We start from the raw sequence: 55962 nt of genomic DNA, 5'->3' as shown, positions 1-55962 counted from the left end.
TCGAGGGGCTGGCACGGGTCGACGTCGTCTGTCTCGACAAGACGGGCACCCTCACCGAGGGCGGCATGGACGTCAGCGAGCTGCGCCCGCTCGGGGGCGCGGACCCGGCGTACGTACGGAAGGTGCTCGGCGCGATCGGGGAGTCCGACCCGCGCCCCAACGCCAGCCTCCAGGCCATCATCGACGCCTATCAGGGCGAGCGCGGACAGTGGCCGGTGACGGCGGCGCTGCCCTTCTCGTCCGTACGGAAGTACAGCGGCGCCGCGTTCGAGGAGAACGGGGAGGGCGGTGAGAACGGCGAGGGCGGAGTGACCGGAGCGGGCGGGGTGAACGGAGCGGGCGGGGTGAACGGCGGAGGGCACGCCGGTGGGCGGCCCTCCCGCTGGCTGCTCGGCGCGCCCGACGTCCTGCTGCCCACGGGCGATCCCGCCCTCGCCGAGGTCGACCACCTCAACCGGCAGGGCCTGCGCGTCCTGCTGCTCGCCCGCGCCGGTACGGGCGACGGCCGCACCGGCGGCCATGCTCTCGACTCCCCCGAAGCCGCGTCCGGCGCCGAGGCGACCGCCCTCGTCGTCCTGGAGCAGCGGCTGCGGCCGGACGCCGCCGAGACCCTCGCGTACTTCGCCGACCAGGACGTCTCCGCCAAGGTCATCTCGGGCGACAACGCGGTCTCGGTCGGCGCGGTGGCCGGAAAGCTCGGTCTGGCGGGCGCCGAGCAGACCGTCGACGCCCGGCACCTCCCCGCCGAGCGGGAGCCGATGGCCGACGCCCTCGTCGCCGGGGCGGTCTTCGGCCGGGTCACCCCGCAGCAGAAGCGTGAGATGGTCGGCGCGCTCCAGTCGCGCGGGCACACGGTCGCGATGACCGGCGACGGCGTCAACGACGTCCTGGCCCTGAAGGACGCGGACATCGGCGTCTCGATGGGCTCGGGCTCGGAGGCGACCCGGGCCGTCGCCCAGATCGTGCTGCTGAACAACAGCTTCGCGACGCTGCCGTCGGTGGTGGCGGAGGGCCGCCGGGTCATCGGCAACATCACCCGGGTGGCGACGCTCTTCCTCACGAAGACCGTCTACTCGGTGCTGCTGGCGATCCTGGTGGCGTGCTTCCAGGTCGAGTACCCGTTCCTGCCACGCCATCTCACCCTGCTCTCGACCCTGACGATCGGCATCCCGGCCTTCTTCCTGGCGCTGGCCCCGAACAAGGAGCGCGCCCAGCCGAACTTCGTGCGCCGGGTGATGCGGTACGCCGTGCCCTCCGGCATCATCGCGGCCCTCGCCACGTTCGCCACGTATCTGCTGGCCCGGCACGTCTACGCCGGAGCCGACTCGCTCGGCGCGGAGACGAGCGCGGCGACGCTCACGCTCTTCCTGGTCTCCATGTGGGTGCTGGCGATCGTGGCGCGCCCGTACACGTGGTGGCGGATCTGCCTCGTGGTGTCGATGGGGGCGGCGTTCCTGGTGGTGCTGGCGGTACCGACGCTTCAGCACTTCTTCGCGCTGAAGCTGGTGGGTACGGCGGTGCCGTGGGCCGCGGTGGGGATCGCGGTGGTGGCGTCGGTGGCACTGGAGCTGTGCTGGCGGTGGGTGGGACGCAGGTTCCCGGCGCAGGCCCCGGTCTCCCGTGGCTAGGGCCTGTGGTTCGGATCAGGCCCTGGGGTCGCACTCGGCCGACGCCTGGCACGTACGCCCGACGCGTCGGCCGCCGAGCCCGGACGGCGGAGCTGCCTGGGCTCGGCGGTCGCCGTGAGACGGTCACCCGTCAGGTTGCCGCCTGTCCGGCTGTCGTCCGTCGGGCTGCCGCCCGTCAGGCTTACCGCTGGTCAGGCGGTGGCCTGCGAGGCGACCTGCTTGACGGCGTCGGCGGCGGCCTTGGGGTCCTCAAGGTGGAAACACAGGGGTCCGGCGGTTGCCGGACCCCTCATGCCGACGGGGACTACTTCACGGCGACGTAGTCACCGGTGGCGTTGACCGCGGGGGTCGAGGCCGTACCGGCGAAGCTCCAGCGCCAGTAGCCGGAGGCCGTGGTCTTGGTCGTGGTGGTCTTCAGCGTGCCGGTGCCGGAGGTCTTGACCGTCTTGACGTCGGTGTAGGTCTTGCTGTCCTTCTTGCGGAACTGGAGCTTCACCGTCTGCGTGGCGTAGCCCTTGTAGGTGCCGGTCTCCCAGTTGGCGCGCGACAGCTTGCCGGTGGCCGTGAGGGTCTTGCCCTTCTTCACGGGCTCCGGGGAGGCGTTGACGGTGAGCTTGGAGAGCCGCTGGAAACGGATCTTGGTGTACTTGTCGTTGTAGGCGTCCGAACCGTCCTTGGCCAGCACGGCGGCGCCGACGTTCCAGTACGTGGCGTCCGTGTTGATCAGCAGGAGCGGGTCGACCGTGACGGTCAGCGTGCAGGTCGAGGTGGTGGCACTGGCCGCCTTGCACTTGGCGTTGTCCTCGTTCTGACCGAAGCCGAAGGCGTCGTCGTCATCGAGGCTCTTGCCGATCCAGAGGAGCGTGCCGGCGTCGGCGATGCCCGAGGCGTGGGACGCGGTGATCGCGACGGTGACCTTCTTGGTGGCGGTGGTGCCGACGACGATCGGCTTGCCGCCGTTCACCACGGTCTTGGTGATGACCGGGGCCGCGGCGGCCTTCGCCGCGGCCGTGAGTCCCTTGGCCTTCGGCGCGGCGGCGGCGCCGCGCTGGGCCGCGAAGCCGTACTCCGGAGCGGACGGGCGGTCGCCGCCGGGCTGCGCGGCCTGGGAGGCCGGCACGGCGAGAGCGGACAGGGCCAGGGCGCCGGAGACAGCGGCGACGGTGGCACGAATACGCATGCGTTCCCCAAGTGGAGAAGGGGCCCCGCGGTGCGTCGTCCGTACGGCGGGGCCCATCTGGTCTGTGAGCCTGGTGACTCGACAGACCAGACCGGGCGCGGACGTGAATAGTTGTACGGAATCATGACTTTTTTGCGAAGATCGAAAAATCGGCCGATTCGCCGCCCCGGGGACCGATTGCCCGTCCCCGGCCCCATCCCGGTCGGAAGGCGACCGACAGATCGGCCGGTCGTCGGCCGGTCCGTCGGCCGGTCCGTCGGCCGGTCGCCTCCCGGCTCAGTCGAACCAGCGGTCCCTGGCCAGTTCCTCCGTCCGCGACAGGTCCTCCAGCAGCGCCGCCACCTCGAAGCGCCGCGGCCACTGCCCCGCCGCCCACGCGAGCCCCGCCGCCACGCCCTCCAGCGTCGCCGCGTGCAGCACCCCGTCCGGGGTGCGGCGCCAGTCCAGCTCGACGCCGCCCGCGACCAGTTCCTCGTGCTCGACGTACGTGGCGGGCGTGGCCGGGCCGAGCAGGGCGCGGACCGCGTCGGGGACGTCGTGCTCCTCGCCGTCGGCCGCCGCCTCCCCGGTCACCTCCGCGACGACGGTCTCGCTGAGCCGCCGCACCTGGAGCAGCTCCGCCAGCTCGGCGGAGCGGGCCGGCGCGACCGGCAGCAGCGGCAGCCCGCCCGCAAGGGGCAGCAGGTCGGGGGCGTCCGCGATCACCGCGTCCGCCGCGTCGACCACCCGCACCTCGCCGTCGACCACGGCGCGCAGTTCGTCCGGCAGGGTCACCTGGTCCGGGTCGAGGTCGGCCAACGCGGTGTAGAGCGCGTGCAGTTGTCCGGCGCCGACCTCGCGCTCCGGGTCCGCGAGCCGGCCCAGCAGCTCGGCCGCGCCGCCGGGCTCGTCCAGCAGCGCGGCGACGGAGGTCCGTACGCCGAGGGCGCGCAGCACCTGCGCGTCGTCGAAGCCGGTCGCGTCGACCGCGTCGTACAACCCGGCGAGCAGCGGGTCCCCGGCCGCGGAGCGCAGCCCGGCGGGGCGCCGCCCGTCGAGCACGGGGTGGTCGCGCAGCCACCACGCGGTGTACGAACGCACGCTCTCCGTGGTCCCGTCGGGCAGCAGGATCCGTACGGACTGGGTGAGCGCGTCGCGCAGCGGCGGCCGGGCGAGCAGCGCCAGCGCCTGCGGCCATGCCTCGTCGTCCACCAGGTCCAGGTCGCGTACGGCCACGATCTCCGTGGCGACCGGCGGTACCGGTGTGTCGGGCAGCCGGTCCAGGACGTCCTCGCACCAGACGTCGACGGCGTCGAGCAGCCCGGCGTCGTCGGGCTCGGCGAAGTCGCCCTCCCTGGGCTCCAGTTCGTCGGGGTCGAGGACGACGTCCGTGGCGCGTACGAGGGCGAAGTCGGCGAGGACGCCACAGGCGGCGAGAGGATGCTCGCCCCAGCGTTCCGCCAACTCGGCGTCGCAGTAGGCGAGTTCGTCGGCGCGGAGAACGGAGGCGAACGGGCTTCCCGGCAGCACGAGTTCACCGGCCGGGGCCAGCTCGCCGTCCTCGTCGGTCAGCGCGAGGGCACCCAGCCAGGGTTCGTCGCCCGCCTCAAGTCCCGCGTCCCGTACGAGAGTCAGCACCAGTTCGGCCAGCTCCTCGGCGTCCGGGGTGGTGGCGTCCTCGTCCCACACCTCCCCCGCGTCGAGCGACGCGGCGACCGCCGCCCGCACCTGAGGGGTCGTCAGAACGGCGCGGGGCGTGGCCGGGAGCGCGCCCAGCTTCTCCAGCAGGGGGTGGGCGGCCTCGGGGTGGGCGACCTTCAGCCCGAGCCGCGCGAGGTCGGCGGAACCGGCCCTCTCGGCTCCTCCCTCAGCTCCCTCCGCGGTTCCCTCCTCGCCGGGCAGCGGGAGCAGCACCTGGCGGGGCCCGATCGTCGTACGGCCGTTCGCGAGCGGGACGGGCAGCCCGGAGAGCCGGTCGGCGTCCACGCCCGCGAGGGATTCGTACAGCCGGTACCACCAGGCGGGCGGCCGTTCGACGCCCGCGATGCGCTCGATGGCGTCACCGAGGGGCAGCCGGCCGACCCCGAGCGTACGCAGCTCCGGGCGCCGTTCGAGCCCGGCGGGCAGCAGGGTGGGCAGCACCTCGGCGAGGACCCGTACGGTGTCCTCGCCCGCGCCCTCCACGACCTCCGCCTCGAAGGGCCGCAGCGCGGTCGGCCCCTCCTCCTGCTCGTCCCCCGGGGCCGCCGGCGCCGCCGGGGTGAGGAAGGCGATGCGCGGCAGCCGCTCCAGGATCGCGGCGCGCAGGCTCCCGTCCAGCTCGCCCTTGCCGAGCGGGCCGGGTACGAGGTCGAGCAGGCCGGTGGAGTTGGGCTGCCAGCCGGCGAGCAGTTCGGCGTACGCGTCGGCGGCCCGCGCGACGAGGAAGTCGGTGAGCGGGCCCGGCGCGGGGTGGCGCCGGGTGGTGTCCAGCGGCAGCGTGGCGATCAACAGGGCGGGTACGCCCAGGGGTTCGTCCGTGGGGGTCGGGGCGTGCACGACCGGCGTGGTACGCGGCCGGGCCGGCGCCCCCTCGGCGTCCACGGGCACGGCCCAGGTGACGGCCCAGTGCGGGCGCAGCCGCTCCTCCACGGGCCGCCCTTCGAGGAGCGCGGCCTCGGTGGCGCCGTGATGGCTGACGACCCGCCAGCGGCGCGCCTCACCACCGGAGTCGGCTTCGCCGGAGCCCGAGCCGCCGGAGCCGACGCCACCCGGACCCGCGCTGTCGTGCACGACGACGTACGACGCGTCCTGGGTCCGGCGCAACACCCGTTCCCCGTCGGGGAATTCGGGTGTTTCCACGGCGACCTCGGCGAGTCCCGGGAGGGTCAGCAGCAGCGCGTCGTCGATCCCGGCGAGCAGCCGCGCCACGAGATCGGCCGCGGCGGCGTCGCGCAGCGGCAGGATGACGACGGTGTCGTAACCGTCGGGTGCCGTGCCCTCGGCGGGCAGCGGCAGCCGCAGCAGCGGTACGTGGCCGTCGCGGCGCCGCAGTTCGTCCCCGAGGCCGGGGCTGGCCTGCGCGGTGACCCCGGCCAGCTCGCGGGCCTCGGCGAGGGACCAGCGGACACCGCCGTGCCGGCCGATGACGGCGGGCTCGTCGCTGACGGCGAGCACGGCGGCGAAGCCGACACCGAACCGCCCCACCGCGCTCTCGTGCCCCTCGCGCTTGGCGGAGGCGCGCAGGGTGGACAGGGACTCGACGCCGGTCGCGTCGAGCGGCGCGCCGGTGTTGGCGGCCACCAGCACGGCGGGCCCGTCGGCGGTCGCGGGCCGCAGGGTCAGCCGCAGCCGGCCCTCGACCCCGGCGCGCGCGGCGGCGTCGGCGGCGTTCTGGGCCAGCTCGACGACGAGCCGGTCCCGGTAGCCGCCGAGGGCGAGGTCCTCCTCGGCGTTGGCATCCTCACGGAACCGCGCGGGGCTGGCCCCCCACGCGTCCAGCACCCCACGCCGCAGCCGCGCCGTCCCGAACGGGTCGGCCCCCTCGGTCGTCCTGACGCTCACGCTGTGACTCCGCTCTGTTCTGGTCGAGTACGGCGCTCTGTCTGTCTCCGCGTACGGGCACAGAACGTACCGCGCGGCGCGCCTCCGCGGGGGTGCGGGGCGCGTCCTGACAGCGGGGCGCCCCCTCCTCCTCGCCCTCTCCCGGCTCCCTTCCTCAGGCGGGTGCGGCGGCGGCCCGTCCGAAGACACCGGGGGTCACACCGAACGACCGGACGAACCACCGGTGGAAGTGCGCCTGGTCGGCGAAGCCGGAGAGCGCGGCGGCGTCGGCCGCCGAGCTGCCCGCGGCGAGGAGGGAGCGGGCCTTGCGCAGCCGGAGGAGGCGCTGGTAGTCGCTGGGCGGCATCCCGTACACGGCGCGGAAGGCCCGGTAGAGGGCGAACCGGCTGCACCCGGCCGCGTCCGCGAGGTCCTGCGCGGTCAGCTCACGCTCGTACGCCTCGTCCAGCAGCGCCCGCACCCGGCGGGCCGCGACGGTCTGCCCGCCGCCGGACAGCTCGCGGGGCACGGCGGAGCCCGTACGCGAGGACGCGTTGCGGCGCACCATCGCCGTCACGGCGGCGGTCAGCCGCTCCTCCCGTACGAGCGGATCGGCGCCGCCGACGAGCGCGGGGTGGAGTCTGCGCAGCGCGCGGGCGAGCACGGGGTCGTCGACGACGGGCCGGTCGAAGAGCGGCATGCGGGCGCGGCCCCCGGTGATGTCGTCGAGCACGTCCCGGACGACCTCGGGCCCGATGTGCATGATCCGGTACGTGAAACCCAGCTCCTCGGCGGCCTCGCCGTCATGCGGGTCGTCCGGGTTGAACGCCATGATCATCCCCGCGCTGCTGGTGTGCCCGCCGCCCCGGCAGTGGAAGCGCTGGGCGCCGGACTCGGTGACGGCGAAGGAGTACGCGTCGTGGCTGTGCAGGTGGAAGACATGGCGGACGAAGTGGGCGTGCATGGCCTCCAGCGGCCGGTGCGGATCGCGCCAGTAACGGGCCCAGTCGTCACGGCCGGCGCCTTGGCCGACCTGCCCGTCGTGACTGTCCCGCCCGTCCCGCACATCCCAGCTATCCCGTATGCCGCGTCCGCCCTGTCTATCCCGTCCGTCCTGCCTGTTCATACGCCCAGTCTGCCGCGCCGCACGAGCGTTCAAGACGGCGTTCCACCCACTGGACGAGACTCGCAGGCATGACAACGAGCACGCCCGTTCCCTCCGGGACCCCCTTCCGGTTCGACACCAAGATCGCCGTCATCGTCCGCGAGGACCTCGCCGTATGGCAGAAGCTGAACGTGACGGCCTTCCTGGCCAGCGGCATCGCCCACGCCCAGGACGACATCATGGGCAAGCGGTACGAGGACGCCTCCGGCAACGACTACCTCCCGCTGCTCCGCGAACCGGTCCTCTGCTTCACCGCCGACGCCCCCACCCTGACCCGCAGCCACGCCCGCGCCCTTTCCCGCGCTGTGCCTACGGCCCTCTACACGGCGGAGATGTTCGCCACGGGCAACGACGAGGACAACCGGGCGGCGGTCCGCGCGGTCCCGGCGGACGCCCTGGACCTGGTGGGCCTGGCGGTCCACGGCCCGCGCAACGTCATCGACAAGATCGTCAAGGGGCTGAAGCTGCACGGCTAGGACCGATACCCACGGAAGGGTTCCCGCACAGGGCACGCCCCCGGTGACAGCCGGATCGATTGACTTTCGATAGAAAGCTATCGATAATCGATACATGAATCAGCTCTTCATCGGCGCGCTCCGCGTCGGAATCGCCGCGGCGGTCCTCGTCGGTCTCTTCGGCCAGATCGTGGTCATCCCGACGACCGCGGCCGACGAGGCCGACCGCTTCCCGCCTTACGAGCCGTTCGCCGTGCCGTACGCGATAGTGGCCGTCGTCGGGGTCGTCTGCGTCCAGGTCGCGCTCGTCGCCACGTGGATGCTGCTCGACATGGTCAGCCGGGACGCGATCTTCACGCCGAGGGCCTTCCGGTGGGTCGACGTCATCATCGGGGCGTCGCTCGTGGCGACGCTACTGGCGCTCGGGGTCACCGGACATCTGGCCGTGGCCGACATCCCCTCGCCCTACGGCGACAACATGCAGGCCATCGGCGCCCTGGGCGCGGCGGCCGGGTGCGTCGGTGTGGGGGCGGCGTTCGCGATGCTCGTCGTCGTCATGCGGGGTCTGCTGCGCAAGGCGACGGATCTGCAGACCGAGATCGCCGAGGTCATCTGATGGCGATCATCATCGACCTCGACGTCCAGCTCGCCGAACGCAACCTGTCGGTCGGTGAGTTCGCCGCCGCCGTCGGTATCACGCCCGCGAACATCGCCGTGTTGAAGAACGGCCGCGCCAAGGCCGTGCGGTTCACGACGCTCGACGCGATCTGCCGCACGCTCGGCTGCCAGCCCGGCGACGTGCTGCGCTGGGTGCCCGACGACGAGACGCCCTAGCCGTACGGGGGTGGGCACCGGGCGGGCCACGGTCCGGTCTCGGTTCGGCGTACGCGGGCGTGGAGGGGGAGGCTCCGTACGAACGTACGGGCATGACCTTCCCTCCTGGCTCCCGTGCACCGCTTCCGCCGGAGACGGGCGGGGGCAGGGGCGCGGGCGGCGGGGGCTGTGTGGCCGCGCTCGTGCTGATCCTGGAGATTCCCGTCGCCCTGGTGACAGGCGTCCAGCTCGGGCTGCGTGAGTGGGCGCGGTCGGGGGCGGTCGGGAAGAAGGCCGGGGCCGTACCCGAAGTGCCGCCGATGGACTGGGTGCCGACGCTGTGGTGCGGGGCGTTCACGCTGGGCGCGCTGACCGTCGCCGTGGTCTTTCTGCGGAGCGCGCACCCGTACGCGGGCGGCATCCAGTTGTGTATCGCCGCGTTCGCGCTGCTCGTCACGCTCGGCGTCTGGAACGACGCGTACGACCGCGCCCATCCGGCGCCCCTGCCACCCTGTCCGACCCGTGCCGGGGTGCCCTGCGCGGAGAACACGGAAGGCACGGAGGACCCCGGCCGCTCGGGGCACCAGTGCCGGAGCGGCGGGGACAGCCAGGAGTGCGCGGACAGCGGGGGGTGAGCCCCGCCCCAGGGAAACCGGCCGGCCCGGGCCGTTACGAGTGGCCCAGGTCCTCCGTGTCGCCGTCCGGCGCGGCGCCCGTCAGGACCGAGCCGCTGTCCCTCGCCGGGCGGAGCGGGAAGGCGTCCGTGCCCACCGAGTCCAGGACCGGCGGCGGCGGGCGCAGGGGCTTGGGCATGACGGCCGCTTCCGAGTGGCCGCCACAGCCGTACGCCAGGGAGACGACGCGGCCGTCCGCCGGGGAGAACTCGTTCGCGCAGACGCCGAACGCCTGGCGCAGCGAGCCCGCCAGGGGCAGCAGGAAGCCGCAGGAGACGCAGGGCGCGGGGGCCGCCTGGGCCATGGGGGTCTTCGCGCCGAAGGACTCGTCCCAGCGGTCCGCCGCCACGTGCAGCCCGTAGCGGGAGAGGACCCGCGCCCGGCGCATGCCCAGCTCCTCCGCGACCGCCGCGATCGTGGCGCGCACCGGTACGGTGCCGGGCCCGGCACCGGTGCCGGGAGCGGCGAGTCCGTCCGCGGCATCGACGGCGTCGGCGGCCACCTCGGCCGCGTCCTCCGCCTCGACCAGGTCCGCGAGGTTCTGCGGGGTCACCTCCGGTACGACGGCGGAGTTCGGCGGCGGCATGTCCTCGCCGGAGTAGCCGGGCTCCAGGCGCAGATCCTCCGCCTCCGTCGGCAGCAGATCGCCGGGGCCCATGTCGCCGGGGCGCAGCCGCTCGCTCCAGGGCACCCATTCGGGGGCGAGGAGGGAGTCCGGGCCGGGCAGCAGCACCGTTTCGTCCAGCGTGACGATCTTCGCGCGGGATGCGCGCGCGACCGTCACCGCCCAGCGCCAGCCCCGGTAGCCGGGCTCCTTGCACTCGAAGAAGTGGGTGACGACCCTGTCCCCGTCAGCCACCGCCGAGACATGTTCCCCGACCACCCCGGGCGCGGCGGCCTCCTCGGCAGCCGACCGGGCGAGGTCTACCGCCTCGGCGCACAGACGGTCAGGGATTCGGCTTCGCGTCGTCGCAGCACTCACAGGTCTCGCTTCTCTCCTACGCCGTCTCACGGGTGCGCCGGCCGAATCGCGATGTACGAGCCGAGGGCGGAGCGGACCAGAGGGCCGCATCGACGTCCACGCCCGATCTCTCCTCGGGCACGCCTACTGTCATCCATTCTGCGGGATGACAAAGAGGCGCGCGGCCGAGAACAACCGCCGGTGGCGCGCTACGCACGCTACCCTCTCCGTCGCCCGCCGCCCACCTGCGCGTCGTCTTTCCCGTACTTCGGGCCACTCCGCAACCAGCCCGTAACCCGGCGGACCCCCACGGTGACGTGCGAAGGGGCGCTCGGGGCCGGCCGGGCGAGTCGGCCCGCCACCGTACGGCACGGGCGCGGCGCGGCCGGGGACGTGCGGCGGAGCCCGGCGGGGAGCGCCCGGCGGCGGGGAGGCCGCGGGGGTGACCGGATCCCGCCCGCGTGTACGTGTGCGGTCTGCCGCGCCGCGCGAACCCGCGTACGAATGCGGCGTGCCACCCGGGGCAGACACCACCGGGTGAACGCCCCACGGCCCCCGGACGACCCCCGCCGACTCCTCCGTCATGACACCGTCACGGCCCCGTCATGCGCGAGATCGGTTCGCGCCAGGGGCCCTTGGGGCACTATGACGGGGTGGCAGCCGTAAGGTCGTCCGACGCCCACGCGTCCGGCGGTCCGCTCCGGAGGACCGGGCGGGCGGTCGGCCGAGCCCTGCGCCTGCCGTTCACCGCCGCGGCGCGCGGGATCAGGAAGGCGACCCACGCCCACGGGGCGGGCGAGTCCGGGCTCGGCAAGCTGATCGAGCTGCACGCCGTGAACGGCGCGGGCGATGTCATGATCACCGTCGCGCTCGCCTCGACGGTCTTCTTCTCCGTGCCGACCGACGAGGCGCGCGGCCGGGTCGCGCTCTACCTCGCCGTCACCATGGCGCCCTTCACCCTGCTCGCCCCGGTCATCGGCCCGCTCCTCGACCGCCTCCCGCACGGCCGCCGCGCCGCCATGGCCGCCGCCATGCTGACCCGCGCCGTCCTCGCGATCGTCATGTCCACCGCGGTGATCACCGGGAGCCTGGAGCTGTATCCGGCGGCGCTCGGGGTGCTGGTCGCGTCGAAGGCGTACGGGGTCGTCCGCAGCGCGGTCGTGCCCCGGCTGCTGCCGCCGCGCTTCTCGCTCGTACGCGCCAACTCCCGGGTCACGCTCGCCGGTCTGCTGGCCACCGGCGTCGCGGCGCCGATCGCCGCCGGGCTGCACATGATCGGGCCGCGCGGGCCGCTGTACGGGGCCTGCGTGATCTTCCTCGGCGGTGCGGTCCTGGCGTTCACGCTGCCGCCGACGGTGGACTCGGCGAAGGGGGAGCGCAAGGCGCGGCTCGTCCCCGTCCCCCACACCCATCCCCACGGCGGGGGCGACCGGACCGGGAAGGAGCGGCGGCCCAGCCTGCGGACGGTCGGCCCCTCCGTGCTCCACGGCCTCCAGGCCAACGCCTCGCACCGCGCGCTCTCCGGCTTCCTGACCTTCTTCCTCGCCTTCCTCCTGCGCGAACACCCGCTCGCCGGCCAGAGCGCCGCCGTCTCCCTCGGCATCGTCGGCGTCGCGGCGGGCGCCGGGAACGCGCTAGGTACGGCCGTCGGCGCGTGGCTCAAGGCGCGCGGCCCCGAGCTGATCATCGCCACGATGCTGGCCATCGCCCTCTCCGCGGCGATTCTGGCGGCGCTGTTCTTCGGCGGGCTGATGATGGCGGTGCTCTGCGCGCTCGCCGGGTTCTCGCAGGCGCTGTCGAAGCTGTCGCTGGACGCGGTGATCCAGCGCGACGTGCCGGAGGAGGTGCGGACGTCCGCGTTCGCCCGCTCGGAGACGCTGCTCCAGATGTCCTGGGTGGTCGGCGGCGCGATCGGCATCGCGCTGCCGCTCAACGGGGTGCTGGGGATGGGCGTGGCCGCGGGCATCGTGGGGCTGGGGGCGCTCATGGCCGTACGGGGACTGCTGAGCGGGGCGCGGCGCGGCTCGCCGCACCCGCGTGTGGCGTGAGCCGGGGCGACCGATAGCCTTCGGCCCATGACCGTTGCGTTCTTCTCTGGTAGGTACCGCCGGGCCGGCGTCGCGCTCGGCGCGGTGTCCGCCGGACTCCTCGTCCTCGCCGCCTGTGAAAAGCCGACGCCGCTCGCGACCGTGACGGTCAACAGCGACTCGGTCAACACCGAGGCGGCCTGCTACAACGACGGCAAGGCCATCAAGGAGGCGGACATGCAGCCTTGCCTCAACAAGAAGGCCGAGAAGACGATCACGGTCGCCGTGGACGACAAGATCCGCTTCGGCGTCGACCCGGAGATCGCGGAGCGCGGCTGGACGCTCTTCATCAACGGCCAGCCGGCCGAGCAGGAGCCGTACAAGAAGACGTACCGGTCCATCCCGGCCAGCGCGTTCTTCTCCAGCCAGACCGGTCAGACGACCAACGAGACGCAGGTCAGCGTGGTCGAGACGACGGGCAAGAGCCTGACGGGTGTCTGGCACTTCGAGTTCAAGAAGAGCTCCTGAGCCGTCTCCTGTCCTGACTCGTCTCTCGCCCTGACTCGTCTCTCGCCCTGAGCCGTCTCAAGCCCTGACCCGTCTCCCCGCAGCCGTCCGAGAGGTTCCGCCATGCGTGTACTCGTCGTGACAGCGGTGGCGGCGGAGGCCGAGGCCGTGGCCGCCGGGCTCGGCCGGTACGCGGCCAGTGGCGTACGGGAGCTGACCGGCGGGTACGAGATGGCGGGCCACGCCCAGTACACGCCACGGCCCGGCTCCGTGCAGATACCGGTGGTGGACGTGCTGGCGGGCGGGGTCGGCCCGACGGCCGCCGCGGTCGCCACGGCGACGGCGCTCGCGGCCTCCCCCTACGACCCTCCGTACCATCTCGTCGTCTCGGCCGGGATCGGCGGCGGCTTCCTGCCGCACGCCCCGGTCGGCTCGCTCGTCGTCGCGGACTCGATGGTCGCGGCCGATCTGGGCGCGGACTCCCCCGACGGGTTCGCCGCCGTCGAGGAGTTGGGCTTCGGCCGCTCCGTACGGCGCCCTCCGGCGGAGCTGGCTGCCAGGATGGCGGCGGTGCTGAGCGCCGACCCGGCCGTCCCGGTGCTCCTCGCGCCCGTCCTGACCGTCTCGACCGCGACGGGCACCGCCGCGCGCACGGCGGAGCTGACCGCGCGCCATCCGCGGGCCGCGGCGGAGGCGATGGAGGGGTACGGGGTCGCGGAGGCCGCCGCGGTCCACGGCGTACCGTGTACGGAGGTCCGCGCGATCTCGAACGTCGTCGGCCCGCGCGACCGCGCGTCGTGGCGGATCGGCCGGGCGATGGAGTCGCTGCGGCACGCGTTCACCCTGCTCACCCCCGTTTTCGAGGAGCCGTCATGACGCCCTCCGAGCCGTCCCGGTCGTCGTCTCCCGCCGCCGCGCCGGACGCACCGGCGACACCGGCCGCCGCACCGCTGCGGATCGCGTACTCGCCGTGCCCGAACGACACGTTCGTCTTCGACGCGCTGGCGCACGGCCGGGTGGCGGGGGCACCGGAACTCGACGTCACGTTCGCGGACATCGACCTCACCAACGGCATGGCGGAGCGCGGCGAGTTCGACGTACTGAAGGTCTCGTACGCCGTACTGCCGTGGATCCTCGACGAGTTCACCCTCCTGCCCTGCGGCGGCGCGCTCGGCCGCGGCTGCGGCCCCCTGGTCCTCACGAAGGAACCGGGCACCGACCTGACCGGGAAGACCGTCGCCGTACCGAGCGAGCGCTCGACGGCCTACCTGCTCTTCCGCCTGTGGGCGGCGGACGTGGTGCCCGGCGGGGTCGGCGAGATCGTCGTGCTGCCCTTCCACGAGATCATGCCGACGGTACGGGAGGGCAAGGTGGACGCCGGACTCGTCATCCACGAGGCGCGCTTCACGTACCGGAACTACGGGCTGCACAGCCTCGCCGACATGGGTGAGCACTGGGAGTCCACGACGGGCCTGCCGATCCCCCTGGGCGCGATCGTCGCGAAGCGCTCCCTCGGGACGGAGACGCTGCGGCTGCTGGCGGATTCGGTCCGCCGGTCGGTCCGGATGGCCTGGGACGACCCGGAGGCATCGCGCCCGTACGTCCAGGAGCACGCCCAGGAGATGGACCCGGCGGTCGCGGACCAGCACATCGGCCTGTACGTCAACGAGTTCACCGCGGACCTGGGCGAGGACGGCTACGCCGCCATCCGCGGCCTCCTCACCCGCGCGGCGGCCGAGGGCCTGGTCCCGCCCCTCCCGGCGGGCGCGCTGGACTTCGGCTGAGCGCGGAGCGCGGAGGCCGGGAGGGGGCGACGGGTCAGACGTCCAGCTGGTCCGCCACCGCGCGGAGCAGGCCCGCGATCTTCGCGCCGTGGACCTTGTCGGGGTAGCGGCCGCGCTCCAGCATCGGGGTGATGTTCTCCAGCAGCGTCGTCAGATCCTGCACGATCGAGGCCAGTTCGTCCGGCTTGCGGCGCTGCGCCGCCGCCACCGAGGGCGCCGGGTCGAGGACCTTCACGGAGAGCGCCTGGTCACCGCGTTGACCCGCGACGACCCCGAACTCCACGCGCTGGCCCGGCTTGAGGGCGTCGACGCCGTCGGGGAGGACCGATGAGTGCACGAAGACGTCGCCGCCGTCGTCGCGGGAGAGAAAGCCGAAGCCCTTCTCGCTGTTGAACCACTTGACCTTGCCGGTAGGCACGTCTGTCCTCGTCCTTGTACTCGTTGGGGCGCTGGCGCGCGCGAAACGGCTCTGGATAGCACTACAGCGGGTCGTCGACCCGCCACACCCAAGGCTAATGGCCCAGGGGCTGGTGACAAGACGTTGCCGGACGGTTCCTGTCCGCTGCCTTCCGCAGGGAACTACCCTGGTGAGGTGACTGCTACTCCTGTACCTCGATCAGTGGCCCCATCGACAGAGGGGCCGGCGTCCGCGAACGACGAAGCCGGGCCCGGTGACGGGCTGGTGCGGGCCGGCGCGATCGTCTTCATCGTCGGTGCCGTGGCCACGCTGGTCACGGTCGCGCCGCTGTTCCTCGGCTCGGATCCGTTCCCGACGATCGCCTACGCCGTATCCATGCTGATGGGGGTGGGGTTCGCCGTCGCCGGCGCGGGCGTGCTGCGGTCGGTCGCCGCGCAGCGCAGCCGGGACCGGGCCTGACGGTCGCTGTCACCGTCACCAACACCGGCGCCGTTGTCGGCTGACGGCACCGGCCGTCCCCGTCACCGGCCGTGGGTGCTCGCCGTCGCCGTCACCGGCCGGGGGGCTCGCCGTCACCGGCGTCATCACCGGCCGGGGGGCACGCCGTCACCGGTCGAAGGTGCTCGCGTACGCCGACAGCCAGGCCGGAAACGCCGTCAGGTCCGTCAGGACGACATCCGCGCCCGCCGTACGGAGTTCCTCCTCGCCGCACGGCCCCGTCGGTACGGCCACGGAGAGCGCCCCGGCCGTACGGGCCCCGCGCACATCGCCGGTGTGGTCCCCGACGTACACCGACGCCCCGTGCTCGCGCAGCGCCTCGCCCTTGGCCTCCGCCCACAGCCAGCCGATGACCTCGTCCGGCTCGATGCCGAGGTGGCCGAGGTGGAGCCTGGCGTTCGGCTCGTGCTTCGCGGTGACGACGATCGCGCGCCCGCCGAGCGCCTGGACGGCGGCTATCGCCTCGCGGGCGCCGGGCAGCGCGGGGGTCGGGGCGATCGCGAATGTGGGATAGATCTCCCTGTACCGGTCGCCCATCTCCGCGATCCGTTCCGCCGGGAACCAGTGCGCCAGTTCCTGGTCGAGCGGCGGTCCGAGCCGGGTGACCGCGAGGTCGGCGTCGATGTGCACCCCGGTCTCGGCGGAAAGTGCCTGGTAGACGGCGTGGATACCGGGCCGGGAGTCGATGAGGGTCATGTCGAGGTCGAAGCCGACCACCGGCCCCGGCCGGTCCGTGCGCGGTGCCGTCGATGCCGTGGATGCCGTCGGTGCCGTCGATGTGATCGATGTCGTGGAGGGTCCCATGAGCGCCATTCTGCCCGGGCGGCCCGGCGACCGGTCGGCCCCGTGGGATGGCTTGATCCGGGTGCTTAGACTTAGCCAAGCCTTACCAACTGCCCCGCCGTCCCCGTCTCCGCTGTCCCTGCCCCCGACCTCGCCGCCGTCTCCGTCTCCGATGGGTTCCGATGCCAGCCGCCGTCGTCCCGACGACCCCGCCCCGCACCGCCAGGGGCGGACTCGTCGTCCGCCGCGTCGGCTGGACGGCGGCCGGCGTCGTGGCCGTACTGCTCGCGGTGCTGCTCAGTCTCGCCGTCGGGGCGCGGGCCGTCCCGCCCTCCGCCGTCGTCGACGCCCTGCTGAGCGGCGGGCGCGGTGACGACGCCGAGGTCATCCGCCAGTTGCGCGTGCCGCGCACCCTGATCGGACTGATGGTCGGCGCGGCGCTCGCCCTCGCCGGTACGGCGCTCCAGGGCATCACCCGTAACCCCATCGCCGACCCCGGCATCCTCGGTATCAGCCAGGGCGCCTCGGTGGGCGTCGTGCTGGCCATCGCCCTCGCCGGGGTGCACACCCTCGCCGGCTACGTGTGGTTCGCGTTCGCGGGCGCGGGTGTCGCGTCGGTCGCGGTGTACGCGATCGCCTCCAGCGGGCGCGGCGGCGCGACCCCCGTCAAGCTCGCCCTCGGCGGCGCGGCGATCAACGCGCTGCTGGTGTCGGTGACGATGGGGGTGCTGACGACGAGCGCGGCGACGCTGGACGAGTTCCGGTTCTGGCAGGTGGGGGCGCTGGCCGGCCGGGACGCCCAAGTGGCCGGTCAGGTCTGGCCGTTCCTGCTCGTCGGTACGGTGCTGGTGGTCGCCGTGGCGCGCGGTCTGGACGCGCTGGCGCTCGGCGAGGACGTGGCGAAGGGACTGGGCCAGAACGTCGCGGCCGTACGGATCCTGGGCGGCGTCGGCGCGACCGTCCTCACGGGCGTCGGGGTCGCCGCGGCGGGGCCGATCGCCTTCATCGGGCTGGCCGTTCCGCACATCGCCCGCGCGCTGGTCGGCACCGACCACCGCTGGGTGCTCCCGATGGCCGCGCTGATCGGCCCTGTCATGCTGCTCGTCTCCGATGTGATCGGCCGGATCGTCTTCCCGCCGGGTGAGGTTCCCGCGGGGGTGATGACGGCGCTGATCGGGGTGCCGTTCCTGGTCACGCTCGTACGGCGGAAGGCGGTGCCCGCGTGACGGTCACGGCAGAGACCCCGGAGGCTCCGGAGGCCCGGGAGGCCCCCACGTCCCGGCGCGGCGTCCGGCCCGCCGGGTACACGCGGGTACGGGCCGCACGCGGATCGTTCCTGCTGCACCGGCGCTCGGCCGCCGTCGCCGCCGGGCTGGCCGTCCTCCTCGCCGCGGTCTGCGTCGCGTACCTGAGCGTGGGCGAGAGCTTCGTGCCCCCGGCCGAGGTGCTGAAGGTCCTCACCGGGCAGCCGTCCGCGCAGGAACTCGTCGTCGGGACACTGCGGCTGCCGCGCATGGTGGTCGGGCTGCTCGTCGGGCTCGCGTTCGGCGTCGCGGGCGCGCTGATCCAGACCGTCGCCCGCAACCCGCTCGCCAGTCCCGACATCATCGGCGTGAGCCAGGGCGCGAGCGCGCTCACGGTCGGCGCGATGACGTACGGGGTGACGTCCTTCTCCGTACTCCCCTATCTCTCCGTCACCGGCGGCATCCTGGCGGCGGCGCTGGTCTACGTCTTCGCGTGGCGCGGCGGGCTGCACGCCACGCGCTTCGTCCTCATCGGCATCGGCTTCGCGATCGCGCTGCGCTCGATCACCACGCTCTTCCTGACCAAGGGCGACTATCTGGTCGCCCAGCAGGCCCAGGTCTGGATGACGGGCTCGCTCAACGGCCGCGGCTGGGACGCGGCCGCCCCGCTCGGCTGGGTGCTGCTGGCGGCCCTGCCCGCGGTGGCGTGGGCGGCGTACGCGCAGCGCACGGTGTCGATGGACGACGACACCGCCACCGCGCTCGGCGTACGGCTCGGGCGCGTCCGGCTCGGTCTGGTGCTGCTCGGTGTGGTGCTGGCGTCGGTGGCGACGGGCGCGGCGGGCCCGGTCGACTTCGTGGCGCTGCTGGCGCCGCAGATCGCCCGGCGCATGACGCGTACGGCACAGATCCCGCTGGCGTGCTCGGCGCTGATGGGCGCGGTCGTCGTCGTACTGGCCGATCTCCTGGCGCGCCGGCTGCTGTCGCCGACCGAACTGCCGGTGGGCGTGCTGACGGCGGCGGTGGGCGCCCCGTATCTGATCTGGCTGATCGTCCGCGGTCGCACCGCGGGAACCGGCACGGGAGGCAAGGGATGAGCAAGCTCGTCGCGCGCGAGCTGACGCTCGCCTACGAGGACCGTACGGTCGTCCACGGACTGGACCTGGCCGTCCCCGACGGGCGGGTCACCGTCATCGTCGGCCCGAACGCCTGCGGCAAGTCGACCACCCTGCGCGCGCTGGGCCGGCTGCTGCGCCCGAAGGGCGGCTCCGTACTGCTGGACGGTACGGAGCTGGCGCGCATCCCGACCCGGCGGATCGCGCGGTCGATCGGCCTGCTGCCGCAGTCGCCGGCCGCCCCGGAGGCGATCACCGTCGCGGACCTGGTCTCGCGCGGCCGGCAGCCGCACCAGCACTGGTGGCAGCAGTGGTCGGACGAGGACGAGCGCGCGGTGACGGACGCGATGGCCCGCACGGACGTGACCGCTCTCGCCGACCGGTCGGTGGACGAGCTGTCGGGCGGGCAGCGCCAGCGCGTCTGGATCGCCATGGCACTGGCCCAGGAGACGGAGCTGCTGCTCCTGGACGAGCCGACGACCTTCCTGGACATCGCGCACCAGGTGGAGGTCCTCGACCTGGTCCGCCGCCTCAACCACGAGCAGGGCCGCACGGTGGTGATCGTGCTCCACGACCTCAACCAGGCGGCGCGGTACGCGGACCACCTGGTCGCCATGAAGGCGGGCCGCATCGTGGCGGAGGGCGCGCCGGGCGAGATCGTGACGGCGGAACTGGTGCGCGAGGTCTTCGGCCTCGACTCGATCGTGGTCCCGGACCCGGTGACGGGGTCACCGCTGGTGGTGCCGGGCGCGCCGTACCGCCCGGAGGGCGCGGGCGTGGCGGCCGGCGGGACCACCGCGTCCGGGAGCTGAGCCGAGGGGGCCGCGGGCCGTTCAGCTGTCAGCTGGGCGAGCACTCGAAGGCGTGATGCCCGCTGGACAGCCGCTCGACGGAGAGCACGCCGAACTCCGCCGCGCCCAGCAGCGCCCGCAGGTCGTCATGGCGCTCGAAGCCGCCGGTCCCCTTGCCGCAGATCACCGTACGGAAGAGGGAGTGGGCCGCGTCGGACTCCTCCCCGAGGAGCGGTTCCAGCACGATCAGCCGGGGCCTCGGCAGCCCCGGGGCGAGCATCCGCGCGGTGCGGGTCATCGCCCGGCGCACCGCCGTGAGGATGCGTACGCCGCTCTCGTGGGACCAGTCGTGCAGCACGTTCTTGAGCAGATACAGGTCACCGCCCTCGGACACCTCCCGGAAGATGTCCGAGGGGCGGAAGCTGAGCCGGCCGGCGAGCGGGTGCCCGGCGGTCGCGGCCAGCCTGGCGCCCGCCCGTTCGCAGACGCTGGGCCGGTCGACGCAGACGCCCTCCAGGTGCGGGTTGCCTGCCAGGATCGAGGTGATCATCGTGCCGTCGCCACCGCCGACGTCCACCACCCGCCGCACCCCGGAGAAGTCGAACCGCTCCACGAGCGCGGCCGCCGCCGGAACCGCCAGCTCCGCCATCGCCGCGTCGAAGACGGCTTCCGCCTCCGGGTTGCGTCCCAGGTACTCGTAGAACGGGACGCCGAAGACCTGCTCGAACCCGGAGCGTCCCGTGAGGGCGGTGCCGAGCAGCCCCCCGAAGGCGTCGTCGTACGTCTCGGCCAGCAGGACGAGGAAGTTCCGCAGGGATCCCGGGTGATCGCTCCGCAGCGCCGCGGAGCCCGCCGCCAGTCCGAAGGCCCCCTTCTCGTCGCGCTCGAAGACCCCGGCCGAGACGAGCACGTGGAGGAGGAGCGGGAGTACGTCACGGTCGGCCCCGGTGCGATCGGCGATCTCGCCGGCGGACAGGAACCCGCCGTCCAGGACATCGGCGATACGCAGCCGGGCCGCCACCGCCAGCACGCGCGAGGCGCAGCCGCCCGCCGCGATCTCCATGAGGCGCAGGGAGTCCCGGGGGTCACCGTCCCTGAGGTCCCCGCCCCGGGGGTCCCTGTCCTGGGGGTCCCTGTCCCGGGGGTCCCTGTCCTGGGGGATCCGTCCGTTGCCCGCTGTCTTGTCGTGAACCAGTTCGTTGCTCACAGTGTGCCGCCTTCGCATGAGGCCGGCCGCGGCCACCGCTGTAGCGGGGCGCGGCGCGCTGCCGGACGGCCGGGCCGGCCGTCCGCGGTACACCGGGCACAACGACGCGGAGCTTCCGGGAGAAACGGTCCCGGCCGCCCGGGCCACCCGCGTACACGTGAACAGGCGCAGCCACGTACGGATGAACCCGCGCGCTTCTTGAGGCGCCGACCGCCCCTGGTCGGCAGGGTGTTACCGGGCGACCGCGGAACCCGAGGATGGCGAGGACGACCGTGACAGCTACCGCCGGCACCCCAGCCGACACCCCATCGACATCGACCACGGCATCGACCACGGCATCGGCATCGACCTCGGAGCCGGCGGACGAGGCTCCGGGCTATCCGATGGAGCGCACCTGTCCGTATCAGATGCCCTCGGGCTACGACCGGCTGCGCGAGGACGGGCCGCTGTCGCAGGTGACCCTGTACGACGGCCGGCGGGTCTGGCTGGTCTCCGGCAACGCCGAGGGCCGCGCGCTGCTGCCCGACCCGAGGCTCTCCTCCGACACCGACCACCCGGACTTCCCGTACCTGACGGAGCGCCTCGGCTCCCAGCGCTTCGACGCCCTCCCCCTCATCGGCACGGACGACCCCGAACACGCGGGCCAGCGCAAGCTGTTGACCTCGGGCTTCGGTATCCGCCGGATCGCCGCCCTGCGCCCGCACATCGAGCGGACCGCCGGGGCGCTGCTCGACCGGATGCTCGCCGGGGGCGACCACGCCGACCTGGTCCGCGCCTACACATTCCCCCTGGCCTCGGACTCGACCTTCGCGCTGCTGGGTGTGCCGGAGGAGGACCGGCCACGGCTCGACGCGTGCTCCCGGCGCGCGCTCGCCCCGGCCGACGGGGACGAGGCGGACTCACCCGCGCAGGCGTTCCAGGAAATCCTCGGCTATCTGCGTGACTTGATCGCGCGGAGGGAGCGCGTGCCGGGAGACGGGCTGATCGACGACATGATCAGGAGTGCCCGGGGCGGCGTGGACCGGGAGAAGCTGGTCACGATCTGTACGGTCCTGATGGTCGGGGGCAACGAGAGCACCTCCAGCACCATCGCCACCTCCGTCCTGGCCCTGCTCGAACACCCGGGCCAGCTCGCCGAGTTGCGGAACGACCCGTCCCTGACCGCGGGCGCGGTCGAGGAGCTGACCCGGCTCATCTCGGTCACGGACGGACTGCAGCGGGTGGCGGTCGCGGACATCGAGATCGCCGGCCGGACCATCAGGGAGGGCGACGGCGTGATCATCTCGACGATGCTGATGAACCGGGACCCGAGCGCCTGGGACGACCCGAACGTCCTCGACATCCGCCGCAAGGCGGGCCGCCATGTCGCCTTCGGCTACGGCATCCACCAGTGCGTCGGGCAGAACCTGGCCCGCGCCGAGATGGAGATCGCCCTCAACACCCTGCTGCGCCGCGTCCCCGCGCTCCGGCTGGCCGTCCCTCCGGAACAGGTACGGGGCAGCGTCCCGCACGCGCTGCTGGGCGGCGTGGTCGAACTCCCGATCGCCTGGTAGCGCCGCCGCCATGGATATCGGTACCCGTATCGAGATCGACACCGACCGGTGCATCGGCGCGGCGATGTGCGTACTGCACGCGCCCGCCGTGTTCACCCAGAACGACGAGGGAGTGGCCGACCTGCTGCCGGAGGAGGAACGGGGCGAGGGCGCCGGGAACGGCCCCGCGGTCCGCGAGGCCGCGGCGACCTGCCCGGTACAGGCGATCACCCTGCGGTAGCGCCCGCCCGGGCCGCCGGACGGCACCGCTGCTCGTGCGGGCGTACGGCCACCGGGTGTAAGGCCACCGGTCGTACGCCCGCACGGCGTGGGCGGCTCAGGGCGTGGGCGGGCAGTAGCCCTGAGGGCAGAACGAGGCCGCCGCCACCGTGGCCGACTCCGCGTAGGTGGTGTCCCAGTCGTCTTCGGGTCCGGCGACGAGGACCACCCACCTCACCCCGTCGTCGGCGACGAACGCCCGGAGCAGGGACCGGCGTACCGTTCCGTCCCTGCGTGGCACGCGGTATGCCAGTTCGGCGGCGTCCGAGCCGTCGGAGACGTTCTCCCGCTCCAGCCTGAGACGCTCGTAGCCGTCGATCGCGGACTGGAGCCGATCCGTCTCCACCAGCGCGTCGTAGGGCGTGTAGCCCGGTTCGGAGATCTGGTAGATCTGCAGCAGCCCGGCCTTGTCGGACGTCTCGTAGTAGACGACGACTCCCTCGTCCCGTTGTTCCGCCCTGCGCTGCCAGTCCTCCCTGACCTGCACGGTGAATCCCTCGTCGTCCTCCTGAACGACGAAGCCCGGCGGCGGCTCGGTGGCGGAGGCGGAGGCCGTCCCGCTTTCGGGAGAGGCGGTGTCGGTCCCGGCGGTACCGGCATCCGTTCCGGCGGTCGTTCCCGGGGTGGCCGTCTCCCCGGGGGTGGCCTCCGCCGATGCCCCGGCCTCCTGGGGATCCTCGCGGAACAGCAGTCGTCCGCCGCCGACGCCGACCGTGGCCAGCACCGCCACCGTCAGTGCGGCGGCCGCGATCCGTAAGCCCGCTTCCAGCGCCGACCGGCCGGTGCCCGGAGCCGGGTGGGGCTCCCAGCGCTGTCTCTCCGGGTCCCACCCGGTCATGTCAGCATCCCCGTGATCACTCCGGTGGCGACTCCGGCCGCCGTCTGGCCGCCGACCGATCCGGCCGCCCGGCCCGCCAGCGCGAGCAGCCGCCGCAGACGGCTCCTCGTCACTCCGCCGGTGCTCTGAATCTCCAGCTCGGCCTCGGCCGCCGCCGTCCGTACCTCATCCGCCTCTCCCCGCAACAGCCGCAGCGCGTCCATCAGTTGCGGCGTCGCCGCGATGAACTGGTCCGACCGGTCGGTGGCCCGCGCGTCCGGGCCCGAGGCCGCCGCGCCCCCGGTCATCCGTCCGATCGCGATGCCGCCGGGAACCGGCGCCACGACGGGCGGCGGTCCGCCCATGCCCTGCGGCCGGCCGATCCGCCTGCTGACGTCCTCCGCCTCGGCGCCCTTCCCGGCGGCGACCGCTCCCCCGCCGAACTCGCCCACGACGATCCCGCCCGGCGGCTCCGTACCGGCCGGCTCGTCGGTACGGGACGACTCCTCGGTGCTACGGGTCGGCTCGTCGCCGGAATCCGGCCCCGGCCCGGCGTTCTCCGCGCCGCCCCGTCCGCTTCCGTCTCCGCTTCCGTGTCCGCTCATGTCTTCGCTCCCCCTGTTGTCGTTCTCGGTATTCGCCGGCTCGGTCGCCGCCGCCTCAGCCGTTCCTCTGCTGCAGCGCCTCACCGGCCCGCGCCATGGCGCCGCGGCCCGAGGCCACCGCGCCGCCGCTCATCGTCCCGATGAAGACCCCGCCGTTGCTCACCTGCACGATCTGCTGCTCCAGTTGCCCCGTGTCATGGCCCTTCTCCTGCAGCGCCTGGAGCGCCCCCGTACCGATGCGCTCCTGGATCGTCCTGAGGTAGCGGCTGACATCCATCCGCTGGAACGGCGACTGCCCGCTGACGGAGGCCAGTTCCCGTACCGAAACCGCCGCTCCCTCCGCCGAGGTCTCCCGGACGCCCGCGTACCCGCGCCCTCGCGACGCCCCGCCCGCCACACCCTCCAGCGAACGCGCGGCGGAGAAGGCCGCCGCAACCCCGGCCGCCGGTGCGGTCAGCAGCGCTCGGGCCACCGCGATCGCCGGGTAGTCCCTGCCCCGCGCCACGATGTCGTCGACGAGCCCGAACTCCGGTTTGAGCGGGTCCAGTACGTGCGGCACGACCTCCAGCACCAGCAACTCGCCCTGGGTGTGCACCCGTACCAGTACGGAGATCACCACCTGGTGCTCCCAGGCGGCGACCCGGACCCGCAGAAAGTGCCGCCGCGCCTCGCCTCCCTCGCCGACCGACGTGAGCCGGTGCAGCGCCGCCGCGGTCTCGCCGCGATCGACCTCGTCCCTCGACGGTCCCGACGGCAGATAGACCAACTCGTCGATCTCCACGGCCCTGAGGCGGTCGAGGCCGGTCGGGGGCTCCGGCAGCCGGCCGAGGTCCGCCAGCCGGTCCCGTACGCAGTTCAGCACCCCGGCGGCGGTGAGCGGCTCGGTCTCCGCCCCGGGCCTGCGGCGCAGGTCCATCACGAGCGACCAGGACTTCAGGGCCCGCCCCGATCCGACGAACGGCCGGTCCGGCTCGTACAGGACAAGCCCCGAGTTCTGTTCCCGGTCGATGGCCTGGCCGATCTTCCGCAGCCACTCGGGGCCGGACAGCTCCTCCCGGGGCCGCCGGCCGAAGGACTCGGTGCTGAGCCGGTCGCACATCACCTCCTCCACCGCGCTGCGGTGCCGCCACACAGGGATCACCATCAGCAGCGGAAAGACCACCGCCATCCAGTTGGCCGAGGAGTTCCACAGGGCGGCGAGCGCCGCCGCCCAGTACAGGGCCATCAGCAACCGGGGGACGAAAGCGACCAGTCGGGTCCGGCCTTGGCTCCCCGGGAGGAGTCCGTCCAGCGAATAGACGCTGGTGCCGCGCCCCGAGATGTTCCGTACCAGCCACAGCAGTCCGCACACGAGCGCGTAGTTCAGCGCCCAGGTGCCGGAGCCCGGGTAACGCGCTCGGAGGCCCGAGACGTCGACCGCGTCGGTGAGGAGGAAGAAGCGCCGCTCCGTGTAGCTCTGGCTGTACGCGTCGGCCAGGCTCCAGGAGGTCATCCAGCCGAAGCCGTCCCCGAAGTAGTCCGCCAGCCAGAAGAGCGTCCACAGGAGCGCGATCCAGGCGCCGGCCCGCAGTTCGAGCCGGCGCGCCCGTAACGCGTGGGCCAGCACCGGGACGACATCGACGCCGGCCGAGGGCGCCACCGCCCTCCTGTCGTGCTCGACCAGTTCCTCCACCACCCGGCGCCGGAACCGCGCCTGGAGATACGGGCCGGCACAGAGCAGGCGGGTGGTCCCGGTGTGCGAGTAACGGTTCGGGGACCGTTGCGCGGAGGTGTCGGCAGGCGGTGTGCCGGAGGACGGGTTCGGTTGAGCGGGGACGGTCATGTTGCCTCAATTCGCCTTTACAGCCGCGAGTTGCGGCGAATCGACAGTTATGAGGACGTTGAACATAGAGCACCCGGTGGCTTTGCGCCACACTTTTGTCACAGAGTGCGCCCACGGTCGGCGGCGAGCGTGCCGACGGAGCACCTGCCACTCGATCGAGTGACATCTTCCTGGTGCCCCACTGTTTTGGATCTTCAGGAGGTCAGAGTGATCCCTGGTTCGGCGCGGACGGGACGCTTCGGCCGCCGCGCCGCGAACAGGCCGCCGCGCCGGGAACAGCCGCCGCGCACAACGGGACACGACAAGAACACCGAGGATCCGCATGAGCGATCAGACCGAACCCACCATCGAGCCCTTCGGCTTCCTCGCCCCGCCCACCGGCCCCGGGATCGCCCCGGCCCCGACGCCCGACGAGACATGGGAGCTGAACGGCGGCTGGGCGTGGGTCTACTACGGCGACGGCAACACCTCGCTGACCCGCCCCGTCCTCCTCTCCGACGGCTTCGAAACGGGGCCCAGCAGTCTGGACGCGCTCTGGGAGGGCCTGGAGCGCAAGGACTTCGCGTTCATCGGCGAACTGCGCCGCCAGCGCCGGGATCTCGTCCTCATCGGGTACGAGGACCGCAGCGCCTCGCTCCTGCGCAACGCCGAGGTGGCGACCCACGCCGTCCAGCGAGCCGTCGCCGAGCGGACGGGGAACGCGCCGCTGCTCGTCGGCGGGTTCAGCATGGGCGGCCTCATCACCCGTTACGCCCTGGCCAAGCTGGAGCACGAGGGCATCGACCACCAGACGGAGGTCTATCTCTCGTTCGACACGCCCCACCGCGGCGCGTGGGTGCCGATCGGCCTCCAGGCGCTGGCCCACTTCCTCACGGCGACCCCGGCGCTCTCGCGGCAGATCAACAGCCCCGCCGCGCGCCAGTTGCTGTGGCGCCACATCGCCGCCGTGGAGGACACCCCGTCGCAGGACCCGCTGCGTACCGAGTTCCTCGCGGAGCTGGAGCGGGTGGGCGGCTGGCCGATGCGCCCCCGGAAGCTCGGCGTGGCCAACGGCCGCGGCGACGGTACGGGCAACGGCGTACCGGCCGGTGAGGAGGCGCTGAAGGTGACCAGCGGCTGGTTCGCCAACACGGCGCTGCGTACCCAGTCCCTCGGCGCCGCCGAGCAAGTGGCACATCTGCAGGGGCTGTTCCGGAAGAAGACGGCGACGACCGACGGCCTGCCCGACCTCGACGGCGCGCCCGGCGGCACGCTGGAGACGTTCGGCATCGCGGGCGACAAGCTGAAGCTGACCGGCCGGACCGAAGTGGCGTACCGCAGCGTCAACTTCGTCCCCACGATCAGCGCGCTCTCGCTCCGCGATCTCGACCGGCGCGAGGATCTGTACGCCGACATCGACGGCATCCCGCCGGAGGAGAGCGACTTCGACGACTTCAAGTTCTCGGAGACGAACGAATCCCACTCCCACATGTCGGAGGAGCTGGGCCGCTGGATCCTCGACCGGCTGCCCCACGGATAACCAGGCCCGGACGCTCCCTCCGGCCCTCGCCGGTCCTCCTCCGTCCCGCTACCGCGCCGGTTTCCGCCGTGCCCGCCACACCAGGTACAGGGCGGAGGAGACCGCCGCCGTACGGAGCACCACCGGCCAGACCCCGGTCAGCGCGTCGGCCAGCCCGTCCGGCGGGATCGCCTCGCCCCAGCGCTCGTCCATCCGGCCCCAGAGCCAGACCACGCCACCGGCCGCCGACACGCCCGGGAGCCCGAAGACCACCCACTTCGCCTCGGCGCGGGAGAGGGTCCGGGAGACGTACGCGAGCAGCCAGCCACCGAGGGCCAGCCTGGGGTCGGTGAAGACACTCGCGACCAGCAGGGCCGCCGCGAGCAGCAGGAACGGGTGGGACAGCCCGCCGCCGCCCTTGGCCTTCCGGGGCCCGGGGCGGAGCCGGAGCCTCCGGCGCCGGCGCGGGGCGCCCTCCGCCGTCTCCTCCGGGGCCCCGGGGTCGTCGGTGGCCGCCGCGCCCGTGTCGTCCTCGGCGGCCTCCTCCTCCGGCTTCGGCGGCTTGAGCATGTCGGGGATCTCGACCCCGCCGACGAACCCGTGCGTCGGCTCCATCGACATACCCGTCAGCCCGGAGGGGCCGGGCTCGATCCGCCACCAGTCGGGCTGCCGACCGGCGGGGCGGGGCGGCTTCCGCAGCGTCGGCGGCGCGGACGCCGAGGGGGACTCCGACGCCTGCGCGGGGATCCGGGGCCCGGCGGCGTCCTCGGGCCCGTTCCCCGGCCCGTTCCCAGGCCTTTCGCCCGCCGGGGCCTGAGGCGGGGCGGCGGGCAGCGGAATGACGGGCGGGACGGCGAACGGCGCTTCCGCCTCCTCCGGGCCCGAAGGAGCCGACGGAGGCGAAGGCTCCGGAAACGCCGAGCGCGCCTCGGACGGCGAGGACCACCCGGACGGCCCGGACGGCCCGGACGGCTGGGACAGCTCGGGTGGCGCGGACGAGGGGGGCGGCGTCGGCTCCGTCTTCCGCCCCCCGAACCCGTTGGCCCCGCTGGTCCCGCTGTCCCCGTTGGCCCCGCTGCCTCCGCTGCCCCCCTTCGGCTCCTTGGACCCCCGCAGGCCCAGCGACTTCGCCAGCCCCGTCCGCTGCGCCGGTACGGCGACCTCCGGGGCCTCCGGGGCACGCGCCGCGCCCGTACCCGCGTCCCGCGCGGCCGCCCGTACCACCGCGTGCGGTTCGCCCAGCCGCCCCAGGATCCGGCGGACGGACGCGGGACTGTCGGTGCCGAACTTCCCGCGCTGCTTGTCGATCTCGTTCCGGAGCGTGGAGACCAGCCGCATTCTGTCCCCCGAGGGCAGGTGCTGCTGCTGGGCCGCGTCCCCGACGCGACTCAGGTAGTCGTAGACGAGCTGATCGCTCTCGATCCCCACACTGTCCTCCGCACACGCGCACACGCACCGCACACCCTGGGCAGGCCCGGCCGCCTCCACCACGGCGGCCACAGCGCGATGGTGTCGAACTCCCCCGCGTGCGTCCACCCCGTACATCCAGCCGTACATCCAGTACGAACATCCGACACGAAGAACGCCGGAAACAACCGCGCCCCGGAAAACCCACGGCCCGCCCCCACGCGCTGAGACGCGAGTGAAAGGGCCTTCACGGGCTAACGTGGAACGAATGGGGACCCGCGCAGGCTGAGCAGGAGGCGAACGTGTCCGAAGGAACCGGCGGTACGCCAGGGCCGGGCGGTACGCCCCCGCGCACGCTCGCGGAGGCCCTGCGCACCCGGGGGGACGACGCCCTCGCCGCCCTGCTGCGGGCCAGGCCCGATCTGCTCAACCCCGTGCCGGGCGACCTCACCCAGCTCGCGACCCGCGCCGGGACCCGCGCGTCCGTCGTACGGGCGCTGGAACGGCTCGACCGGTTCACGCTCCAGACCGCGGAGGCGCTCGCCGTCGCACCCGAGCCCGCGCCGTACGACACGCTGCGCGCGCTGCTGACCGGCGACGAGGGCGACGAACGCATCGAGGCGGCGCTGCCCGCCGCCGTGGCGGCCCTGCGGGACCAGGCGCTGCTCTGGGGCGGTGACGACCGGCTGCGCCTCGTCCGCACCGCCCGTGAGCTGCTGGCACCGTCCGCCACGCACCCGTCGCCGACCGGGCTCGGCCCGACGGTCACCGAGGCCACCGCCGGGATGTCGCCGGGCCGGCTCCAGGAGATCCTGACCGCGACGGGGCTGCCCTCCACCCACGACCCGGTCTCCGCCGTGGCCGCGCTCACCGCGCTCTTCACCGACCGGACGCGGATGGCGGCGCTGCTCGACACCGCCCCCATGGACGCGCTGTCGGTGCTGGACCGGCTGGTGTGGGGGCCGCCGTACGGCGAGGTCACGTCCAGCCCGACCCCGCCCGTGCGGTGGCTGCGCGACCGGGGGCTGCTGCTGCCCGCGACCACGCGGACGGTCGTCCTGCCCCGTGAGGCCGCGCTCCATCTGCGCGCCGGGCGCGCACACCGCAGGCCGGAGCCCGTGGCGCCCGCGGTCGCGCCCCGCGCCGAGGGGGCGGGTGCCGGGTCGGCGACGCGTTTCCAGGCCGTCCGGCCGGAGAGCGGGCGCCCCGAGGACGGGCGTCCGCAGGCCGTCGCCCGTCCACAGGTTGTGGACAGCACGGCCGCCGGCCAGGCGTACACGGCTCTCGCCACCGTCGAGGAGCTGGCCAAGGACTGGAACGAGGGCGGCCCGAACGTCCTGCGGGCCGGCGGGCTCTCCGTACGCGATCTCAAGCGCACCGCCACCGCCCTCGACGTCACCGAGCCCGTCGCCGCCTTCTGGGTCGAACTCACCTATGCGGCAGGCTTGCTGGCGACGGACGGCGAGACGGAAGAGCGGTACGCGCCGACCCCCGGCTACGACGACTGGCAGGAGCTGCCCGCCCCCGAGCGCTGGGCCCGGCTCGCCACCGCCTGGCTGACGGCGACGCGCACGGCGGGCCTGGTCGGCAGCCAGGACTCCAAGGGCCGTACGCTCGCGGTGCTCGGCCCCGACCTGGACCGGGGCCCCGCGCCCGAGGTACGCCGCCGGGTCCTCGAACTCCTCGCCACGCTCCCCGAGGGCACCGCCCCCGACCCCGAGTCGCTGCTCGCCCGGCTGCGCTGGGAGCGCCCCCTGCGCGGCGCGTCGGCCGCCGGGCGCCCGGACGACCTGCGCGGGCGCCTCGCGGCGTGGACGCTGAACGAGGCGGAGCTGCTGGGGATCACGGGCCGGGGCGCGCTGTCGTCCCACGCCCGCGCGCTGCTGACCCCGGACGGAAAGGACGAGAGGGGAGAGACCACGGGCACGAGCGGTACCGGCGGACTCTCCCCGAGCGGTACCGGCGGCCTCTCCCCGGCCGGGCTCCGCGCCGCCCACGCCCTCGCGCCGCTCCTGCCCGAGCCCCTCGACCACGTACTCCTCCAGGCCGACCTCACCGCCGTGGCCCCGGGCCCGCTCCTGCGCCACCTCGCCGAGCTGCTCTCCGTCGCGGCCGACGTCGAGTCGAAGGGCGGCGCGACGGTCTACCGCTTCACGCCCGGCTCCGTACGCCGTGCCCTGGACGCCGGACAGTCCGCCTCCGACCTGCACGAATTCCTCAAGAACCACAGCCGTACGCCCGTACCGCAGCCCCTCGCCTATCTCATCGACGACGTCGCGCGGAAGCACGGGCATCTGCGGGTCGGGGTGGCCTCCGCGTACGTACGGTGCGACGACGAGGCCGTGCTCGACGAGATCCTGGCCGACAAGCGCTCCCAGAGCCTGCGGCTGCGCCGCCTCGCCCCGACCGTCCTCGCCGCCCACGCTGACGCGGCGACGCTGCTCGAAGGGCTGCGCGCCATGGGGTTCGCGCCCGCCGCCGAGTCCCCGGACGGCGATGTCATGATCACGCGCGCCCACGCCCACCGCACCCCGCCCCGCGCGGCCCCGGCGCCGGTCCCCGACGGGCCGCCCACGCCGGACGGGACGCTGCTGAGCGCGGCGGTACGGGCGATCCGGGCCGGGGACATGGCGGCGACGGTGGTCCGCAGGCCGGTGCCGGAGCCGATGGCGTCCGGCTCGGCCACGCTCTCGGCAGCGGCGGCGATGTCCGGCAGCGCCTCCGCGGCCGGTGCGAACGGGGCGCTTCCCCGTACGACGTCCGCCGAGACGCTGGCGACCGTCCAGGCCGCCGCCATGACGGGCTCGGCGGTCTGGATCGGCTATGTCAACGCGGACGGCGCGGCCAGCCAGCGCGTCATCGCGCCGGTCCGGGTGGAAGGCGGCTTCGTGACGGCGTACGACCACACGGCCGACGAGGTCCGTACGTACCCGCTGCACCGCATCACGGGAGTGGCGGAGCTGGCCGACGACCCGGCCTGAGCCGCCGGAGCCGCCGGGCGGCTGTCCGCCCGGAGAGCCGGAGCCGGGCGGACAGCCGCCCGGCCGACTTCGCCAGGGCCGCCTTCGGCGCCGGCTTCCCGGCCTTCCGCGCCGTCTTCCGTGCCGCCTTCGGCCCCGGCTTCGGCTCCGGCTTCTGCTTGGGCTTCTGCTTCGGCTTCTGCTTCGGCTTCCGCTGCTCCGGCTCCGGTTTCGCGCCCCTCTGCGACGGCACGCTCAGCATGTGGAACCGGCGCGAGACCCGCCGTCCCAGCAGCAGATACCCGATCAGCGCGCCGCTCGTGTTCAGAATCACGTCGTCCACGTCGAAGGCGCGCCCCTCGACCATCGCGCCCTGCGCCAGCTCCACCAGCGTCATCACCACCGCCGTCAGCAGCACCACCCGCACCATCCGGTGCCTGGGCGGCATGAGCAGCGGAAGGATCACCCCGAAGGGCGCCCCCATCAGCAGATTTCCACCGATCTGCTTGCACGCGGCGAGGAACGTGTAGTCCTCCGCGTACTGCCGCAGCGAGTGCCCGGGGCGGAGGTTGGACCCCGCCATGTCGGCCGACACCGGGGACGGCGTCAGCGTCAGCTCGGCCAGTACGGCCGCGAACCCCACCAGGCAGACGAAGGCGACCCCCATGATCACCACCCGCAGCACGGTCCTCCCCCACGACACCCCCGGCACACCCCCCGGGGCGGCACTCGCCGGCCCGGTCCTTTCCGTCTCAGCGGTCATAGCCCCCTGATGCCCCCGCCCCCGGGGGATACGCCCGTACCGGAAGGAGTCCGGGCCGGTACGGGGTCCGGGCCGGTACGGGGTCCGGATCGGCGCGCGATGCGCGACACTGGTCGTTTGGCATCCGGATGCCCAGCGGATGACGCCATGACTGAATGACGGAAAGGGCGCAACTGTGAACGGACCGCTCATCGTCCAGAGCGACAAGACGTTGCTGCTCGAAGTCGATCACGACCAGGCCGACGCCTGCCGTCGTGCCATCGCGCCCTTCGCCGAACTGGAGCGCGCGCCCGAGCACATCCACACCTACCGGCTGACGCCGCTCGGCCTGTGGAACGCCCGCGCCGCCGGGCACGACGCCGAGCAGGTGGTCGACGCGCTGGTGGAGTTCTCCCGCTACCCCGTGCCGCACGCCCTCCTCGTGGACGTCGCCGAGACGATGGCCCGCTACGGGCGGCTCACGCTCAGCAAGCACCCCACCCACGGGCTGGTCCTGACCTCCACCGACCGTCCCGTGCTGGAGGAGATCCTCCGCTCCAAGAAGGTCCAGCCGCTGGTCGGCAACCGGATCGACCCGGACACCATCGCCGTGCACCCCTCCGAGCGCGGTCAGATCAAGCAGACGCTGCTCAAGCTGGGCTGGCCGGCCGAGGACCTCGCCGGTTACGTGGACGGCGAGGCGCACGCGATCGAGCTCGACGAGTCGGGGTGGGGGCTGCGCCCGTACCAGAAGCAGGCCGTCGAGGGGTTCTGGCACGGCGGTTCAGGGGTGGTCGTGCTGCCCTGCGGCGCCGGGAAGACGCTGGTCGGAGCGGGGGCGATGGCCCAGGCCAAGGCGACGACACTGATCCTGGTGACCAACACCGTCTCGGCCCGCCAGTGGAAGCACGAGCTGGTGCGGCGCACCTCGCTGACCGAGGACGAGATCGGCGAGTACAGCGGTACGAAGAAGGAGATCCGGCCGGTCACGATCGCCACGTACCAGGTGCTGACGACCCGCCGCAAGGGCATCTACCCGCACCTGGAGCTGTTCGACTCGCGCGACTGGGGGCTGATCGTCTACGACGAGGTGCATCTGCTGCCCGCGCCCGTCTTCAAGTTCACCGCCGATCTCCAGGCCCGGCGGCGGCTCGGGCTGACCGCGACGCTCGTACGGGAGGACGGCCGCGAGTCGGACGTCTTCTCGCTCATCGGGCCGAAGCGGTTCGACGCGCCGTGGAAGGAGATCGAGGCGCAGGGGTACATCGCCCCGGCGGACTGCGTCGAGGTACGGGTCAACCTCACCGACGGCGAGCGGCTCGCGTACGCGACCGCCGAGACGGAGGAGAAGTACCGCTTCTGCGCGACGACGGCGACGAAGCGGAAGGTGACGGAGGCGCTGGTGCGCAAGCACCGGGGCGAGCAGACCCTGGTGATCGGGCAGTACATCGACCAGCTCGACGAACTCGGCGAGCATCTGGACGCGCCCGTCATCAAGGGGGAGACGAGCAACGCGCAGCGCGAGAAGCTCTTCGACGCGTTCCGGCAGGGCGAGATCTCGGTGCTGGTGGTGTCGAAGGTCGCGAACTTCTCGATCGACCTGCCGGAGGCGACGGTCGCGATCCAGGTCTCCGGCACGTTCGGCTCCCGCCAGGAGGAGGCCCAGCGGCTCGGCCGGGTGCTGCGCCCGAAGGCGGACGGCCACGAGGCGCGCTTCTACTCGGTGGTCGCGCGCGACACGATCGACCAGGACTTCGCGGCGCACCGGCAGCGGTTCCTGGCCGAGCAGGGGTACGCGTACCGGATCGTCGACGCGGACGAACTGCTCGCCGAGGGGTGAGGGGGGACCTCCGGGGGATCCCGCCCACGAGGGGCGCCCGCTACTCGTGCTTCTCCGCGTATGCGACGCCGGCGTCCTGCCGCCCGGCTCCCGAGCGGCCCGGCCCGGCGCCGCCACGGGGACCCGGCAGGCGGGAGGAGGGCCCGGTGGCGCCGGACGCGTCGTTCCGCAGGGCCCGGATGCGCCAGGCGGTGAGGATCAGGAGGGTGAGGGCGCACAGCGCGTACGGGGAGATCAGGGGCTGCTGCCACCACGCCAGCCGCAGGGCCGGCTCGCCCTCGTACGGTACGGCCCAGAAGCTCCGCGCCGTCCAGACCGCCCCGGCCGGCGCCGCCGTGCAGAAGCGGCGCTCGGCGAGCAGGGCTGCCAGCAGGGGCACGCACCACACCCACTCGTGCGACCAGCTCACCGGGGTGACGAGAAGCGCGGTCGCGGCGGTGAGCAGGATGCCCCAGCTCTCCGACCCGGCCCGGACGGCGGCGCGGCGGGCGGCCCACAGTCCGCAGACGGCCGTGAGCAGCGCCGCGACCGCCCAGACGGCGGCCGGCTCGGGGGTGTGCAGCAGGCGGGCCAGCAGGCCGTGCAGGGACTGGTTGCCCGCGGTCCACGCGGCGCCGGTGCGATCGGTCTCGAAGACCTGGCTCGTCCAGAACTCCCTGCTGGCGTACGGGAGTACGAGCATCCCGAGCAGTACGGTCCCGGCGAGCGAGGCGAGGGCGGTGAGCCCCTGCCGTACGCGGGAGGTGAGCAGCAGGTACGCGATGAAGACGGCGGGGGTGAGGGTGATGCCCGCCGCGATACCGAGGGCGAAACCCTTGGCGAGGGCGTGGTCGGGGCGGGTGAGGTCCCACAGGACGAGGCAGGCGAGGGCGAGGGCGATGTCGCCCAGGAGGATGGTGCGGGTGACGGGTTCGAGCCAGAGTCCGGCCGCCACGGCGGCGACGGCGAGGACGGCGCCGGATCGGCCCACGAGCCGGCCGGAACGCCCCACGAGCCGGAGGGACAGCCTTACGAACAGCGCGAGCAGCGCGATGTTGCCGAGGACGAAGACCACCTTGAGGGCGCCGACGGGCAGCCAGGTGGTCGGGACGAAGAGGATCGCCGCGAAGGGCGGGTACGCGGTTCCGTAGGTGCCGGTCCCGTAGATGCCGGACCCGTAGATCCCGGATCCGTAGGCCCCGGAGCCGTAGACCCCGGCCCCGTACAGGTCGATCCCGTAGGGGTCGCTCCCGCCGAGGACGGCGGCGCCTTCGGCGCGGTAGACGAGTGTGTCGGCCAGCGGGACGGGCCGGGTGACGCAGAGGGTGGCGAACGCGGCCAGCGAGAGGACGAGCGCGCCCACTGCGACGAGTGAGCGAGGAGTCACGGTCCGGTAGGTCACGGCCGCGACCCTAGTGGATAGGGGTCAGCGGTGGCGCTTGATGCCCGCCTCCTCCGCATACTCCCCCAGCACGGCCACGTTGAACGCCGCGGTGAGGAAGACCTTGGCCGCGCGGAGCGCGTTGCCGACCGGGTGGCCGGGGTGGGGGACGGAGCCCGTCGCGGTCGCGCCGGGAACCGGTGGACCCTGAGGGGCGTGGGCCGGGGTGAAGGTTGCTGTGCTCATATATCCATGGTGACTCCGGGGGCTGTGGACCACATCGCCCCAGGGTTTGAACCGTTTGTGAACCGGCGTACGACTTCCGGCCGGGCGGGTCCCCTACGGGATGGATCCGAGGATGGACCCCGGGGGTCTGCGTCCCTGGCGCGGGGCACCCCCGCGACGAAAAGCATTCGCCCGGCCGTCGTCGGGTGACTACAATCCTGCACCTTGCCCGCCTCCCTCCGTACGGGAGCGCCGTCGTCCGGACGGAAACCGGACGGCCGACCGCCATGACGTGATCCACGCCGGACCGGAGCCCGCCCACCGCTGCCGTACGCCTCTGCTCGTACGCAGGCAGCGGAGCGCGGCCCGTCGGCGTGCGTACAGCCCCGGAGGCAACACCGTGCCCGCGCCCGCCCCTGACCTCTCCGACGCGCCCGACTCGCCCGCCGGATCCCCCGACTCCTCCGACTCCTCCGATCTCCTCGGGCGCGAGCGCGCCCACCTCGGTGCCTCCCGCGCCGCCCTGCGCGCCATGCGCGAGGACGTGCAGGCGCTCGACATCCGCGATGTCACCGCGAACTGGGTCAACGCCGCCGTGCTGGAGTCCCAGATCGAGGAGCGCATCAAGGCGCTCGCCGATCTCGCCCACACCCCGCTCTTCTTCGGGCGGCTCGACTATCTGCACGCCGTCGGGGCGGAGGAGGCCGAGGGGGCGGCGGGCGAGTCCTTCTACATCGGGCGGCGGCACGTCCATGACACCGACGGCGACCCCATGGTGATCGACTGGCGTGCACCCGTCTCGCAGCCCTTCTACCAGGCGTCCCGGCAGAAGCCGCTGGACGTCGCGCTGCGCCGCCGCTTCGGTTACACGGCGGGTGAGCTGACCGCGTACGAGGACGAGCACCTCTCCGACCCGACGGAGACCGCCAGCTCCAGCAAGCTGCTCCAGGCCGAGATCGAGCGGCCGCGCGTGGGCCCCATGCGGGACATCGTCGCGACGATCCAGCCCGAGCAGGACGAGATCGTCCGCAGCGAGCTGGGCGGCACGGTGTGCGTGCAGGGCGGTCCCGGCACCGGGAAGACGGCCGTCGGTCTGCACCGGGTCGCGTATCTGCTGTACGCGCACCGCGAGCGGCTGGCGCGTACCGGCACGCTGGTCATCGGGCCGAACGCGTCCTTCCTCCACTACATCGAGCAGGTGCTGCCCACGCTGGGCGAGTTGGAGGTGAAGCAGGCGACGGTCGCGGATCTGGTCGCGGCCGGCGCGGAGGTGCGCGGTACGGATCCGGCCGACGCCGCCGTCGTCAAGGGCGACGCCCGGATGGCGGAGGTGCTGCGGCGGGCCGTACGGTCGCACGTCACGCTGCCGACCGAGCCGGTCGTGGTGGTGCGCGGCTCGCGCCGCTGGCGGGTGCCGGTGTACGAACTCGTCGAGATGGTCGAGCAGTTGCTCGCCCGCGACATGCGGTACGGCGCGGCGCACGAGGCCCTGCCGCAGCGCATCGCGCACGCCGTGCTCGTACGGATGGAGGAGGCGGGCGAGGCGCCCGACGACCGGGTGCAGAACGCGGTGGCGCGCAATCCGGCGGTGAAGGCGGCCGTCAAGGCCGTCTGGCCGCAGGTGGATCCGGCGAAACTGGTGCTGCGGCTGCTCTCCGACGCGGAGTTCCTGGCCGCCCACGCGGACGGGGTGCTGAGCGCCGACGAGCAGAAGACGATCCTGTGGACGAAGCCGGCGCGGAGCGTACGGTCGGCGAAGTGGTCCCCGGCCGACGCCGTGCTGATCGACGAGGCGGGCGACCTGATCTCCCGTACGCACTCGCTCGGCCATGTCGTGCTCGACGAGGCGCAGGACCTCTCCCCCATGCAGTACCGCGCGGTGGGCCGGCGCTGCTCGACCGGTTCGGCGACGGTGCTGGGCGATCTGGCGCAGGGCACGACGCCGTGGGCGACGGCGAGTTGGGCGGACGCGCTGCACCACCTCGGCAAACCGGAGGCGCTGGTCGAGGAGTTGACGGCCGGCTTCCGCGTACCCCGCGAGGTGATCGCGTACGCGTCCCGGCTGCTGCCCTCGATCTCGCCGGGGCTGGCGCCGGTGGCCTCCGTACGGGAGTCGCCCGGCTCGCTGGCGGTTCGGGCGGTTCCGGACGTCGCGGAGCTGGACGCGGGGACGGTCGCGGCGTGCCGGGAGTCGCTGGCGCACGAGGGGTCGATCGGCCTGATCGCGGCGGACGCCCGGATCCCGGCGCTGGCGCAGGCGCTGACGGCGGCGGGGCTCGGGTATCTCGCGCCGGGCGAGGAGACGACGGCGGCGGCGCGGCTGACGCTCGTACCGGCGTCGCTGGCGAAGGGGCTGGAGTACGACTACGTGGTGCTGGACGAGCCGGCGGCCGTGGTCGACGGCGAACCGGACGAACGGACGGGGCTGCGGCGGCTGTACGTGGCGCTGACGCGTGCGGTGTCGGGGCTGGTGGTGGTGCACGCGGCGGCGCTGCCGGAGCAGCTCACCCGTTCCTGACGGGGGGACGCCCTCCGGGTCCGCGCCCTCCCCCGCGCCCGCGCCTGGGCCTGGGCCTGCGCCTGGGCCTGCGCCTGCGCCTGGGCCTGCGCCCGCCGGGGCGGGTGAGGGCGCCTCACCCGCCTCGGCGGCGGCGCGGCACGTCAGGAGCGGCGCGCACGCCACAAGCACCCCGCACACCACAAGCAGCGCGCACGTCACAAGCGCCACACGTCCGAGCAGTCACGCCCGCCCGAGTGGCGCCCGCCCCTACACGCCGGCCGTCACCGCGTCGAGCGCCGCGCGCCACTCCCGTACCGCCGCCGCCGAGACCGGGCCGGCCCACCCCGCGGGGCGAGCCGCGCCGCCGATGTGGAACGCCGTCACGCCCGCCGCGCGCAGGACGGGAACGTGCGGGAGCAGCAGCCCGCCGCCGGCCATGAGGCGTGCCCCGTACCCCGGTTCGCCGCGCGCGCCGGCCGCCGCTTCCGCCAGGAGGGTGGGCAGGCCCTCGGCCACGCCCGCCGGGGAGCCCGCCGTGAGGTACGTGTCGAGGCCGGGCAGGTCCGCGAGGCGCTTGCGCAGCGCGTCGCGGTCGGCCGCGTGGTCGATCGCCCGGTGGAACGTCCAGCGGCAGCCGTCCAGTTCGGCGATCAGCCGCTCGACCGTCACCAGATCCGGCGTGCCGTCCGGATCGAGGAAGCCGAGGACGAACTCGTCCGCGCCCTCGGCCCGCAGCCGCCGCGCCGCGGCGACCAGCGCCGCCGCGCCGTCGGGGCCGCCGGCGGCGAACCCGTCGGTCAGCCGGAGCATGACCCGCAGGGGGATCGGGACGGCGGCGCGGATCCTCGCGAAGGTCGCGGTGGCCGGGGTCAGGCCGTCGGCCGCCATGTCGGTGACCAGCTCAAGGCGGTCCGCACCGCCGTTCCGGGCGGCGATCGCGTCCTCCGCGTCGAGGGCGATCACCTCCAGGAGTGCACGCTTGATCATGAGCGGGGACCTCATTCATCGGGGGCGGGGAGAGATAGGTCTAGTCCAATATCCCAGCCTAAAGGGCCCGATCGATCACGGCCACCCCTTGCATTGCATACGGGTGGGGGGTATACAGGAGGGACGTTATACCCCTAGGGGGTACGATGGACCTATCGGCCGAAGAGAAGGAGCCGCCGACCATGAGCACCACCCGGACCACCGCCACCACGGACGGCACCCCGACCGGCGCCGCCCCGGGCCGCGCCGCCGAAGTCGAACTCATGATCGGCGGGATGACCTGCGCCTCCTGCGCGGCGCGCATCGAGAAGAAACTCAACCGGATGGACGGGGTCGAGGCCACCGTCAACTACGCCACCGAGAAGGCGAAGGTCAGCTACGGCGACGGGCTCTCGGTCGGCGATCTGATCGCCACCGTCGAGGCCACCGGCTACACGGCCCAGGAACCCGCCCCCGTACGCTCCCGACTCGCACCGTCCGGAAGCGGCTCCGGTGCCGAGAGGGAGACGGAGGAGGGGGAGGAGGACGACGCCGAGCTGAAGACCCTGCGCGAGCGGCTGATCACGGCCGTCCTCCTCGCCGTCCCGGTCGTCGCGATGGCCATGATCCCGCCGCTCCAGTTCGACAACTGGCAGTGGCTCTCCCTCACCCTCGCCGCCCCCGTCGTCGTCTACGCGGGGTGGCCGTTCCACCGCGCCGCCTGGACCAACGCCCGGCACGGCGCCGCCACGATGGACACGCTCATCTCGGTCGGCACCTGGGCCGCGTTCCTCTGGTCGCTCTGGGCGCTCTTCTTCGGCACGGCGGGCATGCACGGCATGACCCACCCCTTCGAGCTGACGATCAGCCGCAGCGACGGCGCCGGGAACATCTACCTCGAAGCCGCCGCCGGGGTCACCGCCTTCATCCTCGCCGGCCGCTACTTCGAGGCCCGCTCCAAGCGCAAGGCCGGCGCCGCCCTCCGCGCCCTCCTCGAACTCGGCGCCAAGGAGGTCACCGTCCTGCGCGACGGCGGGGAGACCACGATCCCCACGGCCGATCTCCAGGTCGGCGACCGCTTCCTGGTCCGGCCCGGCGAGAAGGTCGCCACCGACGGCACCGTCGTCGAGGGCTCCTCCGCCGTCGACGCGTCGATGCTGACCGGCGAGTCCGTCCCGGTCGAGGTGGCCGTGGGCGACGGCGTCACCGGCGCCACCCTCAACGCGGGCGGCCGGATCGTCGTGGAGGCCACCCGTATCGGCTCCGACACCCAGCTCGCCCGGATGGCGCGCATGGTCGAGGACGCCCAGAACGGCAAGGCCTCCGCCCAGCGCCTCGCCGACCGGATCTCCGCCGTGTTCGTCCCCGTCGTGATCGTGCTGGCGCTGGCCACGCTCGGCGGCTGGCTGCTGGCGGGCGGCGGGCTGACGGCCGCGTTCACGGCCGCCGTCGCCGTACTGATCATCGCCTGCCCGTGCGCCCTCGGCCTGGCCACACCGACCGCCCTCATGGTCGGCACCGGACGCGGCGCGCAGCTCGGCATCCTCATCAAGGGCCCCGAAGTGCTGGAGACGACCCGGCGCGTGGACACCATCGTCCTCGACAAGACCGGCACCGTCACCACCGGGAAGATGACCCTCCTGGCCACGCACAGCGCGCCGGGCACCACCGACGACGAGGTGCTGCGGCTGGCGGGCGCCCTGGAGCACGCCTCGGAGCACCCCATCGCCCGCGCGGTCGCGGAGGGCGCCGCCGAGCGCGTCGGGGCGCTCCCCACGCCCGAGGACTTCGTGAACGTCGCCGGGCTCGGCGTCCAGGGCGTGGTCGAGGGCCACGCCGTCCTCGTGGGCCGCGTCAGGCTGCTCGCCGAGTGGGAGATCCACCTCCCGGAGGAGCTGGAGCGGCACCGGACGGCGGCCGAGGCGGCCGGCCGTACGGCCATCGCGGTCGCCTGGGACGGCGAGGCGCGGGCCGTGCTCGAAGTCGCTGACGCCGTGAAGGACACCAGCGCGGAGGCCGTACGGCGGCTGCGCGCGCTGGGCCTGACGCCGATCCTCCTCACCGGTGACAACCGCGCCGTCGCCGAGTCCGTGGCCGCCGAGGTCGGGATCGCCGCCGACCAGGTGATCGCGGAGGTCATGCCCGAGGACAAGGTCGAGGCGGTCAAGAAGCTCCAGGCCGAGGGCCGCTCCGTCGCCATGGTCGGGGACGGGGTCAACGACGCCGCCGCCCTCGCCCAGGCCGACCTGGGCCTCGCCATGGGCACCGGCACCGACGCCGCGATCGAGGCGGGCGACCTCACGCTCGTACGGGGCGACCTGCGCGCCGCCGCCGACGCGATCCGGCTGGCCCGCAGGACACTCGGCACCATCCGGGTGAACCTCTTCTGGGCCTTCGCCTACAACGTCGCGGCGCTGCCGCTCGCCGCCGCCGGGCTCCTCAACCCGATGATCGCGGGCGCGGCCATGGCGTTCTCGTCGGTCTTCGTCGTCGGCAACAGCCTGCGGCTGCGGGGCTTCAAGGCGTCCTGACCCGCACCGGCACGGCCCCGGGCACGACTTCGGGGGCGGCACGGCCGGGGCACGACCACGGGGCCGGGCCCGGAGGGTTTCTCCTCCGGGCCCGGCCCTATGGTCGTGCCATGCCCGACCCCGCCGCCTCCGCCCTCCGCGACCGCTTCGCGACGACCCTCCGCTCGCTGCTTCCGGACGCCACAGCCCCCGCGCCTGGCCCCGGGCCGGACCCGTACCGGTACGCCGACGACCTCCTCGCCCGCTGGGCCGAGCCGCAGCGCCGCTACCACACCACCGCCCACCTGACCGCCGTCCTCGACCGCGTCGACACGCTCGCCGCGTACGCGGAGGACCCCGCCCTCGTGCGGCTCGCCGCCTGGTTCCACGACGCGGTCTACCGCCCCGACCGCTCCGAGAACGAGGAGCGCTCCGCCCGGCTGGCCGAACGGGCACTGCCGGAGGCCGGACTGAGCGCGGCCGGCACGGCCGAGGTCGCCCGGCTCGTCCGGCTCACCGCCGGGCACGCCACCGCGCCCGGCGACCGGAACGGCGCCGTCCTGTGCGACGCCGACCTCGCGGTCCTGGCCTCGGCGCCGGACGCGTACGCCGCGTACACGACGGCCGTACGGGAGGAGTACGGCTTCGTCCCCGACCCGGAGTTCCGCGCGGGCCGGGCGGCCGTACTGGAGCAGTTGCTCGCGCTGCCGGCGCTGTTCCGTACCCCGTACGGCGAGCGGGAGTGGGAGGCGCGGGCCCGCGCGAACATGGCGGCGGAGCTGCGGGGCCTCACCGCCTGATCGGAGACCGGTCCCCTCGCCCGGTCCCCTCACACGATCTCATCATCTGAACAGATGCCCGGCCCCGGAATGTCACGTCTGACGGTGCGGGTTGGACCTGACATGCCCGACTCCGCCGCCGCGTCCCCTTCCCTTCCGCCCGACCCCTCCGCCTCGCCCTCCCTCTCCGCCTCGACTTCGGGCCGTATGCCGCTCGCCGTCCACATCCTCGGTCTCTCGGTCTTCGCCCTCGGCACGAGCGAGTTCATGCTCTCCGGCCTGCTTCCGCCGCTCGCCGCCGACATGGGCGTGTCCATCCCGACCGCCGGCCTGCTCATCTCCGCGTTCGCGATCGGCATGGTCGTCGGCGCCCCGCTGCTCGCCGTGGCCACCCTGCGCCTCCCCCGGCGCACCACCCTCATCGCCCTGATCTCGGTCTTCGGCCTCGGGCAGGTCGCGGGGGCGCTCGCCCCGTCGTACGAGGTGCTCTTCGCGTCCCGCGTGATCAGCGCGTTCGCGTGTGCCGGGTTCTGGGCGGTCGGCGCGTCCGTCGCCATCGCCATGGTGGCGCCGACCGCACGCGCCCGCGCGATGGCCGTCATGATCGGCGGGCTCTCCATCGCCAACGTGCTCGGTGTCCCCGCCGGCGCGTTCCTCGGCGAACACCTGGGCTGGCGCTCGGCGTTCTGGGCGGTCGGCGCGGCCTCCGCGGTCGCGCTGGCCGGTGTCGTGACCCTGATCCCGCGGATCCCGCTGCCCGCCGAGAAGCCGCGGCTCAAGCGGGAGCTGACGATCTACCGGGACCGTCAGGTCTGGCTCTCCATCGCCGTCACCGCGCTCGCGGCGGGCGGCGTCTTCTGCGCCTTCTCGTACCTCGCCCCGCTGCTCACGGACGTGGCGGGCCTGGACAGCGGCTGGGTCCCGACGGTGCTCGCGCTCTTCGGCATCGGCGCGCTGGTCGGTACGGCGCTGGGCGGCCGGTACGCGGACGCGCACCTCTTCGGCGTCCTGCTCAGCGGCACCGCCGCGTCGACGGTGCTCCTGGTGCTGCTGGCGCTGACCGCCGGGAGCCCGGTCGCGGTCGTCGCCCTGACCTTCCTCCTCGGCGTCTCGGCGTTCTACACGGCGCCCGCGCTCAACGCCCGTATGTTCAACATCGCCGCCGCGGCCCCCACCCTGGCGGGTGCGACCACCACGGCCGCCTTCAACCTCGGCAACACGGGCGGCCCCTGGCTCGGCGGCACGGTGATCGACGCGGACCTCGGCTTCGCCTCGACGGCGTGGGCGGGCGCGGCGATGACCCTGGTCGCCATCGCTCTGGCGGCGCTCTCGCTCCGCTTCCACCGGGCGACGGCCGGCCGGGTGGTGGCGGGCTCGGCGGTGGTCTCCGGCGCGGTCCCGGTCACCGGGCGGCCCGCCCCGGTCAGCGAGGAGAAGGTTCCGGTCGGCGAGGGGCCGGCGGATCGACGAGGTCGGTCAGCTCGGCCGTGAACAGCAGGGCGGGGTCGAACCCCATCCCGTTGAAGTGACCGGCGAGTTCCAGCGACAGGGTGCCGTGCATCCGGGTCCAGAAGCTCAGGGCCCGGTGGAGGGTGGCGGACGGGGCGGGGTGGCCGGCCGCCCACTCCCGGTGGCTGTCGAGATGGGTGTCGAGGGGCGACACGGGGGCGTCCGGGGACGGCTCGGGCCAGGTGTCGAGCAGCGTCGTCATGATCTCGGAGGAGATCCCGGTGATGTCGTCGGGCGCGTGATACCCCGGGACGGGTGTGCCGTAGATGAGGAGATAGCGCTGAGGGTCCCCGAGCGCCCAGCCGCGCAGGGCGTGTGCCAGCCCGGTCAGGCCGGCCCCGGAGTCGGCGGCCGCGCGGAGGGTGTCCGCGAGGCTCCGGTAGGCGTCCCTGATCAGCTCGGTGATCAGCTCGTCGCGGCCGGCGAAGTAGCGGTAGAGCGCGGGGCCGCTCATACCCATGAGCTTGGCGATCGCGTTGAGGGAGAGCCCGGACGCGCCCGCCGTGGCGATCTGCTCCCACGCGCGCTCCTTGACCTCGGCGCGCACCTGGGCCCGGTAGCGCTCGCGCGGGGTCACGGCCTTCCCTCCCGTCCGGGTGCGCGCTCCCGGTCCGGTTTCCGTTTCCGCCATGGTCCGTCACCTTTCCACACCGGATGCGCTATACCTTCAACAATAAGTGAGAGGCTATCACTCACCCGGCTCAGCCACCGGGCCGGTTCTTCCTGCGGCGCAACCCCGCCGCCATGATCCGCCGGACGAGTTCCTTCGAGCCGATCTCCACCGCACCGGCCCGCACGGCGTCCCCGTAACGCTCCGACGGCACGTCGTAGTGGTCCCGTTCGAAGGCGCGCGGCGGGCAGCCGATCGAGGCGGCGAAGGCGTGCAGTTCCTCGTAGGAGACGTCGCTGACCAGGTGCGACCACATCCGGCCGTGCCCCGGCCAGGTGGGCGGATCGATGTACACCGTCACGCCGCACCCGCCCCGCCCGGACCGCCGGGTCCACCCGGACCGCCCGCCCCGCCCAGCGCGCCGACCGCCGCGACCGCCACCCCCACCTTCCCGCACACCCAGTGCGGGTCGGGCCCCAGCTCCGGTTCCACCTCCAGCGCGTGCGGCTCGGCCCCCGCATCGCACACCGGGCAGAGCGGCCAGCGCCCGTACCGTTCCATCAGCGCGTCCTGGACGTCCTGGGCCACCAGCCCCGCCACGTACGCCACCCCCTCCGGCCACTGCGCGACCCACCAGCGGCGGTGCGACACCGACTCCTCGACCAGCGACACCACCTCGGGGCGTGCCACATCGCCCGCGGCCAGGTCGGCGAGGACCAGCGCGCGGGCGGCGTGCAGCGCCCGCTCCAGCGCATCGACCTCGGCATTCGGATGCGCGTCCGGGTTCGCGTCCGGATTGGGGTTCGGGCCCGGGTTCACGTCCGAGTTCACGTCCGGGTTCTCGTCGTCCATCCCGCAATTGTCACCCCGCCCCGCGACAGGACCCCGACGCAGGGGTTGACGGTCCGAAAACCCGAAAATATCTTTCAAGAGTGACCCACGATGTGAAGGAAAGTTTCAGGGGTGACGCTCCACCCGCCCCCGCCGCCCTCGCCGCCAAGGTACGCACCCTCGCCCCGACCATGACCCGCTCCATGCAGCTCGTCGCCGAAGCGGTCGCCGGCGACCCCGCCGGCTGCGCCGCCCTCACCGTCACCGGTCTCGCCGAGCTGACCGGCACCAGCGAGGCCACCGTCGTCCGCACCGCCCGGCTCCTCGGCTATCCCGGCTACCGCGATCTGCGCCTCGCCCTCGCCGGGCTCGCCGCCCAGCAGCAGTCCGGCCGCGCGCCCTCCGTCACCGCCGACATCGCCGTGGACGACCCCATCGGGGACGTCGTCACCAAGCTCGCCTACGACGAACAGCAGACCCTCGCCGACACCGCCGCCGGGCTCGACACCGTCCAGCTCGGCGCGGTCGTCGCCGCCTCCGTCGCCGCCCGCAGGATCGACATCTACGGCGTCGGCGCCTCCGCCCTCGTCGGCATGGACCTCGCGCAGAAGCTGCTGCGCATCGGCCTCATCGCGCACGCCCACAGCGACCCGCACCTCGCCGTCACCAACGCCGTCCAGCTCCAGCCCGGCGACGTGGCCATCGCCATCACCCACTCCGGCTCCACCGGCGACGCCATCGAACCGCTCCGCGTCGCCTTCGACCGGGGCGCGACGACGGTCGCCATCACCGGCCGCCCGGACAGCCCGGTCTCGCAGTACGCCGACCACGTGCTGACCACCTCCACGGCCCGCGAGAGCGAGCTGCGCCCGGCCGCCATGTCCAGCCGTACGAGTCAACTCCTCGTCGTCGACTGCCTGTTCATAGGCGTGGCGCAGCGTACGTACGAGACGGCCGCGCCCGCGCTCGCCGCGTCGTACGAAGCGCTCGCGCACCGCCACAGCCCGCGCAACAGCTCCCGCTGACGCACCGGTTCTCCCGCGCATCCCCTTTCACACCGGCACCCGCACCCCCGGAGCCCGGCGCCCGCACCCCCGGAAAGAAAGAGCCGCTTCCCCATGTCCTCAACGCACCACGGCCAGTACGGTGACCTCCGCGCCCAGCTCGACACCCTCACCACCGAGGCGTTCCGCCCCGAACTGGCCGAGATCGACACGCTCCCCACGCTCGACATCGCCCGGATCATGAACGGCGAGGACGCCACCGTCCCCGCCGCCGTCGCCGCCCAGCTCCCCCGTATCGCCGCCGCCATCGACGCCGCCGCCGAACGCGCGGCCCGCGGGGGCCGGCTGGTCTACGCGGGCGCCGGTACGGCGGGGCGGCTCGGCGTGCTGGACGCCAGCGAGTGCCCGCCGACGTTCAACACCGACCCGGACGAGGTCGTCGGCCTGATCGCGGGCGGGCCCGGCGCGATGGTCACCTCGGTCGAGGGGGCGGAGGACTCCAAGGAGCTGGCGGCGGCCGACCTGACGGCCATAAAACTGACCGCGGCGGACACGGTCGTCGGCGTCTCCGCCTCCGGCCGCACCCCGTACGCGGTCGGCGCCGTCGAGCACGCCCGCGCCCTCGGTGCGCTCACCATCGGCCTCTCCTGCAACGCGGACAGCGCGCTCGCGGCGGCGGCCGAACACGGCATCGAGGTCGTCGTCGGGCCCGAACTCCTCGCGGGCTCCACCCGGCTCAAGGCCGGTACGGCGCAGAAGCTCGTCCTCAACATGATCTCGACCATCACGATGATGCGGCGCGGCAAGACGTACGGAAACCTCATGGTCGACGTGCGCGCCTCCAACGACAAGCTGCGCGCCCGCTCCCGCCGGATCGTCTCGCTCGCCACCGGCGCGCCGGACGACGAGATCGAGTCCGCGCTCGCCGCCACCGGCGGCGAGGTCAAGAACGCCATCCTGCTCATCCTCGGCTCGGTCGACGGCCCGACGGCCGCCCGGCTCCTGACCGAGAACGACGGCCGGCTGCGCGCGGCGCTGCTCCGGGCCGCGGCACCCCCACGTACCCCCTGAGGCCCTCGGGCCCCCCGAACCAAGGCACGGTGCACCCCCCATGGAACAGCACAGCGAGACCAACGGCGGCGGGAACCGCGCCACCGCTCGGGCGCTCCTCCCGCTCCTCGGCGGCGCCGCGAACATCGCCTCCGTGGCCCACTGCATGACGCGGCTCCGTCTGGTCCTGCACGACCGGTCCCTGGTGCGCGAGGCGGAGTTGCGCGCGCTGCCCGCGGTGCTCGGCGTGGTGGCGGACGGGGCGGCGTACCAGATCGTGCTCGGCCCGGGAACGGCGGCGCGGGTGACGCCCGAGTTCGAGGGACTCGTGGCGACGGCCCGCGCGGCCTCCCGCACCACCGCCCCCACCGCTGCCACCGGCACTGCCGCCTCCACCGCCGCCACCGGCACTGCCGCCCCCACCGTCTCCACCGCCTCCACCGCCTCCACCGCCTCCACCGCCTCCACCGCGGACGAACTGTCCGCGCGCGGCGAGGCGATCAGGGCGGCGCGCGGGGCCGGGAACGCCACCCCGGTCCGGCTCCTCCTGCGCCGGATCGCCGGTATCTTCGTCCCGCTGATCCCCGCCCTCATCGGCTGCGGCATCATCGCCGGTCTCAACGGCCTGCTCACCAACCTCCACTGGCTCCCGTCCACCGCCCCCGCGCTCACCGCGCTCGCGTCCGGCTTCATGTCCCTGATCGCGGTCCTCGTCGGGCACAACACGGCGAAGGAGTTCGGCGGCACCCCCGTCCTGGGCGCCGCCGTCGCCGCGGTCGTCGTCTTCCCCGGCGTCACCCAGATCGAGGTCCTCGGCCGCCAACTCGCCCCGGGGCAGGGCGGGGTGCTGGGCGCGCTCGCCGCGGCCCTTCTCGCGGCGCACGTCGAGCGGTGGTGCCGGCGGTGGGTGCCGGAGGCGCTGGACATCCTCGTCACCCCGGCCCTGACCGTCCTCCTCCCCGGCCTGGCCACGCTCTACGGCCTGATGTACGTGGCCGGCGAAATCTCCACCGCCATCGGCGAGTTCGCCAACTGGCTGCTGTCCACCGGCGGTTCGGTGGCGGGCCTGGTGCTGGGCGGGCTGTTCCTGCCGCTGGTGATGCTGGGCCTGCACCAGGCGCTGATCCCTCTCCACACCACGCTCATCGAGCAGCAGGGCTACACCGTGCTGCTCCCGTTCCTCGCGATGGCCGGTGCCGGCCAGGTCGGCGCGGCGGCGGCGGTCCACGTACGCCTCCGGCACAACGCGTCCCTCCGGCGCACCATCCGGTCGGCCCTCCCCGCGGGCCTCCTGGGCGTGGGCGAGCCGCTGATCTACGGCGTCTCGCTCCCCCTGGGGCGCCCCTTCGTCACGGCGTGCGTGGGCGGCGCGGTCGGCGGCGGGGTCGTCGGCCTCTTCCACCAGCTCGGCACGGCGATCGGCGCGACGGCGATCGGCCCGTCGGGCTGGGCCCTGTTCCCCCTGCTGGCCGGCGGCCGGGGCCTCGGCGAGGCGGTCGCGGTGTACGGGAGCGGGCTGCTGGCCGGGTACGTCGCGGGCTTCGTCGCCACGTACTGCTTCGGTTTCACGCGCACGATGCTGACCGAGCTCAACGTGCCCGAACTGCCCTACGATCTACCGGGGGCCACCACGCGGTCACCGAGAGCATCCTCGGCAGTGGCCGAATCAGTGGCGGAGGACTACGCATGAAGAGCAGCAGCCAGAGCCAGGGGTACGACCTGAGCGCCGCGACGTGGCGGAAGTCCACGTACAGCGGCGGCACCGGTGGCAACTGCCTGGAGGTGGCCGTCGGTCCCGGCGGTCCCGGCGGCACGGTCCCGGTCCGCGACTCCAAGACCCCCCACATCCCGGGCCTGGTCTTCCGGGCCCGGGTGTGGTCGGTCTTCGTCACCGGGGTCAAGGCCGGCGCGTCCGCGCGGCCGGCCGCCTGACGCACGGCCGGCCGACGGGCGCGCCTACCGCGCTGATCAGCGCAGGCGCAGGGCCTCGCGGACCGTGGTGAAGAGGTCCGTCTGGTTGGTGACGCCGAGGACCCGGTACGCCTGCGGGCCCTGGGCGGCGATGCGCACCTGCGTGCCGGTGTGCTCCTGGGACTGGCCCGGCGTGTTGGTCGAGTAGTTGACCTTCAGCTGCTGGCCCTCGTCGGTGACGAGCGTGGAGGAGAGGCCGGGCGGGGTGGCCTCCAGCGGCACGATCTGGCTGGTGTGGCCGTGGTCGGCGGTGGTCACCACGAGCGTGTCGGGGTGCTTGGCCGCGTAGTCGCGGGCCGTCTTCACCGCGCGGTCGAACGCGGCCGTCTCGCCGATCTGGCCGCACGGGTCGGCCGCGTGGTCCTGCTTGTCGATCGAGGCGCCCTCGATCTGCAGGAAGAAGCCCTGCTTGCTCTTGCGCTGCTTCTGCTTCGCCTCCAGGAGCTGGATCGCCTTGGTCGCCTGGTCGGCGAGGGCGGGCGTGCCCGCCGGGCGGTTCGCGTTCGAGGTCGCACAGCGCTGCGGGGCCGTGCCGCCGGCCGCGGCGGCCTTGCCCGTCCACTCCACCGGCACGTTGCCGGGGGCGAACAGGCCGAGCACGGGCTTGCCCGCCTGTACGTTCTTCAGCCCGGCGGAGTCGGTGACGACCTGGTAGCCGAGCTGCTTCGCCTGCTCGGTCACCGTACGGCCCTTGTACGTGCCGTCGGTCACCTTCTGGTCGAACCGCTGCTTCCCGCCGCCGAGGAGCACGTCCACCTTGCGGTTGACGGACTGCTCGGCGATCGATCCCGGGCCGCCCGCGGCGATCTTGTCGGCCGGGCAGTTGGCCATGTCGGCCGGGCCCTGGCAGGAGCGGTCGGTGACGTGCGAGGCGAGCACCGCCGGGGTGGCGTCGGTCAGCTCGGACGTGGTGACGCTGCCGGTGGCGTACCCGCCCTTCTGCGCCAGTTCCAGGATCGTCGGCACGGCCTTGTTGCTGCCCGGCGTCTTGGAGATCCGGCCGTTGACCGTCTTGACGCCGGTCGCCCAGCCGGTGCCGCTGGCCGCGGAGTCGGTCACGTAGTCCGGGGTCCCGTCGGCGTGCACGGCGTACGTCGTGTAGGCGCCGGTCAGCGGGAACTTGTCCATGTTCAGGCGGCCGTTCGCGCCGACCGTGTAGTCACGGGCAAGCGTGATCTCCGAGTCGCCCATGCCGTCACCGATCAGCAGGATGACGTTCTTCGCCTTCCCGCTCTTGATCGCCTGCGCGGCCTGGTCCTTGGTGTCCCACGCGCCGGCGGTGGTGGTGACGGTAACGGCGGTCACGGCGGCGACCAGCGCGGCGCCGACGACGAGGTGACGGCGAGAGGGGTGCGGTCTGGGCATGGGTGGTTCTCCCTGATGCGATCGGCTGAGGGTGCCCATGGCACCCATGGCACCCAGCCCACCAGCGCGGGGTGAATCGACGGCGACATTCCCGCACTTCCGACACATCCGGTACATGACGGCAGTGCGGCCCGCCGCGTCACACGGCGGGCCGCACCGCCAGGTGCTTCCGCACCACCAGGGCTTCGGTCAGCCCGCGAAGCGGTAGCCGAAGTTCCCGCCGGAGGCGGGACCGCCCAGGGTGCCCAGGTGGAAGCTGGTGGATCCCACGCCGGTGACTCCGGTCGACGCGCCGGTCGGGAGCTTCCAGACGCGGCCCTTGTAACCGTCCTCGCCGTTGCCGCCGACGTACACCTCCGGGTTGCCGTCCCGGTCCGTGTCGATCACCGCCGTGGCCGAGCCGAAGTGGTCGTCGTTCTCGGAGGTGCTGGGGATGCCCTTGGCGTTCTGGGTGAAGGACTTCGCGCCCGTGGTGGTGATCCCGGAGGCGCTGCCGCGCAGCACGGTGATCGCACCCGAGGCCGTGGTGGTCGCCGGGTCGCCGCCGGTCTCGTACGCGGCGCCGATGATCAGGTCGGCGTAACCGTCCCGGTCGGTGTCGCCGATGGCCACGGCCGAGCCGAAGCGGTCGCCTTCCTCGTCCAGGCCCGGGACGCCGCTGGTGGCCTGCGAGTAGGAGCGGGCCTTCACCGTGTCGCTCACACCGTTCGGGCCGCCGTAGGCGACGTAGATCTTGTTCTGCTCCGGGTGGCCCGTGACCAGGTCCTGGTAGCCGTCCTTGTTCAGGTCGCCGAAGGCCGCGGGGTAATGGGTGCTGTACGCGTACGGGCCGCCGTAGGTGCTGCCCTTGACGAGGCCACCGGGCGAGCCCTTCAGCACCACACCGCCCGGCGTCCCGTTGCCGAGGACGACCCCGCCGCTGACGACGATGTCGTCGATCCCGTCGCCGGTCATGTCGCCGACGTGGACGGCGGAGGTCAGGAGCTTGTCCAGGGAGCCGGTGTTCCGGAACCAGACGCCGGCCGACGCGCCCGTCGTGCGGTCGAGCGGGCCGAGCCGTACGGAGAGGCCGTACGAGGCGCCGTTGTTGCCGCGGGTGATGAAGTCGTCGATCCCGTCGCCGTTGACGTCGCCCACGCCGACGGTGCCGCCGAGGACCTTCGGGTCGTCGGCCCGGTAGCTGCCGGTCGTGACGGTGGTGCCCGCGCCGGTGATGCCCTTCGCACTTCCCCAGAGCACCGTGTTCTTCTCGGCCCAGTTGACCACCAGGTCGTCGTAGCCGTCGCCGTCGAGGTCCCCGTGGGCGGTGACGGCCCGCCACTGACCGTTCTCGGCCGGCTCGCCGGGGACGCCCGGGGTGGCCTGGCTGATGACCGATGCCGTGTCGTACCGCAGGCCGGTGGCGGAACCGTACGCGACGGTGACGACGCCCGCCCGCTTGACGCCGTTCACGGTCGCGGTGTGCGCGCCGATGGCGAGGTCCGGATAGCCGTCGCCGTTGAAGTCCGCCCCCGCCCCCGTACGCGCGGCCGCCGTGCCGTCCGCGGCGGCCGGTGTCGCCGCGACCAAGCCGAGCAGAGTGACCGCGCACGCGGCAGCCGTGGTGAGCGCTCTTGCGCGCATCAGAACCCCCCAGGTTCCCGTGGCGGCCCGATGAGGGGCCGCCGAAAGCTGAACGGCTGTGATCATACGACCTCCTCCCGACCCGTCACTTACCGCCGGTCCTTCTTTACATGCGGAGCCGACCCCCTTACTTATCAAGGGAATGCGGTAGTCAATATCCTTTGACGATTCACCGGGAAAACGTGAACCGGAGATTCGCACGCACATCACTCGCCCTTACGTCCCGCACCACGCCGGCCGTCGCCGGCACCCTGGCCGGGGCGACATCCGTGCAGGCCACGTACTACAGCGGGGGCATGCCGGGCCGGTCGTTCCATGTCAAGACCGCCGGCATCGACGACCAATGAGTCACGTACTTCAAAACCGGCCGATCGAACTGGAACAACGCGGGCGCCGGGGCGAAGACCGGGCGTAAGCCGAGCGCGAAGTCGTCCTTCACCGCCGCTCGCCACAGCGCGAGACGGTACGGAATACATTCGCCTTCCGGGTCCTGCCACATCAATCGGATCTTCAAGATCCAGGTGAATGCGAGGACCCTCGACCGGGATGCCGGTTCCACGTACGACCAGTGGGTCCGCAACACCACCACGCACGAACTCGGGCACGCGCTGAGCCTCGACGGCAATCCTGGGAGCGGCTTTCCCCGCCCGGTACCCGGCGGCGCGGGGCTCAGCGGCGCAGGGCGGTCTCCCGCCGCATGTGCGACAGCTTCTCGGGGTTGCGCACCGCGTAGAGCCCGGTGATGAGGCCGTCGTCGATGCGCACCGCCATGACCGTGTCCATCTCGCCGTCGAGTTGGACGATCAGCGCCGGGCAGGCGTTGACCTGGGCCGGCCGCAGCGTCGCCGCGGTGACCCTGCCGAGGCCGTGCGTGAGCAGGCGGGCCACCTTGTCGGCCCCCACGACGGGCCGCAGGACGGCCTGTTTGATGCCGCCGCCGTCGCCGAGGAGGACGACGTCCGGCGCGAGGATGTCGACCAGGCCCTGGAGATCGCCCGTCTCGACCGCCCGCGTGAACGCGTCGAGCGCGTTCCGGGTCTCGGCCTGGGACACGGTCCCGCGCGGACGGCGCGCCGCGACATGGGCCCGGGCCCGGTGCGCGATCTGACGGACCGCCGTCGGGCTCTTCCCGACGGCCTCGGCGATCTCGTCGTATCCGAGGTCGAACACCTCGCGCAGCACGAACACCGCCCGCTCCGTCGGCGTGAGCGTCTCCATCACCAGCAGCATCGCCATCGAGACGCTGTCGGCCAGCTCGACGTCCTCGGCCACGTCGGGCGCGGTGAGCAGCGGCTCGGGCAGCCAGGTGCCGACGTAGGACTCCTTGCGGCGGCCGAGCGTACGCAGCCGGCTCAGCGCCTGACGGGTGGTGATCCGGACCAGATACGCGCGCGGCTCCCGCACCGTGCCGGGGTCGACGCCCGCCCAGCGCAGCCAGGTCTCCTGGAGGACGTCCTCCGCGTCGGCGGCGGAGCCGAGCATCTCGTAGGCGACGGTGAAGAGCAGGTTGCGATGGGCGACGAACGCTTCGGTGGCGGGATCCGCGCGCCGCCCGTCCGCCGGTTCCCCCTGCTCCCCCTGCTCCCCCTGCTCCCCCTGCTCCCCCGGCCGGCCGTGCTCGCCGTGGCCGCCGTGCTCGCCGTGCTCGTTCCTCACCGGCTGCTCCTGCCTGTTCGCTCCGGACGGGTGCCCCGCGCACAAGACGCCGGTCCCCGCGGCTCTGTGACACCCGCGAGCGGTGGCGTACGTCACATGGCCGTCCTGTCACAGGGGGCGGGCCGCCGGCATCTCGTGTTCATCCAGTGCAACACCACGAGTGAGGATCCTGTGATGGACGCCCGATTCAATCTGTTCGAGAACCCGGTCGCCGGCAAGTTCGCCAAGCGGTTCGCCGGTGCCGCCCTGGTGATCCACCAGTCGTCGCTGCCGGCCGCCACGCAGGAGCTGGTGTCGCTGCGCGCCAGCCAGATCAACGGCTGCGGGCACTGCATCGACATGCACACCAAGGAGGCCGCGGCGGCCGGTGAGACCGCGGTCCGGCTCAGCCTGGTCGCCGCCTGGCGCGAGTCCACCGTGTTCACCGAGGCCGAGCAGGCCGCGCTGGCGCTCGCCGAGGAGGGCACCCGGCTCGCCGACGCCCACCAGGGCGTGTCCGACGAGACCTGGGCGCGGGTGCGCGAGCACTACGACGACGACCAGACCGCCGCGTTGGTCTCCCTGGTCGCCCTGATCAACGCGGCCAACCGGCTCGCCGTGATCGTGCACCAGCGGGGCGGCTCGTACGAGGTCGGCATGTTCGCCGCCGCGGTGAGCTGACGCCGTGAGCTGACGCGGAAAACACCGAGGGCGGCACCTCTTCGGCCCGGTCGGGTCCAAGAGGTGCCGCCCTCGGTTCAGGACGGTCGATCAACCGGTCGGCCGACCGGACGCGGCGGGCGTCCGGGCGGCCTCGGGTGGATCAGAAGTCCATGTCACCGCCCGGCATGCCGCCGCCGGCCGGGGCCGCGCCGGCCTTCTCCGGCTTGTCGGCGATGACGGCCTCGGTGGTGAGGAACAGCGCGGCGATGGACGCGGCGTTCTGCAGCGCGGAACGCGTGACCTTCGCCGGGTCGATGATGCCCTCGGCGATCATGTCGACGTACTCGCCGGTCGCGGCGTTCAGGCCGTGACCGACCGTCAGGTTGCGGACCTTCTCGACGACGACGCCGCCCTCAAGACCAGCGTTGACGGCGATCTGCTTGAGCGGAGCCTCCAGCGCGAGCTTGACGGCCTGCGCGCCGGTCGCCTCGTCGCCCGTCAGCTCGAGCTTCTCGAAGACCGAGGCAGCCTGGAGCAGAGCCACGCCACCACCGGCGACGATGCCCTCCTCGACGGCGGCCTTGGCGTTGCGCACCGCGTCCTCGATGCGGTGCTTGCGCTCCTTGAGCTCGACCTCGGTCGCGGCGCCGGCCTTGATGACGGCTACGCCGCCGGCCAGCTTCGCGAGGCGCTCCTGGAGCTTCTCGCGGTCGTAGTCCGAGTCGCTGTTCTCGATCTCGGCGCGGATCTGGCTGACCCGTCCCGCGACCTGGTCGCTGTCGCCGCCACCGTCGACGATGGTCGTCTCGTCCTTGGTGATGACGACGTTGCGGGCGCGGCCGAGCAGGTCGAGACCGGCGTTCTCCAGCTTGAGGCCGACCTCCTCGGAGATGACCGTGCCGCCGGTGAGGATGGCGATGTCGTTCAGCATCGCCTTGCGGCGGTCACCGAAGCCCGGAGCCTTGACGGCGACGGACTTGAAGGTGCCCTTGAGCTTGTTGACGACCAGGGTCGACAGGGCCTCGCCCTCGACGTCCTCGGCGATGATCAGCAGCGACTTGCCGGACTGGATGACCTTCTCCAGCAGGGGAAGGAGGTCCTTCACGCT

General features: G+C 73.3%; 50 protein-coding genes (2 of these 50 running past the window's edge). 27 read left to right on the top strand and 23 right to left on the bottom strand.

The features are described 5' to 3' along the window. Nucleotides 1-1628: the 3' portion of a cation-translocating P-type ATPase gene (locus ACFXKG_RS14285; RefSeq protein WP_384837309.1), read on the top strand. Its footprint begins 1030 nt before the window's first position; 1628 of the gene's 2658 nt are visible here — the last part of the coding sequence; its start codon lies beyond the left edge, outside the window; the stop codon is at nt 1626-1628. A 304-nt stretch (nt 1629-1932) separates the two neighbouring features. Here ACFXKG_RS14285 and ACFXKG_RS14280 read toward each other — a convergent pair whose 3' ends face one another. The 3 genes from ACFXKG_RS14280 to ACFXKG_RS14270 form a co-directional block, all read right to left on the bottom strand. Continuing rightward, a complete protein-coding gene (locus ACFXKG_RS14280) occupies nt 1933-2808 on the bottom strand; it encodes a DUF5707 domain-containing protein (protein WP_384837306.1) in 876 nt (291 codons plus the stop codon). Between the two features lie 276 nt (nt 2809-3084). Then, nucleotides 3085-6330, bottom strand: coding sequence for a sacsin N-terminal ATP-binding-like domain-containing protein (locus ACFXKG_RS14275; RefSeq protein WP_384837303.1), 3246 nt, complete (start codon nt 6328-6330; stop codon nt 3085-3087). A gap of 154 nt (nt 6331-6484) precedes the next feature. Then, complete coding sequence (locus ACFXKG_RS14270) at nt 6485-7273, bottom strand: AraC family transcriptional regulator (protein WP_384837531.1); 789 nt, start codon at nt 7271-7273, stop codon at nt 6485-6487. Nucleotides 7274-7503: 230 nt separating this feature from the next. On the opposite strand from ACFXKG_RS14270, the gene ACFXKG_RS14265 reads away from it, so the two are divergent. From ACFXKG_RS14265 to ACFXKG_RS14250, 4 genes are all read left to right on the top strand, one after another. Further along, a complete protein-coding gene (locus tag ACFXKG_RS14265; RefSeq protein WP_384837300.1) occupies nt 7504-7950 on the top strand; it encodes a DUF2000 family protein in 447 nt (148 codons plus the stop codon). 94 nt (nt 7951-8044) lie between these two features. Continuing rightward, the gene (locus ACFXKG_RS14260) at nt 8045-8545 is read left to right on the top strand and encodes a DUF2975 domain-containing protein (protein ID WP_384837297.1); all 501 of its coding nucleotides are present in this window, start codon (nt 8045-8047) and stop codon (nt 8543-8545) included. Further along, the gene (locus ACFXKG_RS14255; RefSeq protein ID WP_384837295.1) at nt 8545-8763 is read left to right on the top strand and encodes a helix-turn-helix domain-containing protein; all 219 of its coding nucleotides are present in this window, start codon (nt 8545-8547) and stop codon (nt 8761-8763) included. Before ACFXKG_RS14260 ends, ACFXKG_RS14255 begins: the two co-directional genes overlap by 1 nt. A 92-nt stretch (nt 8764-8855) precedes the next feature. Continuing rightward, a complete protein-coding gene (locus ACFXKG_RS14250) occupies nt 8856-9377 on the top strand; it encodes a DUF6234 family protein (protein WP_384837292.1) in 522 nt (173 codons plus the stop codon). Between the two features lie 34 nt (nt 9378-9411). Here ACFXKG_RS14250 and ACFXKG_RS14245 read toward each other — a convergent pair whose 3' ends face one another. Next, complete coding sequence (locus ACFXKG_RS14245; protein ID WP_384837288.1) at nt 9412-10398, bottom strand: DUF3027 domain-containing protein; 987 nt, start codon at nt 10396-10398, stop codon at nt 9412-9414. 584 nt (nt 10399-10982) lie between these two features. Between ACFXKG_RS14245 and ACFXKG_RS14240 the strand changes: the two genes are divergently transcribed. The 4 genes from ACFXKG_RS14240 to ACFXKG_RS14225 all read left to right on the top strand — a co-directional run bounded on the left by ACFXKG_RS14240 (nt 10983) and on the right by ACFXKG_RS14225 (nt 14695). Then, nucleotides 10983-12425 carry an MFS transporter gene (locus ACFXKG_RS14240; RefSeq protein WP_384837285.1) on the top strand — a complete coding sequence of 481 codons (1443 nt, stop codon included), beginning with the start codon at nt 10983-10985 and terminating at the stop codon, nt 12423-12425. A gap of 27 nt (nt 12426-12452) precedes the next feature. Further along, nucleotides 12453-12932: a DUF2771 domain-containing protein gene (locus tag ACFXKG_RS14235; RefSeq protein WP_382886526.1), complete on the top strand. Its 480-nt coding sequence runs from the start codon at nt 12453-12455 to the stop codon at nt 12930-12932. 102 nt (nt 12933-13034) lie between these two features. After that, nucleotides 13035-13787, top strand: coding sequence for a futalosine hydrolase (locus ACFXKG_RS14230; protein WP_384837282.1), 753 nt, complete (start codon nt 13035-13037; stop codon nt 13785-13787). Beyond that, on the top strand, nt 13784-14695 hold the full coding sequence (locus ACFXKG_RS14225; RefSeq protein WP_384837279.1) for a 1,4-dihydroxy-6-naphthoate synthase: 912 nt from the start codon (nt 13784-13786) through the stop codon (nt 14693-14695). The genes ACFXKG_RS14230 and ACFXKG_RS14225 overlap by 4 nt, the downstream gene beginning before the upstream one ends. Nucleotides 14696-14729: 34 nt before the next feature. Here ACFXKG_RS14225 and ACFXKG_RS14220 read toward each other — a convergent pair whose 3' ends face one another. After that, nucleotides 14730-15113 carry a cold-shock protein gene (locus tag ACFXKG_RS14220; RefSeq protein WP_365815188.1) on the bottom strand — a complete coding sequence of 128 codons (384 nt, stop codon included), beginning with the start codon at nt 15111-15113 and terminating at the stop codon, nt 14730-14732. A gap of 201 nt (nt 15114-15314) precedes the next feature. Here ACFXKG_RS14220 and ACFXKG_RS14215 point away from each other — a divergent pair, with 201 nt between their 5' ends. Continuing rightward, nucleotides 15315-15572, top strand: coding sequence for a hypothetical protein (locus ACFXKG_RS14215; RefSeq protein WP_384837277.1), 258 nt, complete (start codon nt 15315-15317; stop codon nt 15570-15572). Between the two features lie 147 nt (nt 15573-15719). Here the strand turns inward: ACFXKG_RS14215 and ACFXKG_RS14210 are convergent, their stop codons facing one another. Continuing rightward, nucleotides 15720-16424, bottom strand: a complete 705-nt coding sequence (locus ACFXKG_RS14210; protein ID WP_384837274.1) for an HAD family hydrolase — start codon at nt 16422-16424, stop codon at nt 15720-15722. Nucleotides 16425-16576: 152 nt separating this feature from the next. Between ACFXKG_RS14210 and ACFXKG_RS14205 the strand changes: the two genes are divergently transcribed. The 3 genes from ACFXKG_RS14205 to ACFXKG_RS14195 are packed head-to-tail and all read left to right on the top strand — an operon-like array spanning nt 16577 to nt 19565. Next, the gene (locus tag ACFXKG_RS14205; protein ID WP_384837271.1) at nt 16577-17620 is read left to right on the top strand and encodes a FecCD family ABC transporter permease; all 1044 of its coding nucleotides are present in this window, start codon (nt 16577-16579) and stop codon (nt 17618-17620) included. Then, complete coding sequence (locus tag ACFXKG_RS14200; RefSeq protein WP_384837268.1) at nt 17617-18735, top strand: FecCD family ABC transporter permease; 1119 nt, start codon at nt 17617-17619, stop codon at nt 18733-18735. Before ACFXKG_RS14205 ends, ACFXKG_RS14200 begins: the two co-directional genes overlap by 4 nt. Continuing rightward, nucleotides 18732-19565 (top strand): ABC transporter ATP-binding protein, encoded by an 834-nt coding sequence (locus ACFXKG_RS14195; RefSeq protein WP_384837265.1) that lies wholly within the window; start codon nt 18732-18734, stop codon nt 19563-19565. Before ACFXKG_RS14200 ends, ACFXKG_RS14195 begins: the two co-directional genes overlap by 4 nt. Before the next feature lie 28 nt (nt 19566-19593). On the opposite strand, the gene ACFXKG_RS14190 is transcribed toward ACFXKG_RS14195, so the two are convergent. Continuing rightward, nucleotides 19594-20751 carry a methyltransferase gene (locus ACFXKG_RS14190; RefSeq protein ID WP_384837262.1) on the bottom strand — a complete coding sequence of 386 codons (1158 nt, stop codon included), beginning with the start codon at nt 20749-20751 and terminating at the stop codon, nt 19594-19596. A 272-nt stretch (nt 20752-21023) separates the two neighbouring features. Here ACFXKG_RS14190 and ACFXKG_RS14185 point away from each other — a divergent pair, with 272 nt between their 5' ends. Continuing rightward, nucleotides 21024-22304 (top strand): cytochrome P450, encoded by a 1281-nt coding sequence (locus ACFXKG_RS14185; protein WP_384837259.1) that lies wholly within the window; start codon nt 21024-21026, stop codon nt 22302-22304. A gap of 10 nt (nt 22305-22314) precedes the next feature. Beyond that, the gene (locus ACFXKG_RS14180) at nt 22315-22524 is read left to right on the top strand and encodes a ferredoxin (RefSeq protein WP_384837256.1); all 210 of its coding nucleotides are present in this window, start codon (nt 22315-22317) and stop codon (nt 22522-22524) included. A 96-nt stretch (nt 22525-22620) separates the two neighbouring features. Here ACFXKG_RS14180 and ACFXKG_RS14175 read toward each other — a convergent pair whose 3' ends face one another. Genes ACFXKG_RS14175 through ACFXKG_RS14165 form a run of 3 tightly spaced genes read right to left on the bottom strand, consistent with a single transcriptional unit; the run spans nt 22621 to nt 25806 of the window. Beyond that, nucleotides 22621-23400 (bottom strand): hypothetical protein, encoded by a 780-nt coding sequence (locus tag ACFXKG_RS14175; RefSeq protein WP_384837254.1) that lies wholly within the window; start codon nt 23398-23400, stop codon nt 22621-22623. After that, nucleotides 23397-23984, bottom strand: a complete 588-nt coding sequence (locus ACFXKG_RS14170) for a hypothetical protein (protein ID WP_384837251.1) — start codon at nt 23982-23984, stop codon at nt 23397-23399. The genes ACFXKG_RS14175 and ACFXKG_RS14170 overlap by 4 nt, the downstream gene beginning before the upstream one ends. A 55-nt stretch (nt 23985-24039) precedes the next feature. Then, nucleotides 24040-25806 (bottom strand): hypothetical protein, encoded by a 1767-nt coding sequence (locus ACFXKG_RS14165; protein WP_384837248.1) that lies wholly within the window; start codon nt 25804-25806, stop codon nt 24040-24042. Nucleotides 25807-26128: 322 nt separating this feature from the next. Between ACFXKG_RS14165 and ACFXKG_RS14160 the strand changes: the two genes are divergently transcribed. Next, nucleotides 26129-27325: an esterase/lipase family protein gene (locus ACFXKG_RS14160; protein ID WP_384837245.1), complete on the top strand. Its 1197-nt coding sequence runs from the start codon at nt 26129-26131 to the stop codon at nt 27323-27325. Nucleotides 27326-27373: 48 nt separating this feature from the next. Here ACFXKG_RS14160 and ACFXKG_RS14155 read toward each other — a convergent pair whose 3' ends face one another. Further along, on the bottom strand, nt 27374-28804 hold the full coding sequence (locus ACFXKG_RS14155) for a hypothetical protein (RefSeq protein ID WP_384837242.1): 1431 nt from the start codon (nt 28802-28804) through the stop codon (nt 27374-27376). 209 nt (nt 28805-29013) lie between these two features. On the opposite strand from ACFXKG_RS14155, the gene ACFXKG_RS14150 reads away from it, so the two are divergent. Beyond that, nucleotides 29014-31692, top strand: a complete 2679-nt coding sequence (locus ACFXKG_RS14150) for a helicase C-terminal domain-containing protein (RefSeq protein ID WP_384837239.1) — start codon at nt 29014-29016, stop codon at nt 31690-31692. On the opposite strand, the gene ACFXKG_RS14145 is transcribed toward ACFXKG_RS14150, so the two are convergent. Then, the gene (locus ACFXKG_RS14145) at nt 31655-32338 is read right to left on the bottom strand and encodes a VanZ family protein (RefSeq protein ID WP_384837528.1); all 684 of its coding nucleotides are present in this window, start codon (nt 32336-32338) and stop codon (nt 31655-31657) included. The genes ACFXKG_RS14150 and ACFXKG_RS14145 overlap by 38 nt on opposite strands. A gap of 271 nt (nt 32339-32609) precedes the next feature. Between ACFXKG_RS14145 and ACFXKG_RS14140 the strand changes: the two genes are divergently transcribed. Further along, nucleotides 32610-34253 (top strand): DNA repair helicase XPB, encoded by a 1644-nt coding sequence (locus ACFXKG_RS14140; RefSeq protein ID WP_384837236.1) that lies wholly within the window; start codon nt 32610-32612, stop codon nt 34251-34253. A gap of 40 nt (nt 34254-34293) precedes the next feature. On the opposite strand, the gene ACFXKG_RS14135 is transcribed toward ACFXKG_RS14140, so the two are convergent. Continuing rightward, the gene (locus ACFXKG_RS14135; protein WP_384837233.1) at nt 34294-35634 is read right to left on the bottom strand and encodes a glycosyltransferase 87 family protein; all 1341 of its coding nucleotides are present in this window, start codon (nt 35632-35634) and stop codon (nt 34294-34296) included. A 24-nt stretch (nt 35635-35658) separates the two neighbouring features. Then, the gene (locus tag ACFXKG_RS14130) at nt 35659-35859 is read right to left on the bottom strand and encodes a hypothetical protein (protein WP_382886565.1); all 201 of its coding nucleotides are present in this window, start codon (nt 35857-35859) and stop codon (nt 35659-35661) included. A gap of 379 nt (nt 35860-36238) precedes the next feature. On the opposite strand from ACFXKG_RS14130, the gene ACFXKG_RS14125 reads away from it, so the two are divergent. Then, a complete protein-coding gene (locus ACFXKG_RS14125; RefSeq protein ID WP_384837525.1) occupies nt 36239-38356 on the top strand; it encodes a HelD family protein in 2118 nt (705 codons plus the stop codon). Between the two features lie 249 nt (nt 38357-38605). Here ACFXKG_RS14125 and ACFXKG_RS14120 read toward each other — a convergent pair whose 3' ends face one another. After that, nucleotides 38606-39325: a copper homeostasis protein CutC gene (locus ACFXKG_RS14120; RefSeq protein ID WP_384837230.1), complete on the bottom strand. Its 720-nt coding sequence runs from the start codon at nt 39323-39325 to the stop codon at nt 38606-38608. Nucleotides 39326-39507: 182 nt separating this feature from the next. On the opposite strand from ACFXKG_RS14120, the gene ACFXKG_RS14115 reads away from it, so the two are divergent. From ACFXKG_RS14115 to ACFXKG_RS14105, 3 genes are all read left to right on the top strand, one after another. Next, complete coding sequence (locus tag ACFXKG_RS14115) at nt 39508-41835, top strand: heavy metal translocating P-type ATPase (protein ID WP_384837227.1); 2328 nt, start codon at nt 39508-39510, stop codon at nt 41833-41835. 110 nt (nt 41836-41945) lie between these two features. Continuing rightward, nucleotides 41946-42614: a hypothetical protein gene (locus tag ACFXKG_RS14110; RefSeq protein ID WP_384837224.1), complete on the top strand. Its 669-nt coding sequence runs from the start codon at nt 41946-41948 to the stop codon at nt 42612-42614. Nucleotides 42615-42800: 186 nt separating this feature from the next. After that, a complete protein-coding gene (locus tag ACFXKG_RS14105; protein ID WP_384837522.1) occupies nt 42801-44084 on the top strand; it encodes a Cmx/CmrA family chloramphenicol efflux MFS transporter in 1284 nt (427 codons plus the stop codon). On the opposite strand, the gene ACFXKG_RS14100 is transcribed toward ACFXKG_RS14105, so the two are convergent. The 3 genes from ACFXKG_RS14100 to ACFXKG_RS14090 form a co-directional block, all read right to left on the bottom strand. After that, a complete protein-coding gene (locus tag ACFXKG_RS14100) occupies nt 44017-44733 on the bottom strand; it encodes a TetR/AcrR family transcriptional regulator (protein ID WP_384837221.1) in 717 nt (238 codons plus the stop codon). The genes ACFXKG_RS14105 and ACFXKG_RS14100 overlap by 68 nt on opposite strands. A 70-nt stretch (nt 44734-44803) precedes the next feature. Further along, nucleotides 44804-45073 carry a DUF4031 domain-containing protein gene (locus ACFXKG_RS14095; RefSeq protein WP_384837218.1) on the bottom strand — a complete coding sequence of 90 codons (270 nt, stop codon included), beginning with the start codon at nt 45071-45073 and terminating at the stop codon, nt 44804-44806. Beyond that, complete coding sequence (locus ACFXKG_RS14090) at nt 45070-45564, bottom strand: hypothetical protein (protein ID WP_384837215.1); 495 nt, start codon at nt 45562-45564, stop codon at nt 45070-45072. Before ACFXKG_RS14090 ends, ACFXKG_RS14095 begins: the two co-directional genes overlap by 4 nt. An 80-nt stretch (nt 45565-45644) precedes the next feature. Between ACFXKG_RS14090 and ACFXKG_RS14085 the strand changes: the two genes are divergently transcribed. The 4 genes from ACFXKG_RS14085 to ACFXKG_RS14070 all read left to right on the top strand — a co-directional run bounded on the left by ACFXKG_RS14085 (nt 45645) and on the right by ACFXKG_RS14070 (nt 49529). Then, the gene (locus ACFXKG_RS14085; protein WP_384837212.1) at nt 45645-46568 is read left to right on the top strand and encodes a MurR/RpiR family transcriptional regulator; all 924 of its coding nucleotides are present in this window, start codon (nt 45645-45647) and stop codon (nt 46566-46568) included. A 93-nt stretch (nt 46569-46661) separates the two neighbouring features. Further along, nucleotides 46662-47618 (top strand): N-acetylmuramic acid 6-phosphate etherase, encoded by a 957-nt coding sequence (murQ, locus tag ACFXKG_RS14080; RefSeq protein ID WP_384837209.1) that lies wholly within the window; start codon nt 46662-46664, stop codon nt 47616-47618. Nucleotides 47619-47658: 40 nt separating this feature from the next. Continuing rightward, entirely contained in the window at nt 47659-49287 is a 1629-nt protein-coding gene (locus tag ACFXKG_RS14075; protein ID WP_384837206.1) for a PTS transporter subunit EIIC, read from the top strand. Beyond that, nucleotides 49284-49529, top strand: a complete 246-nt coding sequence (locus ACFXKG_RS14070; protein ID WP_384837202.1) for a DUF397 domain-containing protein — start codon at nt 49284-49286, stop codon at nt 49527-49529. The genes ACFXKG_RS14075 and ACFXKG_RS14070 overlap by 4 nt, the downstream gene beginning before the upstream one ends. A 36-nt stretch (nt 49530-49565) precedes the next feature. Here ACFXKG_RS14070 and ACFXKG_RS14065 read toward each other — a convergent pair whose 3' ends face one another. The 4 genes from ACFXKG_RS14065 to ACFXKG_RS14050 form a co-directional block, all read right to left on the bottom strand. Beyond that, nucleotides 49566-50933: an alkaline phosphatase gene (locus tag ACFXKG_RS14065; protein ID WP_384837199.1), complete on the bottom strand. Its 1368-nt coding sequence runs from the start codon at nt 50931-50933 to the stop codon at nt 49566-49568. Between the two features lie 189 nt (nt 50934-51122). Further along, on the bottom strand, nt 51123-52556 hold the full coding sequence (locus ACFXKG_RS14060; protein ID WP_384837196.1) for an FG-GAP and VCBS repeat-containing protein: 1434 nt from the start codon (nt 52554-52556) through the stop codon (nt 51123-51125). Between the two features lie 283 nt (nt 52557-52839). Further along, nucleotides 52840-53055 carry a hypothetical protein gene (locus tag ACFXKG_RS14055; RefSeq protein ID WP_384837193.1) on the bottom strand — a complete coding sequence of 72 codons (216 nt, stop codon included), beginning with the start codon at nt 53053-53055 and terminating at the stop codon, nt 52840-52842. Between the two features lie 170 nt (nt 53056-53225). Continuing rightward, complete coding sequence (locus ACFXKG_RS14050) at nt 53226-54212, bottom strand: RNA polymerase sigma-70 factor (protein WP_384837190.1); 987 nt, start codon at nt 54210-54212, stop codon at nt 53226-53228. A 174-nt stretch (nt 54213-54386) separates the two neighbouring features. Between ACFXKG_RS14050 and ACFXKG_RS14045 the strand changes: the two genes are divergently transcribed. After that, nucleotides 54387-54872, top strand: coding sequence for a carboxymuconolactone decarboxylase family protein (locus tag ACFXKG_RS14045; RefSeq protein ID WP_384837187.1), 486 nt, complete (start codon nt 54387-54389; stop codon nt 54870-54872). 142 nt (nt 54873-55014) lie between these two features. Here the strand turns inward: ACFXKG_RS14045 and groL are convergent, their stop codons facing one another. Next, nucleotides 55015-55962 carry the 3' portion of a chaperonin GroEL gene (groL, locus tag ACFXKG_RS14040; protein ID WP_384837184.1) on the bottom strand. Its footprint extends 678 nt past the window's final position, so the window shows 948 of its 1626 coding nt (coding positions 679-1626); its start codon lies off the right edge, out of view — the gene reads right to left on this strand; its stop codon occupies nt 55015-55017.

Source organism: Streptomyces sp. NPDC059255, assembly GCF_042752355.1.
Classification (GTDB): Bacteria; Actinomycetota; Actinomycetes; order Streptomycetales; family Streptomycetaceae; genus Streptomyces.
This window is presented reverse-complemented; position numbering and strand designations above follow the sequence as displayed.

What these genes read in the sequence shown, in the direction of transcription:
- ACFXKG_RS14110 (WP_384837224.1), top strand. Translation starts at nt 41,946, where the DNA reads ATGCCCGACCCCGCCGCCTCCGCCCTCCGCGACCGCTTCGCGACGACC.
- ACFXKG_RS14180 (WP_384837256.1), top strand. Translation starts at nt 22,315, where the DNA reads ATGGATATCGGTACCCGTATCGAGATCGACACCGACCGGTGCATCGGC.
- ACFXKG_RS14130 (WP_382886565.1), bottom strand. Translation starts at nt 35,859, where the DNA reads ATGAGCACAGCAACCTTCACCCCGGCCCACGCCCCTCAGGGTCCACCG.
- ACFXKG_RS14055 (WP_384837193.1), bottom strand. Translation starts at nt 53,055, where the DNA reads ATGTGGCAGGACCCGGAAGGCGAATGTATTCCGTACCGTCTCGCGCTG.
- ACFXKG_RS14160 (WP_384837245.1), top strand. Translation starts at nt 26,129, where the DNA reads ATGAGCGATCAGACCGAACCCACCATCGAGCCCTTCGGCTTCCTCGCC.
- ACFXKG_RS14280 (WP_384837306.1), bottom strand. Translation starts at nt 2,808, where the DNA reads ATGCGTATTCGTGCCACCGTCGCCGCTGTCTCCGGCGCCCTGGCCCTG.
- ACFXKG_RS14250 (WP_384837292.1), top strand. Translation starts at nt 8,856, where the DNA reads ATGACCTTCCCTCCTGGCTCCCGTGCACCGCTTCCGCCGGAGACGGGC.
- ACFXKG_RS14090 (WP_384837215.1), bottom strand. Translation starts at nt 45,564, where the DNA reads ATGGACGACGAGAACCCGGACGTGAACTCGGACGTGAACCCGGGCCCG.
- ACFXKG_RS14240 (WP_384837285.1), top strand. Translation starts at nt 10,983, where the DNA reads ATGCGCGAGATCGGTTCGCGCCAGGGGCCCTTGGGGCACTATGACGGG.
- ACFXKG_RS14260 (WP_384837297.1), top strand. Translation starts at nt 8,045, where the DNA reads ATGAATCAGCTCTTCATCGGCGCGCTCCGCGTCGGAATCGCCGCGGCG.
- ACFXKG_RS14175 (WP_384837254.1), bottom strand. Translation starts at nt 23,400, where the DNA reads ATGACCGGGTGGGACCCGGAGAGACAGCGCTGGGAGCCCCACCCGGCT.
- ACFXKG_RS14100 (WP_384837221.1), bottom strand. Translation starts at nt 44,733, where the DNA reads ATGGCGGAAACGGAAACCGGACCGGGAGCGCGCACCCGGACGGGAGGG.
- ACFXKG_RS14225 (WP_384837279.1), top strand. Translation starts at nt 13,784, where the DNA reads ATGACGCCCTCCGAGCCGTCCCGGTCGTCGTCTCCCGCCGCCGCGCCG.
- ACFXKG_RS14115 (WP_384837227.1), top strand. Translation starts at nt 39,508, where the DNA reads ATGAGCACCACCCGGACCACCGCCACCACGGACGGCACCCCGACCGGC.
- ACFXKG_RS14235 (WP_382886526.1), top strand. Translation starts at nt 12,453, where the DNA reads ATGACCGTTGCGTTCTTCTCTGGTAGGTACCGCCGGGCCGGCGTCGCG.
- ACFXKG_RS14205 (WP_384837271.1), top strand. Translation starts at nt 16,577, where the DNA reads ATGCCAGCCGCCGTCGTCCCGACGACCCCGCCCCGCACCGCCAGGGGC.
- ACFXKG_RS14145 (WP_384837528.1), bottom strand. Translation starts at nt 32,338, where the DNA reads ATGGGGGTCGCCTTCGTCTGCCTGGTGGGGTTCGCGGCCGTACTGGCC.
- ACFXKG_RS14270 (WP_384837531.1), bottom strand. Translation starts at nt 7,273, where the DNA reads ATGCACGCCCACTTCGTCCGCCATGTCTTCCACCTGCACAGCCACGAC.
- ACFXKG_RS14265 (WP_384837300.1), top strand. Translation starts at nt 7,504, where the DNA reads ATGACAACGAGCACGCCCGTTCCCTCCGGGACCCCCTTCCGGTTCGAC.
- ACFXKG_RS14105 (WP_384837522.1), top strand. Translation starts at nt 42,801, where the DNA reads ATGCCGCTCGCCGTCCACATCCTCGGTCTCTCGGTCTTCGCCCTCGGC.
- ACFXKG_RS14230 (WP_384837282.1), top strand. Translation starts at nt 13,035, where the DNA reads ATGCGTGTACTCGTCGTGACAGCGGTGGCGGCGGAGGCCGAGGCCGTG.
- ACFXKG_RS14170 (WP_384837251.1), bottom strand. Translation starts at nt 23,984, where the DNA reads ATGAGCGGACACGGAAGCGGAGACGGAAGCGGACGGGGCGGCGCGGAG.
- ACFXKG_RS14210 (WP_384837274.1), bottom strand. Translation starts at nt 16,424, where the DNA reads ATGGCGCTCATGGGACCCTCCACGACATCGATCACATCGACGGCACCG.
- ACFXKG_RS14070 (WP_384837202.1), top strand. Translation starts at nt 49,284, where the DNA reads ATGAAGAGCAGCAGCCAGAGCCAGGGGTACGACCTGAGCGCCGCGACG.
- murQ (WP_384837209.1), top strand. Translation starts at nt 46,662, where the DNA reads ATGTCCTCAACGCACCACGGCCAGTACGGTGACCTCCGCGCCCAGCTC.
- ACFXKG_RS14075 (WP_384837206.1), top strand. Translation starts at nt 47,659, where the DNA reads ATGGAACAGCACAGCGAGACCAACGGCGGCGGGAACCGCGCCACCGCT.
- ACFXKG_RS14065 (WP_384837199.1), bottom strand. Translation starts at nt 50,933, where the DNA reads ATGCCCAGACCGCACCCCTCTCGCCGTCACCTCGTCGTCGGCGCCGCG.
- ACFXKG_RS14165 (WP_384837248.1), bottom strand. Translation starts at nt 25,806, where the DNA reads ATGACCGTCCCCGCTCAACCGAACCCGTCCTCCGGCACACCGCCTGCC.
- ACFXKG_RS14120 (WP_384837230.1), bottom strand. Translation starts at nt 39,325, where the DNA reads ATGATCAAGCGTGCACTCCTGGAGGTGATCGCCCTCGACGCGGAGGAC.
- ACFXKG_RS14255 (WP_384837295.1), top strand. Translation starts at nt 8,545, where the DNA reads ATGGCGATCATCATCGACCTCGACGTCCAGCTCGCCGAACGCAACCTG.
- ACFXKG_RS14060 (WP_384837196.1), bottom strand. Translation starts at nt 52,556, where the DNA reads ATGCGCGCAAGAGCGCTCACCACGGCTGCCGCGTGCGCGGTCACTCTG.
- ACFXKG_RS14045 (WP_384837187.1), top strand. Translation starts at nt 54,387, where the DNA reads ATGGACGCCCGATTCAATCTGTTCGAGAACCCGGTCGCCGGCAAGTTC.
- ACFXKG_RS14195 (WP_384837265.1), top strand. Translation starts at nt 18,732, where the DNA reads ATGAGCAAGCTCGTCGCGCGCGAGCTGACGCTCGCCTACGAGGACCGT.